This window comes from Flavobacterium sp. SP2, from assembly GCF_057626655.1.
On sequence record NZ_JBVHBT010000001.1, the window covers coordinates 576,715 to 634,385 of the forward strand.

General features: G+C 32.2%; 57 protein-coding genes (2 of these 57 only partly in view). 34 read left to right on the forward strand and 23 right to left on the reverse strand.

What is annotated here, in order from left to right; all coding sequences use genetic code 11:
* Together ACZ098_RS02870 and ACZ098_RS02875 are read left to right on the forward strand one after the other, a co-directional pair.
* On the forward strand, positions 1-222 hold the 3' portion of the coding sequence (locus ACZ098_RS02870; protein ID WP_487310224.1) for a hypothetical protein. Its footprint begins 144 nt before the window's first position; the window shows 222 of its 366 coding nt (coding positions 145-366); the start codon falls outside the window, past its left edge; its stop codon occupies positions 220-222.
* 18 nt (positions 223-240) lie between these two features.
* Entirely contained in the window at positions 241-783 is a 543-nt protein-coding gene (locus ACZ098_RS02875; RefSeq protein WP_487310225.1) for a YceI family protein, read from the forward strand.
* 28 nt (positions 784-811) lie between these two features.
* Here the strand turns inward: ACZ098_RS02875 and ACZ098_RS02880 are convergent, their stop codons facing one another.
* Entirely contained in the window at positions 812-1,771 is a 960-nt protein-coding gene (locus tag ACZ098_RS02880; protein WP_487310226.1) for an ion channel, read from the reverse strand.
* Positions 1,772-1,984: 213 nt separating this feature from the next.
* Here ACZ098_RS02880 and ACZ098_RS02885 point away from each other — a divergent pair, with 213 nt between their 5' ends.
* From ACZ098_RS02885 to ACZ098_RS02900, 4 genes are all read left to right on the forward strand, one after another.
* A complete protein-coding gene (locus ACZ098_RS02885; protein WP_487310227.1) occupies positions 1,985-2,746 on the forward strand; it encodes an NYN domain-containing protein in 762 nt (253 codons plus the stop codon).
* Between the two features lie 87 nt (positions 2,747-2,833).
* Entirely contained in the window at positions 2,834-3,358 is a 525-nt protein-coding gene (locus ACZ098_RS02890; protein WP_487310228.1) for a superoxide dismutase family protein, read from the forward strand.
* Between the two features lie 64 nt (positions 3,359-3,422).
* On the forward strand, positions 3,423-3,992 hold the full coding sequence (locus tag ACZ098_RS02895) for a YdeI/OmpD-associated family protein (protein WP_487310229.1): 570 nt from the start codon (positions 3,423-3,425) through the stop codon (positions 3,990-3,992).
* Between the two features lie 90 nt (positions 3,993-4,082).
* Positions 4,083-5,273, forward strand: a complete 1,191-nt coding sequence (locus ACZ098_RS02900; protein ID WP_487310230.1) for an LETM1-related biofilm-associated protein — start codon at positions 4,083-4,085, stop codon at positions 5,271-5,273.
* On the opposite strand, the gene can is transcribed toward ACZ098_RS02900, so the two are convergent.
* From can to ACZ098_RS02925, 5 genes are all read right to left on the reverse strand, one after another.
* Positions 5,270-5,905, reverse strand: coding sequence for a carbonate dehydratase (gene can, locus ACZ098_RS02905; protein WP_487310231.1), 636 nt, complete (start codon positions 5,903-5,905; stop codon positions 5,270-5,272). The two genes, ACZ098_RS02900 and can, sit on opposite strands and share 4 nt — an antisense overlap.
* 127 nt (positions 5,906-6,032) lie before the next feature.
* A complete protein-coding gene (locus tag ACZ098_RS02910) occupies positions 6,033-6,716 on the reverse strand; it encodes a carbonic anhydrase family protein (protein WP_487310232.1) in 684 nt (227 codons plus the stop codon).
* A gap of 3 nt (positions 6,717-6,719) precedes the next feature.
* Positions 6,720-8,381, reverse strand: coding sequence for a SulP family inorganic anion transporter (locus tag ACZ098_RS02915; protein ID WP_487310233.1), 1,662 nt, complete (start codon positions 8,379-8,381; stop codon positions 6,720-6,722).
* 64 nt (positions 8,382-8,445) lie between these two features.
* On the reverse strand, positions 8,446-8,724 hold the full coding sequence (locus tag ACZ098_RS02920; protein ID WP_487310234.1) for a hypothetical protein: 279 nt from the start codon (positions 8,722-8,724) through the stop codon (positions 8,446-8,448).
* Positions 8,725-8,785: 61 nt separating this feature from the next.
* Entirely contained in the window at positions 8,786-9,262 is a 477-nt protein-coding gene (locus tag ACZ098_RS02925; protein ID WP_487310235.1) for a Dps family protein, read from the reverse strand.
* 96 nt (positions 9,263-9,358) lie between these two features.
* Here ACZ098_RS02925 and ACZ098_RS02930 point away from each other — a divergent pair, with 96 nt between their 5' ends.
* Entirely contained in the window at positions 9,359-10,300 is a 942-nt protein-coding gene (locus ACZ098_RS02930) for a LysR substrate-binding domain-containing protein (RefSeq protein WP_487310236.1), read from the forward strand.
* Positions 10,301-10,343: 43 nt separating this feature from the next.
* On the opposite strand, the gene ACZ098_RS02935 is transcribed toward ACZ098_RS02930, so the two are convergent.
* The 4 genes from ACZ098_RS02935 to ACZ098_RS02950 all read right to left on the reverse strand — a co-directional run bounded on the left by ACZ098_RS02935 (position 10,344) and on the right by ACZ098_RS02950 (position 12,307).
* Entirely contained in the window at positions 10,344-10,541 is a 198-nt protein-coding gene (locus ACZ098_RS02935; RefSeq protein WP_487310237.1) for a hypothetical protein, read from the reverse strand.
* A 124-nt stretch (positions 10,542-10,665) separates the two neighbouring features.
* A complete protein-coding gene (gene mnmC2, locus ACZ098_RS02940; protein ID WP_487310238.1) occupies positions 10,666-11,328 on the reverse strand; it encodes a tRNA (5-methylaminomethyl-2-thiouridine)(34)-methyltransferase MnmC2 in 663 nt (220 codons plus the stop codon).
* Between the two features lie 17 nt (positions 11,329-11,345).
* Positions 11,346-11,804: a hypothetical protein gene (locus ACZ098_RS02945; RefSeq protein WP_487310239.1), complete on the reverse strand. Its 459-nt coding sequence runs from the start codon at positions 11,802-11,804 to the stop codon at positions 11,346-11,348.
* Between the two features lie 5 nt (positions 11,805-11,809).
* Entirely contained in the window at positions 11,810-12,307 is a 498-nt protein-coding gene (locus ACZ098_RS02950; RefSeq protein WP_487310240.1) for a DUF4920 domain-containing protein, read from the reverse strand.
* A 287-nt stretch (positions 12,308-12,594) separates the two neighbouring features.
* Here ACZ098_RS02950 and ACZ098_RS02955 point away from each other — a divergent pair, with 287 nt between their 5' ends.
* Positions 12,595-13,662, forward strand: coding sequence for a branched-chain amino acid aminotransferase (locus tag ACZ098_RS02955; protein ID WP_487310241.1), 1,068 nt, complete (start codon positions 12,595-12,597; stop codon positions 13,660-13,662).
* Positions 13,663-13,736: 74 nt separating this feature from the next.
* On the opposite strand, the gene ACZ098_RS02960 is transcribed toward ACZ098_RS02955, so the two are convergent.
* A complete protein-coding gene (locus ACZ098_RS02960; protein WP_487310242.1) occupies positions 13,737-14,120 on the reverse strand; it encodes a pyrophosphohydrolase domain-containing protein in 384 nt (127 codons plus the stop codon).
* A 346-nt stretch (positions 14,121-14,466) separates the two neighbouring features.
* Here ACZ098_RS02960 and ACZ098_RS02965 point away from each other — a divergent pair, with 346 nt between their 5' ends.
* From ACZ098_RS02965 to ACZ098_RS02980, 4 genes are all read left to right on the forward strand, one after another.
* Positions 14,467-15,573: a GyrI-like domain-containing protein gene (locus ACZ098_RS02965; RefSeq protein WP_487310243.1), complete on the forward strand. Its 1,107-nt coding sequence runs from the start codon at positions 14,467-14,469 to the stop codon at positions 15,571-15,573.
* A 121-nt stretch (positions 15,574-15,694) separates the two neighbouring features.
* On the forward strand, positions 15,695-16,237 hold the full coding sequence (locus ACZ098_RS02970) for an RNA polymerase sigma factor (protein ID WP_487310244.1): 543 nt from the start codon (positions 15,695-15,697) through the stop codon (positions 16,235-16,237).
* 30 nt (positions 16,238-16,267) lie between these two features.
* Positions 16,268-16,678, forward strand: a complete 411-nt coding sequence (locus ACZ098_RS02975; protein WP_487310245.1) for a hypothetical protein — start codon at positions 16,268-16,270, stop codon at positions 16,676-16,678.
* 10 nt (positions 16,679-16,688) lie between these two features.
* The gene (locus ACZ098_RS02980) at positions 16,689-17,162 is read left to right on the forward strand and encodes a sensor of ECF-type sigma factor (protein ID WP_487310246.1); all 474 of its coding nucleotides are present in this window, start codon (positions 16,689-16,691) and stop codon (positions 17,160-17,162) included.
* Positions 17,163-17,258: 96 nt separating this feature from the next.
* Here the strand turns inward: ACZ098_RS02980 and ACZ098_RS02985 are convergent, their stop codons facing one another.
* Positions 17,259-18,311: a WD40/YVTN/BNR-like repeat-containing protein gene (locus ACZ098_RS02985; RefSeq protein WP_487310247.1), complete on the reverse strand. Its 1,053-nt coding sequence runs from the start codon at positions 18,309-18,311 to the stop codon at positions 17,259-17,261.
* A 125-nt stretch (positions 18,312-18,436) separates the two neighbouring features.
* Between ACZ098_RS02985 and ACZ098_RS02990 the strand changes: the two genes are divergently transcribed.
* The 8 genes from ACZ098_RS02990 (at position 18,437) to ACZ098_RS03025 (ending at position 26,440) form a co-directional block, all read left to right on the forward strand.
* Positions 18,437-19,681, forward strand: coding sequence for a hypothetical protein (locus ACZ098_RS02990; protein WP_487310248.1), 1,245 nt, complete (start codon positions 18,437-18,439; stop codon positions 19,679-19,681).
* 99 nt (positions 19,682-19,780) lie between these two features.
* On the forward strand, positions 19,781-21,766 hold the full coding sequence (locus tag ACZ098_RS02995; protein ID WP_487310249.1) for a KUP/HAK/KT family potassium transporter: 1,986 nt from the start codon (positions 19,781-19,783) through the stop codon (positions 21,764-21,766).
* Between the two features lie 116 nt (positions 21,767-21,882).
* Complete coding sequence (locus tag ACZ098_RS03000; protein ID WP_487310250.1) at positions 21,883-23,097, forward strand: RsmB/NOP family class I SAM-dependent RNA methyltransferase; 1,215 nt, start codon at positions 21,883-21,885, stop codon at positions 23,095-23,097.
* A gap of 10 nt (positions 23,098-23,107) precedes the next feature.
* The gene (locus tag ACZ098_RS03005) at positions 23,108-24,241 is read left to right on the forward strand and encodes an endonuclease (RefSeq protein ID WP_487310251.1); all 1,134 of its coding nucleotides are present in this window, start codon (positions 23,108-23,110) and stop codon (positions 24,239-24,241) included.
* A 189-nt stretch (positions 24,242-24,430) separates the two neighbouring features.
* A complete protein-coding gene (locus tag ACZ098_RS03010; RefSeq protein WP_487310252.1) occupies positions 24,431-24,832 on the forward strand; it encodes a GlcG/HbpS family heme-binding protein in 402 nt (133 codons plus the stop codon).
* Positions 24,833-24,847: 15 nt separating this feature from the next.
* Positions 24,848-25,141 (forward strand): putative quinol monooxygenase, encoded by a 294-nt coding sequence (locus tag ACZ098_RS03015; RefSeq protein ID WP_487310253.1) that lies wholly within the window; start codon positions 24,848-24,850, stop codon positions 25,139-25,141.
* 84 nt (positions 25,142-25,225) lie between these two features.
* Positions 25,226-25,903, forward strand: coding sequence for a peptidoglycan DD-metalloendopeptidase family protein (locus ACZ098_RS03020; protein WP_487310254.1), 678 nt, complete (start codon positions 25,226-25,228; stop codon positions 25,901-25,903).
* Positions 25,904-25,954: 51 nt separating this feature from the next.
* Positions 25,955-26,440: a hypothetical protein gene (locus ACZ098_RS03025; protein ID WP_487310255.1), complete on the forward strand. Its 486-nt coding sequence runs from the start codon at positions 25,955-25,957 to the stop codon at positions 26,438-26,440.
* A 9-nt stretch (positions 26,441-26,449) separates the two neighbouring features.
* On the opposite strand, the gene ACZ098_RS03030 is transcribed toward ACZ098_RS03025, so the two are convergent.
* The 9 genes from ACZ098_RS03030 to ACZ098_RS03070 all read right to left on the reverse strand — a co-directional run bounded on the left by ACZ098_RS03030 (position 26,450) and on the right by ACZ098_RS03070 (position 33,800).
* The gene (locus tag ACZ098_RS03030; protein ID WP_487310256.1) at positions 26,450-27,499 is read right to left on the reverse strand and encodes an o-succinylbenzoate synthase; all 1,050 of its coding nucleotides are present in this window, start codon (positions 27,497-27,499) and stop codon (positions 26,450-26,452) included.
* Positions 27,500-27,566: 67 nt separating this feature from the next.
* Entirely contained in the window at positions 27,567-28,763 is a 1,197-nt protein-coding gene (locus tag ACZ098_RS03035; RefSeq protein ID WP_487310257.1) for a tetratricopeptide repeat protein, read from the reverse strand.
* A gap of 57 nt (positions 28,764-28,820) precedes the next feature.
* On the reverse strand, positions 28,821-29,165 hold the full coding sequence (locus tag ACZ098_RS03040) for an Hpt domain-containing protein (protein ID WP_487310258.1): 345 nt from the start codon (positions 29,163-29,165) through the stop codon (positions 28,821-28,823).
* Positions 29,165-29,776, reverse strand: coding sequence for a fumarylacetoacetate hydrolase family protein (locus ACZ098_RS03045; RefSeq protein ID WP_487310259.1), 612 nt, complete (start codon positions 29,774-29,776; stop codon positions 29,165-29,167). Before ACZ098_RS03045 ends, ACZ098_RS03040 begins: the two co-directional genes overlap by 1 nt.
* Positions 29,777-29,842: 66 nt before the next feature.
* Positions 29,843-30,616, reverse strand: a complete 774-nt coding sequence (locus ACZ098_RS03050) for an exonuclease domain-containing protein (RefSeq protein ID WP_487310260.1) — start codon at positions 30,614-30,616, stop codon at positions 29,843-29,845.
* Positions 30,617-30,752: 136 nt separating this feature from the next.
* Positions 30,753-32,066, reverse strand: coding sequence for a dihydrolipoamide acetyltransferase family protein (locus ACZ098_RS03055; protein WP_487310261.1), 1,314 nt, complete (start codon positions 32,064-32,066; stop codon positions 30,753-30,755).
* Positions 32,067-32,142: 76 nt separating this feature from the next.
* Positions 32,143-33,267 (reverse strand): glycosyltransferase family 2 protein, encoded by a 1,125-nt coding sequence (locus ACZ098_RS03060; RefSeq protein ID WP_487310262.1) that lies wholly within the window; start codon positions 33,265-33,267, stop codon positions 32,143-32,145.
* A 9-nt stretch (positions 33,268-33,276) separates the two neighbouring features.
* Complete coding sequence (locus ACZ098_RS03065; protein ID WP_487310263.1) at positions 33,277-33,582, reverse strand: hypothetical protein; 306 nt, start codon at positions 33,580-33,582, stop codon at positions 33,277-33,279.
* Positions 33,579-33,800, reverse strand: coding sequence for a hypothetical protein (locus ACZ098_RS03070; protein ID WP_487310264.1), 222 nt, complete (start codon positions 33,798-33,800; stop codon positions 33,579-33,581). Before ACZ098_RS03070 ends, ACZ098_RS03065 begins: the two co-directional genes overlap by 4 nt.
* Positions 33,801-34,050: 250 nt before the next feature.
* On the opposite strand from ACZ098_RS03070, the gene ACZ098_RS03075 reads away from it, so the two are divergent.
* Positions 34,051-35,910 (forward strand): ABC-F family ATP-binding cassette domain-containing protein, encoded by a 1,860-nt coding sequence (locus tag ACZ098_RS03075; RefSeq protein ID WP_487310265.1) that lies wholly within the window; start codon positions 34,051-34,053, stop codon positions 35,908-35,910.
* Positions 35,911-36,037: 127 nt separating this feature from the next.
* Entirely contained in the window at positions 36,038-36,841 is an 804-nt protein-coding gene (locus ACZ098_RS03080; RefSeq protein ID WP_487310266.1) for an O-methyltransferase, read from the forward strand.
* 49 nt (positions 36,842-36,890) lie between these two features.
* Here the strand turns inward: ACZ098_RS03080 and ACZ098_RS03085 are convergent, their stop codons facing one another.
* Positions 36,891-37,565, reverse strand: coding sequence for a hypothetical protein (locus ACZ098_RS03085; protein WP_487310267.1), 675 nt, complete (start codon positions 37,563-37,565; stop codon positions 36,891-36,893).
* 174 nt (positions 37,566-37,739) lie between these two features.
* On the opposite strand from ACZ098_RS03085, the gene ACZ098_RS03090 reads away from it, so the two are divergent.
* From ACZ098_RS03090 to ACZ098_RS03120, 7 genes are all read left to right on the forward strand, one after another.
* A complete protein-coding gene (locus ACZ098_RS03090) occupies positions 37,740-38,441 on the forward strand; it encodes an ABC transporter ATP-binding protein (protein ID WP_487310268.1) in 702 nt (233 codons plus the stop codon).
* Between the two features lie 227 nt (positions 38,442-38,668).
* A complete protein-coding gene (locus tag ACZ098_RS03095) occupies positions 38,669-39,238 on the forward strand; it encodes a cob(I)yrinic acid a,c-diamide adenosyltransferase (RefSeq protein ID WP_487310269.1) in 570 nt (189 codons plus the stop codon).
* A 187-nt stretch (positions 39,239-39,425) separates the two neighbouring features.
* Complete coding sequence (locus ACZ098_RS03100; RefSeq protein ID WP_022828503.1) at positions 39,426-39,647, forward strand: DUF2795 domain-containing protein; 222 nt, start codon at positions 39,426-39,428, stop codon at positions 39,645-39,647.
* Between the two features lie 94 nt (positions 39,648-39,741).
* Entirely contained in the window at positions 39,742-43,086 is a 3,345-nt protein-coding gene (gene secA, locus ACZ098_RS03105) for a preprotein translocase subunit SecA (RefSeq protein WP_487310270.1), read from the forward strand.
* Between the two features lie 116 nt (positions 43,087-43,202).
* On the forward strand, positions 43,203-43,385 hold the full coding sequence (locus ACZ098_RS03110; protein WP_487310271.1) for a hypothetical protein: 183 nt from the start codon (positions 43,203-43,205) through the stop codon (positions 43,383-43,385).
* A gap of 193 nt (positions 43,386-43,578) precedes the next feature.
* Positions 43,579-44,322 carry a DUF2490 domain-containing protein gene (locus ACZ098_RS03115; RefSeq protein WP_487310272.1) on the forward strand — a complete coding sequence of 248 codons (744 nt, stop codon included), beginning with the start codon at positions 43,579-43,581 and terminating at the stop codon, positions 44,320-44,322.
* A gap of 4 nt (positions 44,323-44,326) precedes the next feature.
* Complete coding sequence (locus tag ACZ098_RS03120) at positions 44,327-45,229, forward strand: sulfite exporter TauE/SafE family protein (RefSeq protein ID WP_487310273.1); 903 nt, start codon at positions 44,327-44,329, stop codon at positions 45,227-45,229.
* Positions 45,230-45,371: 142 nt separating this feature from the next.
* Here the strand turns inward: ACZ098_RS03120 and uvrA are convergent, their stop codons facing one another.
* A complete protein-coding gene (gene uvrA / locus ACZ098_RS03125) occupies positions 45,372-48,173 on the reverse strand; it encodes an excinuclease ABC subunit UvrA (protein WP_487310274.1) in 2,802 nt (933 codons plus the stop codon).
* Between the two features lie 402 nt (positions 48,174-48,575).
* On the opposite strand from uvrA, the gene ACZ098_RS03130 reads away from it, so the two are divergent.
* The 5 genes from ACZ098_RS03130 to ACZ098_RS03150 form a co-directional block, all read left to right on the forward strand.
* Positions 48,576-49,820 carry a T9SS type A sorting domain-containing protein gene (locus tag ACZ098_RS03130; protein WP_487310275.1) on the forward strand — a complete coding sequence of 415 codons (1,245 nt, stop codon included), beginning with the start codon at positions 48,576-48,578 and terminating at the stop codon, positions 49,818-49,820.
* A gap of 104 nt (positions 49,821-49,924) precedes the next feature.
* Entirely contained in the window at positions 49,925-52,738 is a 2,814-nt protein-coding gene (locus ACZ098_RS03135; RefSeq protein ID WP_487310276.1) for a helix-turn-helix and ligand-binding sensor domain-containing protein, read from the forward strand.
* A gap of 252 nt (positions 52,739-52,990) precedes the next feature.
* On the forward strand, positions 52,991-56,041 hold the full coding sequence (locus tag ACZ098_RS03140; protein ID WP_487310277.1) for a SusC/RagA family TonB-linked outer membrane protein: 3,051 nt from the start codon (positions 52,991-52,993) through the stop codon (positions 56,039-56,041).
* A gap of 10 nt (positions 56,042-56,051) precedes the next feature.
* Positions 56,052-57,527, forward strand: a complete 1,476-nt coding sequence (locus ACZ098_RS03145) for a RagB/SusD family nutrient uptake outer membrane protein (protein WP_487310278.1) — start codon at positions 56,052-56,054, stop codon at positions 57,525-57,527.
* A gap of 11 nt (positions 57,528-57,538) precedes the next feature.
* Positions 57,539-57,671 carry the beginning of a hypothetical protein gene (locus ACZ098_RS03150; protein WP_487310279.1) on the forward strand. Its footprint extends 1,466 nt past the window's final position, so the window shows 133 of its 1,599 coding nt (coding positions 1-133); the start codon lies at positions 57,539-57,541; its stop codon lies beyond the right edge, outside the window.

The following is a 57,671-nucleotide window of genomic DNA, read 5'->3' on the forward strand; positions in this document are numbered from 1 at the left end:
AATAATTGTATTTCTTGCCATGGTGCAGTTCCAACTAATGGTGCGCCAATGCCATTAGTTACCTATGCACAAGTGAAAGATGCCTACGAAAATAGAGGATTACTTGATAGAATGCAACGTCAAAACGGAGATGGATTATTAATGCCACAAGGCGGACCACGATTACCACAAAGTACTATCGACGTAATAGTTCAATGGAATGCAGACGGATTACAAGAATAAATTTTTAAAAAAAAAGCTATGAAAAAAATAAGTTTAATCCTAAGTTTATTCTTAGTTAGTACCTTGGCTATCGCGCAAGATAAGTTAATGTCTAAATCGGGTAAGATAACGCTAGAAGCATCTGTACCAGCATTTGAAGAAATTAAAGCAACAAACAATGGCGTAACCGTAGTTTTGAACCCAAAAACTGGAGAAATTGCAAGTTTAGCCTTAATGAAGGGCTTTCGATTTAAAATTGCATTGATGGAAGAACATTTCAACGAAAATTATGTAGAAAGCGATAAATATCCAAAAGCTACTTTTAAAGGTAAAATTGATAATTTTGATGCCACTGCATTAACCACCACTGCCAAAGATTATACTATAAAAGGTAAGATGGAAATACATGGAAAAACTAAAGACATTACAGTAATTGCCAAAATAAAAAAGACCGATGCTGGAATCGAAATTGTATCGAACTTTTCAATATTAGCAAGTGATTATGATATTAAAATACCATCAGTAGTTAAAAATAAAGTTTCTAATAAAATAAATTTAAAATTAGAAGCCACAGTCAAATAATAGTAAACCTCCTTTTTAGGAGGTTTTTTTATAAATCTACTTTCTTAAAAGAATTCAATTTATCCAAATCAATAATAGTTACGGTATTGGCATTGTTCTCAAAATACATTACATCAAACTTTGCACCGTACACAACTTCATCAAAAATATAAGAAGTACTAGCTGCAACTGTAGTGCAAAACATATCATCAAACGTTTTGATAAAAACCATAATTTCACCCTCAATCGATTTAAAATCAGATTCAGAAAAACCATAAAACGGACTACTTTCCACAATCGGATGCACCAATGTCCAACTCAAAGTTAATGCATTAATTTTATGCAATTCTAAATCGAGCGTATAAAATTTATTAACCATTTTCCCATTTTCCTCAACCACCATCCCCAGCGTTATTTTGGCTTCAGCATCAGTAAAATTGGTGTTTTTGTAAGGAGCCAATCGCACCATCAATGCCCTTCCATCTTTGTAAGGTGCAATAATTGCATTATGAGAAAACTTTAGAAAAGCAATTGGTCGGCTAAACCTTCCAAAAAACAGTCCTGTTGCTATCGCAAAACTCAATAAACCAACTAATGCTTCCACTGCAGACAAAGCACTGGTTAAAAATCCGTTCGGACTTATATGACCATAACCCACAGTAGTAAAGGTTTGCGCACTAAAAAAATAAGCCTTACCAAACTTTACTATTTCAGAACCAGAAGTGTCAATACCGCTTAAATATTCAATTCCGATTGCAAAATATATACTTGCAAAAACAAAATTTACGGCAATATAAAAACTCAACAATATCAACAAAAACTTCCAAGCTGGCAACGAAATCATCGTATGGTACCAACTAATTCTGGCAAGAAAGTTCATACCTCTCTTTTCAATATTGGCCGAACCATCTTTATTCAAAAATCGACCACCATAACTTTGAGCATTGGTTCCAAAGCCAGTATTTTCATCGGCTTTAGCTTTACCATTAATTTTTTTCAATATCGCCATTGTACTATTTTTATTAGAAGTCAATCCAGCTTTTCGCTACAAGCATTTGTCTTAAAACTGCATTTTGTAAGCTGCAACAAGAGCTTCCGTTGGTCGCTTTGTTACAGCAACAAAAATAGCAATTTTAAAACAAATGGCTTTTCACTGCAATCTGGGCTAAACAAGAGCAATGTTTGGGCAAAATTCAGTACATTTGAGCATAAGTAAAACCCTATGAATACAAAAAATGATTTAAAATTTGCAGTACTAATTGATGCCGACAATGTACCGTATGCAAACGTAAAAGAAATGTTCGAAGAAATTGCAAAATACGGCACGCCAACATTTAAACGAATCTATGCCGATTGGACCAAACCTACTGTTTCTGGTTGGAAAAAAGTACTATTGGAAAACGCGATAACACCCATTCAACAATACAGTTATTCAACAGGAAAAAATGCCAGCGACAGTGCATTAATCATAGATGCAATGGATATTTTATATACCGGTAAAGTAGACGGTTTTTGTATAGTTTCTAGCGATTCCGACTTTACAAGACTTGCAACCAGACTTAGAGAAGCAGGAATGAAAGTAATAGGAATAGGAGAAAAGAAAACCCTAACACCTTTTATTACCGCGTGCGATAAATTTATTTACATCGAAATATTAAATAAAAATGAGCCTGAAGCCTTAACCGAAAACAACAATCCTAAAACAACAGTCAAAGCCAAGCAAAACAATCCGATTAGCAAAATTGACCCTAAAATAATCAAATTATTTTCGGATAGTATCTCCGACCTAGAAGATGAAAACGGCTGGGCGTTTCTGGGAGATTTAGGAAATTTGATGTTAAAAAAGAAACCCGATTTTGACTCTAGAAATTATGGCTTTCCTAAAATGTTAGCCTTACTTAGAAGCATGAATAAATTCGAAATAGACGAACGAGATAGCGGTAAAAACAATATCAAACACATCTATGTCAAGAGAAAACATTAGCCCGAAAATAAAAATATAACAACTTAAAGATAAGTTAAAAACTAATTTAAGAAAGTAAAAAAAATGTACTTTTAATAAAAAAATATTATGAAAAAAATTATTCTTCTTTCGGCAATTGCAGTAGCAATTATAGTAGCCTGTAAATCAGGTACTGAAACCAAAGCTAATGCAATAACAATTAATTTAGAATCCAAAAGCAAAAGCAATGTTACTGGTACCGCTACATTTTTTGAAAAAGATGGCAAAGTAGTTTTAGAAGCAAAAATTTCTGGATTACAACCAGGAACACATGCAATTCATATTCATGAAAAGGCCGATTGTTCTGCCGCAGATGCTACAAGCGCTGGAGGACATTGGAATCCAACCTTTAAAAAACATGGAAAATGGGGTGAAGCCGAACATCATAAAGGTGATATTGGAAATTTTACTACCGATCAATATGGTCAAGGAACAGTATCGTTCAGTACAGACGAATGGTGCATAGGTTGTGGAGATGCCAACAAAGATATACTAGGAAAAGGCTTAATAGTACATGCCGATCCTGACGATTTTACATCGCAACCAACAGGAAATGCTGGTGCTAGAGTTGCTTGTGCAGGAATAATAAAATAAGTATTACTTTTGGTTAAAAATTAAGGTATGCCAATTTTTTAGCATACCTTTTTTAATGAATTGAATGGAAGAAAAACAACTTTTATACTTTAAAAACTCGCAAGAATGGCGACTTTGGCTGCATGAAAATCACAATTCCTGCAAAGGTGTCTATCTACTTTTCTACAAAGTTAGTAGCACAAATGAAAGCATGCGATGGGAAGAAGCCGTACAAGTAGCAATATGTTACGGTTGGATTGACTCTACAGTTCGAAAAATTGATGATGAAAAACGAAAGCAACTTTTCACACCTAGAAAGGATAAAAGCGTTTGGAGCAAACTCAATAAAAGCTATATAGAAAAACTACTTCAAGAGAATCTTATTCATGAAAGTGGGTTACAAAAAATAGAAATTGCTAAAAAAAATGGTTCATGGCATTCTCTTGATGCAGTTGAAAGCCTAAGTATTCCTGCTGATTTAGAAAAGGCTTTTCAAGAAAACGAAGCTGCCTATTCAAATTATACTAATTTTAGTCCTTCGTACAGAAAAAGCTATTTATACTGGTTAAATCAGGCCAAAAGAGAAGAAACAAGAACTGCAAGAATTTCAGAAATCATTAGACTTTGCGAACAAAATAGCAAATCGAGACCTTAAATTATTTTTACGTTATTTTAATCAAAAAAGTCTAATGCCTAATAAATTTTCACGAATTTTGTCTCGATATTTTCTTTATAAAATTACACGATGATTAACCCGTCGGCAAATGGCTGGATAGATAAATTTTTTTTGGAGCAAGGACAGCATGTTTTGTCCGAAAATCATCTGTCTTTTTACGAACAAATAAGAAAAACTGGTTTTATCTACGGTCATATTATCAGCATCAATACACCTACTCCAATTGATATTTCACAATGGAAAAGCGATGAAATTTCTAAAGTAGCTTTGGTAAACACCTTATATTCTGTTTATTGTTTTGCAAATCAAGATGCTAATCCTAGTCTTTTTATAGAAAAAACAGTTGCGTTTTATAATGAAATGAATCAAAAAGAATTTTCGTTTTTTAAAAACATTATTCCCTCTAATGCTTCCAATAAACTTGAAAGTCTGATTAATGATCGAGTTCAAACAAATAAAGATATTATTAGCAAAAATTTTTCGCATATCCTTACCAATGCATTATTATTTGTAGATGTTTTAGCGTACAATAAATTTCTCATCCACAATCAAATACCCGAAAAATATCTCAAAAAAACAGAAGAAATCATTTTGAGTATTGTATCGCTATCATTACAACTCAAGACTAAAAAATCTAATACCGATGATTTACTAATAAAACTTTTTGAAGCATCTGTAAGGTATACGAAATTTTCGGATTTAAACAAATCGTCTGATTTAGATAGTCTACCATTGCACTATTTCACCGAAGATTTTGAAAAGTACTATTTGTTAGATATGGCTGGAATGGCATTATGGAACGATGGCATTATCGAAAACGACGAAATTTACTTTCTGCACAAGTTGGGAGAAAAACTTGAATTATCAAGTCAATTTATTGATTATAGTATTGAAACCACAAGTGAATTTATTTCAACAAATAAGAAAGACATTCAATATTTTAATTATTCCAATCCGGTAAAACATTTTTACGAGCAAACCACGCATGGTGTTGAAATTCTTATAAAAAGAAACAGCAAACGACTTTTGAAAGAACTTTCTGAAAGTAAAGAATTGGTATCACTTTTGGCAAAATCGACTCATAGAGATTTGAGTAAAGAAGAAAAAAAGAAAGTAAAAAAACAATTGTTAGACGTGTGCAAAAGCATTCCATCGTTAACTATTTTTTTACTTCCTGGTGGTGGCTTGTTGCTGCCTTTATTAGTAAAATTTATTCCGCAATTATTACCGTCAGCATTTAATGAAAATCTTGATGATTAAAATTTAAGTTGATACACAGTATCCAAATCTACATTCGAACTTATATTTACATCCAAATCGGTTACATAACCTGAATTTAATCCGTAGGCCCAACCATGCAATGTAAGTTCTTGTCCGTTTCTCCAAGCACTTTGAACTATTGATGTTTTGGCTAAATCAAAAACCTGCTCTTTTACGTTCAACTCTACAAATTTGTTAAAACGCTCCTCTTCATCTTCAAAAGAATCTAAGTAGGTATTGTGTAATCTGTACACATCTTTTATATGTCGAATCCAATTGTCAATAATTCCAATAGAATCATTTCCCATTGCAGCTTTTACACCACCGCAACCATAATGACCGCAAACTAAAACGTGTTTTACTTTTAAAACATTTACAGCATAATCTAATACGCTTAGCATATTCATATCACTATGAACTACCATATTGGCAATATTTCTATGTACAAAAACTTCGCCGGGTTTTGCGCCAATAATCTCGTTTGCTGGTACACGACTATCTGAACAACCTATCCAAAGCAAATGTGGATTTTGCCCTTTGGCTAAATCTTTAAAGTAATCTTTATCAACTTCAAGCTGATTTTCAACCCAAGTTTTGTTATTATCTAATATTTTTTTATAAAAATCACTCATCGATGTTTGATTAATTTTAGTGCTTAAAACTTCTGTTTTTTTGTAACTCAAATATACTATTAAAAAAACCATTAATCAAATAGTTAGAACTAATGATTAATGGCTTCTAAGAAAGTACTATGAGCAATTAATGCTTTAACTCTGCTACTGAAAAATTAGGATTTTTGTCGTCTTTAATATAAGATACGTCATCATAAAAAGTAACTTCACCAGTTTCGATATTGTGCATTGCACCCACTACACCAATCGCGCCACTTTCAATCATTTGCTCTAAAATAAAACTACGCTCTATGATGTTTTTTACACTTCGCTTTACATTAATTTGAGAAACATTTTCAACAAATACCCCATTTTTAGAGGTTCTATCTTCTGCAACTGTTTTTTCTTCATAAACAGCTGGTTGAATTTTAGATAACAATTCGGTTAAATTTCCCATTTCAACATGATCACAAGCACCTTTTATAGCGCCACATTTACTATGCCCAAGTACTACAATTAGTTTTGAACCAGCTACTTTACAAGCAAACTCCATGCTTCCAAGTATATCTGCGTTAACAATATTTCCTGCAATTCTTACAGAAAAAATATCACCTAAGCCTTGATCAAAAATTAATTCGGCCGATGTTCTACTGTCGATACAACTTAAAATTATAGCAAATGGCCATTGACCATCTCTTGTGTCATTAACTTGTTCAAGTAAATCGCGGCGAGCTTGAAGATTTTTTATAAATCTTTGGTTTCCATCTTGTAAAATTTCTAAAGCTTTTCTTGGTGTGATTGAAGATTGTAACTCTTTATTTAATGTTTTCATTTTTTATTCGTTTAAATCAGTATTTTTATTTATTTCAACTTTAATTGTTTGTCTCTTTAGAGCATCATATTTATGCTCGTAGGTGACTGTATTTTTAAAACCTTCGCTATTTTCAAGATTGTAAGCATCTTTAAATCCGATAAGTTTTACTTTAATATTTTCATCTTTGGCTCTAAACTTTTTGAATTCTTTAATTAAATCTAACACATCGTGCGCAATATATACGGTATCAGATGCATTTATAACAACTTTGGAATTTTCGGGTATTGATAACAATGTAGTTTTTATTGCCGACTTGTTCAAGAAAGAAACTTCCTGAGCCAAATCGATATGAATTACATCTCCATCGGTGTATTCTTCTTTGGTAAATTTGTAGGCGCGTTTTGCATTTCCAATCAAAATAAAAATTACATTAACAACCATTCCAAGCGCAACTCCTTTTAACAAATCGGTCAAAACAACTGCCACAAAGGTTAAAATAAAAGGTATAAATTGATATATTTTATCTTTTTGCCAAAAGTGTTTCACCGTTTTTGGACTAGCAAGTTTGTAGCCAACCAATAGCAAAATTGCTGCTAAAGTTGCATAAGGAATTTTATTTAACACAACCGGAATTGCCAAAACACTTATCAATAACAAAACGCCATGAATGATTGTTGACATTTTAGATTTTGCTCCAGCATTACTATTGGCAGAGGTTCTAACTACAACCGAAGTCATTGGTAAACCACCTAATAGAGCACTGATAAGATTACCTAAACCTTGTGCTTTCAACTCAATATTGGTATCTGAATAGCGTTTTTGAACATCCATTTTGTCGGCTGCTTCAATACATAACAACGTTTCTATAGAAGCTACTACTGCAATTGTACCAGCAACAAACCATACTTTGGGATTTATAATTGCGGTGAAATCGGGAACAACTATAATATTTTGAAGCTCACTTAAAGATTGAGGAACAGGTAAATTCACTAAATGCTCTTTAGAAATTGCTAAAGAACTTCCAGTTCTTACAAAATATTCATTCAGTAGAATACCAACAATTACGGCAACTAATGCTCCTGGAACAACTTTTAACTTTTTTAGAAAATCAATTTTTGTCCATGAAATTAATATTGCCAAAGAGATGAGAGTAATTACTACCGAACCCACTTGCATATAATCAAAAACTGAAAACAATTCTGAAAATGTATTTTTACCATCTACTTGAGAAAAAGCTTCATCACCTTCAAAATCAGAATCTAAACCTACCGCATGTGGAATTTGTTTTAAAATTATAATCAATCCAATACCGGCTAGCATACCTTCAATAACATTACTTGGAAAGTAGTTGGAAATAGTTCCAGCCTTAATAAAACCAAGAATTAATTGAAAAATTCCAGCTAAAAAAACTGCCAAAAGAAAGGCGTTGAATGATCCTAAATCGGTAATAGCGGTTAAAACAATTGCAGTTAATCCTGCTGCTGGTCCAGAAACACTAAGATGCGATGTACTTAGATATCCTACAACAATACCTCCAACAACTCCAGAAATTATTCCTGCAAAAAGTGGTGCGCCCGAAGCCAATGCTATTCCCAAACACAATGGAAGTGCCACCAAAAAAACCACTAAACCCGATGCAAAATCAGATTTAAGGTTAGAAAAAAGATTTATTTTTTTTGTCATACCTAAAAATTTAATACAAAGAAACAACTTCACACAATGTGAAATTTATAAACGTAAACTTGTACTAAGCCATTTTAGGCGGTGGAATCAAAATTTCTTTAGATATCAATCTTAAATTAGATTGGTACCCGCTAAAAATCCTAATTTTTGAAGTGTATGAATAATTGATAAGGTCAAACGAATAACATTCTTTAATTTCGGCTTTTATTTCTTTGTGTATTTCTTCTTCGGCGCTTGAATAAAAAGCAGAAACGTCCGATTTCTTTTCTATTAAGGTCACAATAGTAGGAACAGCTAGAAAAGATACAAAAAGAAACAACAAAATGTTAGCCACTAATTTCATAAAGCAAAAATAGTTTTTAAAAGCGCTTTCTATTTACCATTACATTAAATTTAACAACCAATTATTTTAATGATTCTCCGAGCCAAGCGTTCATCATCCAAATTGTTTTTTCTTGTTCTTTGATAAAATCACTCATCATCGAATTGGTACCTTCATCATCAATAGCACCCGAATTGGATAATATAATACGCTCTATTTGTAATAACTGCGAAAGTGAACTTACAATAAGCTTAATTGCTTCTTCATCTTGATGAATGTTTTTACCTATTGCTAGTTTATTATTTTTTATATAATCATCGAAAGTATGCAATGGCGTACCTCCTAATGTCAAAACTCGTTCTGCAATTAAATCAATTTTTAATTGACTGTCGTTATACAATTCTTCAAATTTTACATGTAAATCAAAAAAACGTTTGCCGCGAATATTCCAATGCAAACCACGCAAATTCTGATAATAAATTTGAAAATTAGACAGCAAATTATTCAATTCAACCACTAATTGTTCAGTCTCTTTTTGAGGCAAACCTAAAGCGTTCATATTTCTATTAATTTTTATCAAACTTACAATAAAAATTGTAAATTTTACTATAAGATAAATTGATAGTTTTTATATTTGCATAAAATAGAATTATAAATGACAATTACTCAATTACAATATGTTTTGGCAGTAGCCGAATACAAAAACTTTACTTTAGCAGCCGAAAAATGTTTTGTTACGCAACCAACTTTGAGTATGCAAATTCAAAAAATCGAGGAAGAACTTGGTATTCAAATTTTTGACCGAACTAAAAAGCCAATTCAGCTTACCGATATTGGACAAAAAATAGTTAATCAAGCCAAAAATATTGTAAACGAAGCAGATCGAATTCACGACATTGTACAACACCAAAAAGGGTACGTTGGTGGTGAATTTAGAATCGGAATAATTCCAACAATTATGCCGACACTTTTACCCATGTTTTTGAATAATTTTATAAAAAAATATCCAAAAGTTAAACTGATTATTGAGGAATTAAATACCGATGAAATTATTTCTAAACTCAACAACGGACATCTTGACGCAGCCATTGCAGCAACTCCTTTAAACGAAGAAAAAATAAAAGAAGTTGTTTTGTATTTCGAACCGTTTGTAGCCTATATTCCAGAAAATCACGCTTCTTATAACAAACCAGAAATTGAGGTTTCAGATTTAAATTTGGATGAAATTCTATTACTTCAAGACGGACATTGTTTTAGAGACGGCATTTTAAATTTATGTAAAAATGGTGGTAACGCTGATAACGGACATTTTCAATTAGAAAGTGGTAGTTTTGAAACACTTATTAAACTTGCCGACGAAGGATTAGGAATTACCCTATTGCCATTTTTGCACACACTAGATTTAAATGAAAAAGACAAAAATAAAATTCGCCATTTTAAAGAACCAAAACCTGCACGAGAAGTTAGTTTAATTTATCCTAAAACAGAACTTAAAATTCATATAATTGATGCATTACGAAGTACTATTGCAGGAGTTATAAAAGGTGCAATCGTATTTCAGAATGTAGAAATTATTAGTCCTAAACCCATTAAATAATGGTAGTAAAATAAAAAAGGAACCGTTTAAGTTCCTTTAGTTTTTATTTATTAACAATCAGTAAACATTGATTTAATTCGGGCTTTTCCTTAACAAAATTTACCAACCAAATGGTTAATTCTTCTATTTCATAAGGCAAAAGCAACTTGACAGCTTTTTCTAATTCTTTACAAAAAAGTTTAGTGTCAAAGCTAACTCTTTCTAAAACCGATTTAGAATAATCGTAGATTAATCTGGACATAGATTTGATATTTTTTTGGTTTGCTTAGTCTTGGTAAGAGAACGTTGTTTTATAGTTTATCAAATTTAAAAAATAGTTTTTGTCAAAAACATAATACTACGTTAAAATTCTATTTGCACTACTGTTAAAGTTTTTTAGCCCTAAGCATTTCTCTCTTTCCCGGTGCGCCAGGTAATTTTTCTACAGAAAACCCTGACGATATCATCGCATTTTTTATTGATGTTCTGCAAGCATAGGTTACCAAAACTCCATCTTTTTTTAATGCTTTGTACATGATCTGAAAAATTTCTTCCGACCACAATTCGGGTTGAACGGCAAATCCGAATGCATCAAAATAAATTAAATCATATTGTTCCACATCAGTAATATCTTCAAAACGTTGTTCTCGTTTAGTTAAGCGAAAATTGTCTGAAATTAGGTGTTTTTCTTCCCAAGTAGTGTGGTGCATTTTCAGAAAAAAATCCAACTGATTATCCGCTTTAAGTTCGGATACAAAATTCATTTGCGCAACTTCTTCAGCAGCTACAGGATAGGCTTCTACACCAACATAATCAATTTTCTGATTCAATTTATTGGCTTCTAAAAAGGTAATAAAAGCATTTAAACCAGTACCAAAACCTATTTCTAAAATAGAAACGGATTTTCCTTCAAATAAAGAAAATCCGCTTTTTATAAAAACATGATACGCTTCTCGAATAGCGCCATGTTTAGAATGATAACTCTCGTTGAGTTCAGGAATATGTATTGTTGTTGAACCGTCACGCGTTATTTTTATTTCTCTTAGCATAATTTTGTAACGTACAATTACTTTAAATACAATTTTTTAATCTTAGGAATTGGACCGCCACATTTATTTTCATGACAAGTAATACAAGCATCAACCCCGGCATTATAATTCTTTTTTTGATTTTCTAAATCAGAATATAATTTCTTTTGTGATTCAATATAAAGTTTGGCATTGGTTTTAAAAAAAAGATCATTATCAGTCGAATCTGTAAACTTAGCCGTATGAATTTTCATGTAGTAATCAGGAAATTCGCCTAGCGCTTCGCCTTTAGCAATTTTTTCTTTTACACTCAAATTTTGAACATACATTTGTTCCATCAATCCGGCCATTTCCGACATGGTGTACATCTCAAATTCTTTACTTGTTGTAGTATCCGATTGTATAGAATCTTTATTATCATTGGCAATCACCGCTTCTTTTTTCTGACAAGAAAAAGATAATAATACAACAAAAATTATCAAAAATAGCTTTCTCATTAAGATTATGATTTCTTAATTAAAACACCTGTTGCTTTGAAAGAATACGTGATTTCAGGTTTTTTAATTTTATTGATTTCAGCTTGCGATTTTCCAGCATCTTTTGCATAATGTTTCAATTCATCAACAGAAACCACATCTATAAAAGCGATTCCATTTATAATTGCTTCAGAATTGTCGGCATTTAAAGGCACGAAAAAACCATAGTCTTTAAATTTTACGAATGACTGTTGGTTTTCTGTTAAGTCCATTTGCATCCAACATCCTTTTTTCTTACAAACTTCTTTTATATTTGATTTAAACTTTACTTGTATGGAATCGCCTTTTTTAAGTGTCTTGTATTTTTTAAGCATTTCCTTGTTAGTCAAAACTTTAGTAGGCTCAAATTTATCTCCAAATAACGCATAATCTTTAACGTTTACAGTTGTAGCCTTTGCTTGAGAAAAACCATTTAATCCAATTGCCATAACAATTGAAACTATCATAAGTTGTAATTTTTTCATTTTAAAAGTTTTAAATTTTAATATCCGACAAAAATAATGAGTTATTGAAAACATTCGATTAAAAAAGCATCTTTTTTTTATATTCTTTAACAAATACTTACTTTTTAAAGAAAACATTTATTAGATTGTAAAAAAGGATTAATTAAATCAAATTTGATTAAAAGTACATACATTTTTTTAGTAGTTTAGCCAAAATTAATACACAACTTTATAAACTAATAAAGTTTATTTTCAAACTATTGAAAATCAATGTTTTAAATAAATTTTATCTAAAAATAACTTAGTAAATGAGTTTAAAAACTACGCTCGAAATCGATATAGTTAAAGCTACTTCATCAAAAATTGATTCGGTAGATTTTGAAAATCTAGCTTTTGGAAATGTATTTACAGATCACATGTTGGTTTGTGATTTCAAAGAAGGAAAATGGCACAAACCTGAAATTAAACCCTATGCGCCATTCTTAATTGATCCGTCTGCCAAAGTATTTCATTACGGACAAGCCATTTTTGAAGGAATGAAAGCCTATAAAGACGAGAATGATGCTGTATGGCTTTTTAGACCTGACGAAAACTTTACTCGATTCAACAATTCGGCCAAGCGTATGGCGATGCCAGAAGTACCACATGACGTATTTATTGAAGGACTAAAAACCATTTTAGAAATCGATAAAGAATGGGTTAAAAAAGGTATTGGAAATACATTATATATAAGACCGTTTATGATTGCAGTTGGTTCTGGCGTAATTGCACAGCCATCAACGCAATACCGTTTTATGATTATTCTTTCTCCTGCAAAATCGTATTATTCTGGTGAAGTGAAAGTGATTATTGCTGAACATTTTTCACGCGCTGCTAATGGTGGAATTGGAGCTGCAAAAGCGGCTGGAAATTATTCTGCTCAATTTTATCCTACCAAATTGGCAAATGATAAAGGTTTCCAACAAATTATTTGGACCGATGATGCAACACATACCAAGCTAGAAGAAGCTGGAACAATGAACGTTTTTTTTAGAATAAATGATACTTTATTGACAGCACCAACAAGCGAACGAATTTTAGATGGTGTAACAAGAAAAAGTTTGATAGACTTAGCCAAACGTGAAGGAATTGACGTAGAAGTGCGTTCGGTATTGGTAGAAGAACTTGTAGAAGCAGCTAAAAATGGCTCGTTAAAAGAAATATTTGGCGCAGGAACTGCAGCTGTAGTAAACCCAATTACTGGATTTTCATATCAAAATACGTATTACGAATTGCCTAAACTAGAAGATTCAATTGCTTTACAATTAAAAGATAAGCTTACAAAAATACAATACAAACTTGCAGAAGACACCTTCGGTTGGACAGTTGAAGTATAATTTATTGTGAACTACTAAATAAAAAAATCGATTGTCATTTGGCAATCGATTTTTTTTCGTGGAAGTATGAACTATTATTTTAAAATAGCGTCAAAATTTGGCTTGAAGTAATTTGGCCCTTTCATAACTTTACCATCTTCTCGATAAATAGGTTTTCCATTTTCATCAAGTTTACTCATATTACTTCTCTGAATTTCGTCGAAAACCGCTTCAATTTTATCTTGTAAACCATGTTCTATAATAGTTCCACAAAGGATATAAAGCATGTCGCCAAGTGCATCGGCTATTTCAACAATATCATTATTCTGCACTGCTTCAAGATATTCTTCATTTTCTTCTTTCATCAAATTGTAACGAAGCATATTGATGTTTGAACCCAAATCGGCTTTTAAAGTTTCAGAAACACCTATACCAAAAGCAGTATGGAATTCTTTAACGGAGTTAATTTGTTTTTGCATTTTTATTAATTTATTGTGACTGCAAAGTACAAATTTTGATTTCAAAATAGTAAATTTGTTGAAAAATTAGCAATTATGTTTACAACTGGGCAATGGATTTTTGCAGCACTTTTTTTAATAGCGTTTGTTATTGCAATGATAATAGCATACGGTAAAGACAAAGTATTACACAGCCAATTTTATAAAGGGAATTATAAAATATTACTAGGTTTCTTCGGATTTATTATGCTTTTATTTTTGATAAAAATCTTCTTTAAACATTAAAATTATCAGATTGTATTACAAACGTTTAACTACAAAATAATTTTACTATTTTTACCACAACAATTTTAGTTTGAGATTAAAGATGAGAATCCTAAAATATATTTTATTACTTGTTTTATTATTACTAATAGGATTAACCGTTTTTGTATCAACCCAAAAAGCCGATTACAATGTTACCGCAAGCAAAGTAATTAATACTCCAAAAAGTACACTGTATAGTTACATAAACGACTACAGAAATTGGGAATCATTCGAAACTAAATTAATTTCAGACCAATCGATTACTTATAATTATCCAGAAATCACCTCGGGAAAAGGAGCTTCTTTTTCTTGGAAAGGTTCAACCGATGGAAAAATGAAAACGCTGTTTACAAAAGAAAACGACAGCATTTTTATAAATAAATACGAAAATGGTGAAAAAAGTGAAGTTACTTTAAAATTTAAAGACACCATTGGAGGAACTAAAGTTACTTGGCAAAGCAAAGGAAAACTTGACTTTAAAAGTAAAATACTATCTTTTTTTAACGGAGGAATCAACTCTGTAGTAGGTAACCAAAATGAATTAAGTTTAGAAAATTTAAATAAAAGCTTAAACTACGAATTAAACACATTTAGTATCAAAGTTAATGGTATTGTAAATCGTTCAGCTACATTCTATCTCAAACAATCCATAGTTTCTAGAGAAAAAAATGTAAATAAAAACATTAAAATTTTACTACCTCGTATGACCAAATTTGTCGAAAAAAATAAAATTGCCACCAACGGTAAACCATTTATTTTATACACAAAATATGATCGAATTAATGATTTAATAGGACTTTCGGTTTGTATTCCAGTTCGCGATTCAATATTTATATCGGCAGGAAGCGATATGCAATCAGGACAACTACCAGCTTATTCTGCTTTAAAAACTACACTTACTGGCGATTACAGCCATTCTCAGAAAGTATGGAAAAAAGGATATGAGTATTTGATGAAAAACAAATTGGAGCGAAATACTACATTACAAATCATTGAAGTATATACTAAAAACAGTCTAGATGCAAAAGCTCCATCTAAATGGATAACAGAAACTTACATTCCGATTGTTCCAAAAACAGTAGCTCCAAAACCAAGTTACAGAAAGCTTGTAGATTCAACTGCAACTAAGCCAATCGTTCGTTCAGAAAGCACTTCGGTAACACCCTAAGTTAAGTTTAAAATATAACGAGCAAGTTGTAAAAAAACCTTTTACCTTCTTAAAAGATAAAATTTTGTTTTGGATTAAACCTTTTAAACTATCTTTATTCTAATTGATAAATGGTTTTAGCTTGCAAGACGAAAAAGATTTTATAAAAGAGTTGCTCGATGTGAAAACGCAAAATGTTGCGTTTCAAAAATTGGTACGCGATTTTCAAAAACCATTATACAATCATATTCGAGGAATTGTTTTGAACCATGACGATGCCGATGATGTTTTGCAAAACACATTTATTAAAGTGTTTCAATATTTAAAAAATTTTAAAGGTGATAGCAAACTTTTCTCATGGATGTATCGCATAGCTACCAACGAAGCAATAACTTTTATAAACAGCAAAGCCAAACGAAACGGAACAACAAGCGAAGCATTACAAACAAAAATTGTAGAAAATTTACAATCGGATGTTTATTTTGACGGAAATGAAATTCAGTTAAAATTACAAAAAGCCATTATTACTTTACCAGAAAAACAACAATTGGTCTTTAAAATGAAATATTTTGAAGAACTAAAGTACGAAGATATGTCGGAAATTTTAGGAACTTCAGTTGGTGCGCTCAAAGCGTCGTATCACATAGCTGTGAAAAAAATTGAAGAATATATGAAACACGATTAAACCTTTTAGAAATGAAAATGTCTTACAGATATGAATGATTTTAATTTAAACACCAATCCAAAAATAACGTCAGGTTTTACCACACCTGATAATTATTTCGAAAATTTCAACGACCGATTAATGGGTAAATTGCCAACGCATGAACCTAAAGTTATTTCGTTTTATGCTAAAAACAGAAATTGGTTTTACTCGGCAGCGGCAATATTGGTTATAGCATTTACCATTCCAGTAATGAATTTATGGAAAACCGACACGGAGATTTCTTATACTACCGAAATTGAAAATTATATTACAAATCATTCTACAATAACCGATGATGATTTAGTAAATTTATTAGACGAAGAAGATATTGCTAAACTAAAATCAGAAACTTCTATTGATGTTTCGCAAGAAGATATATTGTCTGAAAATACCAATGTGGAAGAATACATTTTAAACTAATATTATAAAAATGAAAAAAATCAAATACATAAGTTTCCTATTTCTTTTGTTAACGCTGACGGCTTTTGCTCAACCAGCAAACCGATTGAAAGAACGATTCAATCAAAAAAAGGAACAAATAAAATCGTTAAAAGTAGCTTTTATTACAAATGAGTTGAGCTTAACACCCGAAGAATCAGCTAAATTTTGGCCGTTATACAACGCTTTTGAAGATAAACAACACGAGATAAGAAAAGTAAAACTGAAAAATCTACTCGATAAAACTGATGATTCATCATTAGATAAATTATCTGAAAAAGAAGCAAGTGCTATTTTATCGCAATTAGAAAATACCGATGAAGAACTATTTTTATTAAAAAAGAAGTTTATTTCTAGTTTAAAAGGAGTTTTACCAAGTGTAAAAATTTTAAAACTTAAAAAAGCCGAAGAAGATTTCAGTCGAAAACTATTACAGCAGTATCGCGATAAAAAAGTAGGTAGATAGTTTTAGGATTAGATTTACAGAGTTTACAAATAAAAAAAAATGCCAACTTCTAAATTTATAGTAGAGTTGGCGATTTTTTTTAGTGTAATTCAAGTTTTATTGAAACTCAAGTTTTATAATTTTGTCTTTTCCAGCTGCAATTGCTGTGTTTTCATCTACAAATCTAATAGTGTATAAACTAGAATCTTTAAGTAACATTTTCCAATTTGCGCCACCGTCTTTAGAATAATACAATCCGCTTGCGCCAACACTTACCAATTGTTTTCCTTTACTTTTAGGTACAAATTGAACACAAGAAGCATATCCAAATCCTTGTTTTTCGGCAACCAATTTCCATGTTTTTCCACCATCTTTCGTAATGGCTTTATTTTGAAAATTTTGATTCAGTTTATCATAATTTCCGCCTGCCACAAATCCGATTTTAGAATCATAAAAATCGGCAGTAAAAATTCCGGTCATCGCTTCACCTTGCACAATTGGAGTATCATAAACTTTCCATGATTTTCCTTTATCAGAAGAAATGAAAACTCGAGACTTTTTTCCACCCGAAACAACCCAAGTCAAATTTCCTTTAATAACGATATTAGTATTGCTTGCTGCAAATGCTGCTTCACCATCTTCTATTTTTGGCAATGTATCGCATGGTACTTTATTCCAAGTTTTACCGCCATCGCGTGTTATAATAATACACATGCAGCTTTCTATTGGATCACCAATTGCGATTCCTTCGTTATCATTCCAAAATTGCATACTGTCGTAAAAAACCTTATCGTTTTTTTCTTCGTACACCAATTCTTTCTTGTTCAAATCTTTTGAAAATTTATAAAGCAATGCAGGATTTCCTACATTTACAACAAATATTGAGTTGGTAGTTTGAGCAATACTTCTAAACTCCATTTTTATTCCATCTTTAGAAATCTCTCGTTGCATTTTACTTGCATCGGTCAAACTCAAGTAACCTACTCTATTTTTATCGGCTGCATACCAAACTTTATCTATAGCAACCGTTATAGGACGGATACTGATTTTATCTATTAAAATAGTATCAACTTTCACCGAAGTAAACTCTTTGGATGAATTTTCTGGCTTTGCAGATTTGCACGAAACCAATACAATGGCAAGAACTACTATATAAATACTTTTCTTCATTATTTTAATTTTAGAAAGCGAAGATACAAATACTATTTGTTAATGATTTGTAAATAAGAATTCTTGGCACAGATATTGGTTTATTGATTAAAAAGAATCCAATAAAAAAACTAAAATAGAGTATTATGAAAACTAAATTATTTTTTTCGTCGCTGATGAGTTTGCTTTTCGCAAGTTCCATTATAGCACAAGATAGAACTACAGTTAATGCAACAAGTTCTGAAATAAGTGACAACCTTGATTTGAGAGCAGTTGCTTCTATATTTGGTGATTCTAGAGATTTAGAAGATTTTGAAAATCGACTGAATGATCCTAAAATGCAGATTTCAAATTTAGATTTGAATGGAGACAATCAAGTAGATTATTTACGTGTAATTGAATCTGTAGAAGGTAATGCGCATTTAATCGTGGTTCAAGCAGTATTAGGTCGTGATGTTTTTCAAGATGTTGCTACTGTTGAAGTTGAAAAAGATAGAAACAACCGAATTCAAGTTCAAGTTGTTGGTGATGTATACATGTATGGAAGCAATTATATTTACGAACCTGTTTATGTTTCGACACCTGTAATTTACACCCATTTTTGGACACCTAGATACAGACCGTATTGCTCTAGTTTTTATTGGGGTTACTATCCAAGCTATTACACATTTTGGAATCCGTATCCAGTTTTTAGATACCGTCACAATGTTGGTGTTTGGATAAATTTCAACCACAGTTACAATTATTCTTACAACAGAAGATGTCAAGTAGCTTACAATAATTATTATGGAAGAAGAAGTAATGGTTATGAAAGACAATATCCTAATCGTTCTTTTGCAAGCAGAAATTCTGGTTACAGCAACCGTCGTGAACTTGAAGTAGCAAGACCTAGCAGAGATGTTGCTTACAATTCATCTAGAAACAATAGTTCAAATAGAGGAAATAATTCTATTGCAACACCAAGAACGACTTCAAGTAGAGATAATGTTGGTACAAATCCAAGAAGTACTTCGCCAAGAACTAACCCTGTTAGAAATAATAGCGATGCTACACCAAGATCAACCTCTGTAGTAACTCCAAGATCGTCACAACAATCTGGAAACTACAGCAATCCGAGAAGTGTTTCTAGTCCAAGAGAGAATAGTACTACTGTTGGAACACCTAGAAGTAGTTCAGCAACACCAAGAAGTTATGAAACCAACACTAGACCTTCATCGAGTGCTTCGTCACCGAGAATGTCACCACAGCGAGAAAATGCAAGTGCAACAAGATCGAATACTTCGCAAAGAAGTTCAACATCAGTAGCCACACAACGTTCATCCGAATCTAGAGGAGGAAATAATAACAGATCATCAAGAGGTAACTCTGAATCTCGAGGTGGAAGAAGATAATCAACTTACTTAAATTTAAGAAGCATCGAAAAATATTCGATGCTTTTTTTATTTCAATTATTTAAAAATGATACCTTTGTACTCTTTTAATAAAATTATATGAGTTCTCATAGTCATAATCAACTTCACACCAAACTTTCAGCCGCAGGTTTATTAATCACTTTAGGAATTATTTACGGAGATATTGGAACTTCGCCACTATATGTAATGAAAGCTATTATTGGTGATAGTGCCATCAGTAAAGATCTTATACTTGGAGGCTTGTCTTGTATCTTTTGGACATTAACACTCCAAACAACACTTAAATATGTATTGATCACTTTAAGTGCAGACAACCATGGTGAAGGAGGAATTTTCGCTTTGTATGCTTTAGTAAAAAGAACCAAAATTCAATGGCTTATTGTTCCAGCAATTATTGGAGGAAGTGCTTTGCTCGCAGATGGAATTATTACGCCGCCAATTTCGGTATCTTCAGCTGTTGAAGGACTGCGAATTTTCAAACCAGATATTCCAACAATTCCAATTGTTATTGCCATTTTATTCATCTTGTTTACAATTCAACAATTTGGAACAAAACTAGTCGGTAAATTTTTTGCTCCTATGATGCTGGTTTGGTTTTCGATGTTAGCGATTTTAGGAATCATTCAAATGTCGACTAATTTAGAAGTATTCAACGCGTTAAATCCGTATTATGCCTATCATCTATTAACATCCGATGTAAGTGATCAAGGATTTTTTATTCTTGGTGCCGTTTTTTTATGTACCACTGGAGCAGAAGCATTATATTCTGACATGGGTCATTGCGGACGAAAAAATATTCGCATCAGTTGGATTTTTGTAAAATCGGCTTTAGTATTAAATTACTTTGGACAAGGTGCTTACCTATTATTACACGATGGTAAAACACTAGAACAACTAGGAAGTAATAATCCAAATCCGTTCTATTTAATAATGCCAGATTGGTTTCAACCTATTGGAATTGTAGTCGCAACATTAGCAGCAGTTATCGCATCTCAAGCTTTAATTAGTGGTTCTTTTACACTAATAAACGAAGCAATGCGACTAAATTTCTGGCCAAAAGTTAAAATTAAATTTCCTACTGATGTCAAAGGTCAATTATACATACCATCAATCAACTGGCTTTTATTTCTAGGTTGCGTTGGTATAGTATTGTACTTTAAAGAATCTAGTAATATGGAACATGCCTATGGTTTAGCCATAGTACTTTGCATGATTATGACCACTATATTACTGAATTATTATCTGATAATGAAAAGAGTAAAATGGTATTTTATTGCACCATTGATTCTATTATATCTTACCATTGAATTTAGCTTTTTAGCTGCAAATATTGTAAAATTCATGGACGGTGGTTTTGTAACTTTGTTTATCGCACTTTCTTTAATAGGTGTAATGTCTACTTGGTATTTGGCTAAAAAAATCAGTAAAGCCTACACTAAAATTGTCAAAATTAACGATTACAAAAAAGTATTAGCCGAGTTGAGTGTTGATTTATCTATACCTAAATATGCAACACACTTAGTTTACATGACCAACGCCAACAGAACTGACGAAATTGAAGAAAAAGTAATGTACTCCATACTTCAAAAGCGTCCAAAAAGAGCCGATATTTATTGGTTTGTTCACGTAAACATCTTAAATGAACCTTACAAAAAAGAGTTTAGAGTAACTCCAATTGTGGTAGACGACATATACAGAGTAGATTTCTACTTAGGATTTAGAGAACCTACCAAGATCAATTTAATGTTCAAAGAAGTGATTAAAGATATGGTTAAAAACGGCGAAATGGATATAACTAGTCGTTACGAATCATTAAATAAAAACAATATTATAGGTGATTTCAAATTTGTATTATCAGAAAAATTTCTTTCAAATGATAGTGATTTAACCTTCTTTGAGAAAGTAGTAATGAATACCTATTTTTTAATTAAAAAATTCAGTTTGTCAGAACAAAACGGATTTGGATTGGACAACAGTTCAGTAAAAGTTGAACAATTCCCGATGGTTCTTCATGCACCTGAAATTATCAATATGAAACGTATAGAATGTACTAAAATAAATTAAGTAACCCTATAAAAAACAATACGATAGAAGTATTCTAGAAAACTTAAAAGGTTTTATTAGAATACTTCTTTGTTTCTATAAAAAAGCAATACCTTTGCACGCTGATTTTTAAAACCATGAGATTACACCGAAATTTAGTTTATACTACAATTGACTCGTTAAATGCAATTTTTAACGAAGGCGAATATGCCGATAAAGTTGTAGCAAGAGCATTAAAAAAAGACAAACGTTGGGGAAGTTCCGACCGAAAATTTGTTGCCGAAACTATTTACGAAATAGTACGATGGAAACGATTATATGCAGAAATTGCAGAAGTTAAAGAACCTTATGACCGTGATAATATTTGGAGAATGTTTGCTACATGGGCTGTTCTAAGAGGTTATCCAATTCCAGATTGGAGACAATTAGAAGGAACTCCAGAACGAAAAATAAAAGGACGATTTGACGAACTATCTAAAAAAAGAGCCTTGCGCGAATCTATTCCAGATTGGATGGATGAACTTGGCGTGAAAGAATTAGGCGAAGCAGTTTGGACTAAAGAAATAGCAGCGCAAAACCAACAGGCAAAGGTAATTCTTAGAGTAAATACTTTAAAAACTACTAAAGAACAACTTCGAGCGCTGTTGATGGATTTAAATATTGAAACAGAATATATTAAAGACAATAATGATGCTTTAGTTTTAAAAGAAAGAGCTAATGTATTTTTAACCGATGCATTTAAGCAAGGTTTTTTCGAAGTTCAAGATGCATCATCACAACTGGTGGCTGCTTTTTTAGATGTAAAACCTGGAATGCGTGTTGTTGATACTTGTGCTGGCGCAGGTGGAAAAACATTGCACATGGCAGCATTAATGGAAAACAAAGGACAGTTAATTGCAATGGATTTATACGAAAGTAAACTAAAACAATTAAAACTTCGAGCCAAAAGAAACGGCGCTTTTAATATTGAATACAAAATTATAGACTCTACCAAAGTAATCAAAAAGCTTCACGAAAAGGCAGATCGAGTTTTAATCGATGCGCCTTGTAGCGGATTGGGAGTTTTAAAAAGAAACCCTGATGCCAAATGGAAACTACAACCTGAATTCATCGAGAATATCAAAAAAATTCAATCAGAAGTTTTAGAAAGTTATTCCAAAATTGTAAAACCAGGAGGAAAACTTGTTTATGCAACTTGTTCCGTGTTACCATCTGAAAATCAGGAACAAATTAAGCGTTTCTTAACTACAGATATTGGCAAAAGTTTTACCTTTGTAAAAGATGCTAAACTATTAGCTTCAGAATCAGGGTTTGACGGATTTTATATGGCTTTATTAGAAAGAAAATTATAAATAAAATTTTATGAAAAAGATTTACTCCATTGCGTTTTTACTTATTACCCTAATAAGTTTTGCACAAGCACCAGCAAACTACTACAACAATGCTACAGGCACAGGTTATGCTTTGAAAACACAGCTTAAAAACATCATAACTAATGGACATTCAGATCAAGGTTATGGCTCGTTGTGGAACTTATATACAACTCCAGCATTTCGTGACAATATTTATGAAAACGACGGATCATTGTTAGACTATTATTCTGAAAATCCAACTGGTCTAGACGCTTACAATTTTACATCTACCTCACAACAATGTGGAAATTATTCTGGTGAAGGAGATTGTTATAATAGAGAACATTTAATCCCACAATCTTATTTTGATAATTTTCAAGTAGATCCAATGAAAAATGACCCATTCCATGTCGTTCCTTCAGATGGAAAAGTAAATGGTGATCGAAATAATCTTGCTTTCGGAGTGGTTGCATCTGGAACTTACACATCGGCAAATGGATCTAAAAGAGGTCCAAATACGGTTAATGGATTTTCAAATTATTCAAGCACAGTTTTCGAACCAATCAATGAATTTAAAGGAGATATTGCACGAAGTTTCTTTTACTTTGCTACCCGTTATGAGGATTTAATGGATAACTTTTACACTGCCGCTAACAGCGCAACGTGTCAAGCAAAAAGTATGTTTGATGGTAGTACCAATAAAGTTTTTTCAGATGATTTTATACTTTTACTAATTAAATGGCACAAGCAAGATCCAGTATCTGCTAAGGAGATAGCCAAAAATAACGCAATTTTTGCTTATCAAGGAAACAGAAATCCTTTTATAGACAATCCTAATTATGTATGTGCAATATGGTCTACACAATGTACAACAGTAGACAATTTATCTACTAATGACTTTAACTATTTTGCAAATGTATCGGTATATCCTAATCCATCAAATGATGGCAAGATTACTATTGAAACTGAAACAATAGTTGATGATATTCAATTAATCAATATTAACGGACAAATTGTAATGGAAGTACAAAAACCAACATTTAATGGTTCTACTTACACTTTAGAAAATTTACCAAAAGGGTTTTACTTCTTGAAGCTAACTTCAGAAAATCAATCAGTTATTAAAAAAGTAATTGTAAATTAAATCCAAAAACAAAAAGTACAGAAAACCTCTCAGAATTCAATTTTGAGAGGTTTTTTTTTGACCTTTAATCAAAGATCTAACAATTTTATAATTTAAGAAAAGTTTATTTTAACAACTGTTAATAATAAAGAGCCATCCAATAGTTTTATTTTTACGTATATAATTTCTAAATCTTTAAAACTAAAAACTATGAGCTTAACGCTACAACAAGCAGAAGCTGCTATTGCCGCAGCAAAAATAAAAGCAGCTGAAATCAATACAAAAATGGACATTTGCGTTGTTGATGCAGGTGCCAACTTAACAGCATTTTCAAGAATGGATGGCGCGTGGATTGGATCAATCGATATCAGTCATAAAAAGGCTAAAACAGCAGCTTTTTTTACAATGGATACCGCAGATTTGAGCGCAGCAGTTCAACCTGGCGCACCGCTATATAATATTGAACATTCTAATGGTGGCTTAATTACTTTTCCAGGTGGTGTTGTAATTAAAAATGCAAATGGTGAAGTTATCGGTGCTATCGGAGTTTCTGGTAGTTCAGTTGAAAATGATCATGAAGTAGCCGTTGCCGGAGCAAACGCAGTTAAATAATCTAAAAAAAATAAAATGGAAAAATTTGCATTATTAGCTCGATTAGAGGCAAAACCAGGTAAAGAAAACGAAGTTTCTGACTTTTTAAAAAGCGCATTACCTTTAGCTATAGATGAACCTGAAACTATCAAATGGTATGCATGGCAAATCAATGAATCAACCTTTGGAATATTTGATACTTTCGAAACTGAAGAAGGAAGAAAGGCACATTTATCAGGAAAAATTGCCGCTGCATTAATGGCGCATGCAGGAGAATTGTTATCGAAAGAACCAACAATTGAATTTTTAGACTTACTTGCAGTAAAGTAATTCTATCAAATAAAAGCAAAAGCCAGATAATTAGTTTTATCTGGCTTTTTTATTTAAATTTAGTATCTCAAAAGAACTATTAAAATGACAACCTTGGAAACTATTTTAAAAAAAATTGAAAATGTAAAAGTAATTGATGCCTCAATTGATTACAAAAAATATACACCAATAGATTTATCAATTTCAAATAAAGTACTCTTAAATAAAAATCTGAAAACTGCTTCTGATTTTGAAAACTATATCGAAAATTTTCTTACTGAAGCAAATGCAGAAGTAGCATATGGCGGCTATAATGAACACAGAAATTTATATCAAAGAAGCACCATTTTTAAAGATTCCACTACCGATGAACGAAATATTCATATTGGTTTAGACTTATGGATTAATGTTCCTACCAACGTTTTAGCTGCTTTAGATGGTTCTGTTCACAGTTTCAAATACAATGAAGGACTAGGAAATTATGGTCCAACTATTATTTTAGAACATCAAATTGATGATTTTTTATTTTACACACTTTACGGACACTTAGCAAAAGAGAGCATTCAAAATTTAAAAATTGGTCAAAAATTTAAGAAAGGTGAAAGTATAGCAGAATTAGGAAGTGCCAATGTGAACGGAGATTATGCACCGCACCTACATTTCCAAATTATTAAGGATTTGCAGGGTAATAATGGTGATTATCCAGGAGTTTGTGCTGCAAAAGATTTAGAATTTTATTTAGAAAACTGTCCCGATCCAACTATTTTATTAAAAATAGTTTAACATTTACAAGACAATAATTACCTAAACAAAATGTTATTTTAAAAAAATACTATGAAAAAACTTATAGCCTTACTTTTAGTTTTAACAATTCTATCGTGTAAAAGTAAAAATCCTTCAACGATGTCTGCTGCCGAATTAGACAAATATGAAGCAAAAAGATATAAAACTTTTGACATAAAAGATGTTGAAGATATCAAAAAAAATAGAGCTTATGAACTAGGAAAACGACTTATGGAAACTTGCAACACATCCAAGTTTAAAAGTTTTAATTCTACTGAAGCAACTGAAAGCGTGATCAAAAATGCTACTATTGAAAAAGTTTCAAAAACGTGTCAAAGGATAAATGCAAGAAACGGAAAATTCCTTGAATTGAATTTAATAGAAGTTGTTCAAGACAAAGAAACTGATGATTTTATTTTTAAATACAATATCAAATACGAGAAAAAATACTTTCAAAGAGAATTAAAAATTGTGGTAAATAATGACAACAAAGTGTCTTCAATTAGCACTAAAGAAGTCTCGAAAAAACCAATGTAAAATTGAAAATTATTTTGAAAAATCATCAAAATTAAAACCCCAATTTAGTTCTTTTTTATATTCCAAATTTCCATTAAAAACTACTAACGGACAATCAAAATTATTGGTGTACAAACCTCCAGTACCTAATCCTTGTGGCATCGAATTGTGTTGCAAAAATGTCCATTGTGCTATTGCATTTAAACCAATATTACTTTCCAACGCAGAGGTAATCCACCAACCAATTTGATGTTTTTCAGCTAGCAAAATCCATTCTTTAGTGCCTCGAAATCCGCCTACAAAACTTGGTTTCAAAATGATGTATTGCGGCTTAATTTTCATTAGTAATTCCTCTTTTTCTTGTAAAGTGAATATGCCAATAAGTTCTTCGTCTAGTGCAATAGGAATTGGTGTTGATTTACACAGCTCTGACATACTGTCAGTGTTGTTTTTCGCAATAGGTTGTTCAATACTATGTAATTCGTAACCAGATAATTGATTCAGTTTATCTAAAGCTTCATTTTCATCAAAAGCACCATTGGCATCCACCCGAATTTCAATTGTCTTACTATCAAAATGTTGTCTAATAAACCGTAATAAATCGAGTTCTTTTTGAAAATCTATTGCTCCAATTTTGAGTTTTATGCAAGAAAATCCTTGTACTAATTTTTCTTCTATTTGCTGCTTCATAAAAGCCTCATTTCCCATCCAAACCAATCCGTTAATTAAGATGTTTTTTTTGCCATCAGTAAAGCCAGAAGGAAATAGTAAAAAAGGCGATTCCGACTCCAATGATTGAAACGCCATTTCCACACCAAACTGAATCGATGGAAATTCTAAAAGTGCTTCCCAAAGTTGTTCTTTTCCCAAATGAATATTGTTGCAAGTCCATTGCAATTTCGCTTCATAATCTGGTCGATCATCACAACTCAATCCGCGTAAAATTCCGCACTCGCCAATACCCTTTTTACCTTCGTTTTCTAAGATAATAAACCACGTTTCTTTCTCGTTTAGAATTCCTCTTGAAGTACCTGAAGGACGTTTAAAATTTAAAATATATTGATGATAGGTTGCCGTCATTTAATTTAGAAAATTATGTTGGTCAGTTTACTATTGATAAAAAATTGCATGCTAATTTTGAAAATAATTAATCCAAAATTTTGGTTATTTTTTTAAAATCATCTGCTGGAAAATTATATTTTTTGAATAAATCAAAATCTTTTTGAGTTTGCTCTTTCCAACTTGTTTTAGCATTTACATTTTGATTTTTATATTTTTTATGAATTTCTTTCGCGTCAGAAATCCGATTGGTAAATAAATATAAGTGTGCTAAATTTAACTGTAAATTTATTTCAGTAGCATCCAATTCAATTCCGATTTGAAATGCCTTCTCAGCTTTGTCAAATTGTTTTGAAAACAGATAATAATCACCAAGGGCACAAAAATCCATTGCAACTGCTCTATTTTTATCGATAATATCTTCTTGAAGTACCTTTATAGCTTTATCAAAATCGCCTTTTAAAAAAGCTGTATACGAAGCATCGCGATAAAGATTATACAATTGTTTTACTTCTCCTGTTTTTTTCAATGCTTCTTCCGTAATTCTATCAGTTACAACATTTTTTTCTTGGCTTAATAAACTTGTAAATTCTTTATACGTATATTTTTGCAAAATAGCCTCAAGAAAATTGGCCGAAAACGCTTCTTTTTTGCTAAGTGACGCATACACTTTTAGCGTTTTACTATAATTTATAATTTCCTGTTTGGCTTCAATATTCCAACCGCGATTGAGTTTTTTATTCACCCAAGGCACAATTTCAATGATAATTTTTTGATTCATTACCCAATTATCACTTTCAAAAGTGAACCAAAGATGTTGGGTTTTAGAAGAAATACAATTTCCAGATAATAATTTGGCTTCTTTATTAATTGGTTTGTCTTGAACAAAGCAAGCATTATTTGGCTTATTGGATTTAATGTAATTTTCAGCATCACTATTTGAAGTAAAAATAGCATACTTACATTTGTCATCACCAGAAATGGTTGATAATAAAAATACTGCTCCTGCAGTTCCTTGACTAATACCTGTTGGATCGGGAATCGATTTTAAAACCGAAACCAAACTACTAGAAAGTTTTTGATTGTCGTCCAACAAGGTTATTCTATACACAACTTCGGTTGTTCCAACTGGAAATTCTTGCGATTTAATGGATTTTTTCTCACCTGCACGCAACGAAATGGTTTCTGTGGTTATTCTTATGTTGTCCCAGTAACCTTCAGCTGATTGTGAATAGGAATTGAAAGTAAAAACAAGCAAAACAGCAACTATAATTTTTTTAACCATTCGATTTTAATTTTTTTGTAAAATTAAGCTCAAAATGAATGCCAAAAAAATAATAGTTTATATTTCGAAATCTTTTTTAATTTCTTTAATAGCTTTTTCAACTTGCGACGCTATACTTTCAAAAGTAGCGGCAATTTCTTTACGTTTACCTTCGGCACGAGTCCAAGCTTCTACCTGAAGAATTTCCTCATACGCCATTGTCATTCCTAGTAAATCTAGTGTTGGTTTTATCTTATGCGCATAGGCATAAGCTTGTTTGTGATCTTTAATCTTTATACCAAGTTCAATTTGTTTTAAATCTTGAGGCACTTCGGTAACGAAAAGTGTGATGATTTGCATTACAAACTCCGGATCGTTATCTGAAAGAGCGTAAACTTTTGCTAGGTTATAATTTATTGCCATTACTTTACTTGTATTCTAAATAATTTTTTGTTTTCGATAAATCCTTCTAAAATGTCGTTTGGCTTAACTGCATTAACGCCTTCCGGTGTTCCTGTAAATACTATATCACCTTTTTTAAGCGTGAAATATTGAGAAACGTAAGCAATAAGTTCATCAATTTTCCACAACATATGGCTTGTATTCCCTTTTTGAACCACATTTCCGTTGTTTGTCAATTCAAAGTTAATATTTTCCAAAGAACTAAAATCTTTTTTCGATAAAAAGTCTCCTATAACCGCTGAACCGTCAAAAGCTTTTGCTTTTTCCCAAGGCAAACCTTTCTCTTTAAGTTTGCTTTGAAGATCACGTGCTGTAAAATCGATTCCTAATCCAATTTCGTCATAATAATTATGTGCAAATTTGGCGTCGATGTACTTTCCAACTTTATTTATTTTTACCAAAATTTCAACTTCGTGATGCACATCATTGGTAAATTCTGGAATTACAAAAGGATGCTGTTTTAAAAGAATTGCCGAATCTGGTTTAAGAAATACAACAGGTTCGTCTGGTCTTTCGTTTTGAAGCTCTTCAATGTGCTTGGTGTAATTTCGTCCGATGCAGATTATTTTCATGCTTATATTGTTGAAAGAAGGTTGTAGGAAGATGGAAAAAAACTCCGACCTTCTGACATCTTACTTCTAACTTTTTGTGTTTAATTTTCTTAATTTGATAGCCGTAAGTACTTTTTTAGTGTACAACGGAAAATCGGCTCCTTGAATCCAACCATAATAACCTGGTTCTTTTTCAAGCACCTCTTCTACAAGCTGACCTTTATTTTTTCCAAAAGTAAAAATTTCTTTTCCTTCATTATTCAAGGCGATGAAACCTGCAAAATCAACTGATTTTTTACGCGTTGTAAATTCAGATAATGATTTCATATCATTTTCCAAATCATCATATCGGTCTAATTGAGCTTTTAGAATTTCATAGGTTGCCATTGTATCGGCTTCGGCAGAATGGGCGTTTTCTAAACTTTTTCCACAATAAAATTTAAGTGCTGCGCTTAAGGTACGTTCTTCTTTTTTATGGAAAATGGTTTGAACATCAACCGAAACTCGGTTTTTCATATCAAAATCAACCTCAGCACGAAGCAATTCTTCGGCTAGAAGTGGAATATCAAATCGATCAGAATTAAATCCTGCTAAATCAGAATCCTTAATCATGTTATGAATTTGCGATGCCAATTCTTTAAAAGTAGGTTCGTTCGCCACTTTTTCGTTGGTTATTCCGTGAACAGCCGTTGTGACTGCAGGAATTGGAATTGTTGGATTTACAAGCCAAGTTTTGCTTTCTTTATTTCCGTTTGGATATACTTTGAAAATTGAGATTTCCACAATTCTATCTTTTGCCACTTCTATTCCGGTGGTTTCAAGATCGAAAAAGCATATTGGTCTTGTGAGTTTAAGTTCCATTAATAATTTATTAAAGTTGACAAATATAAAATTTTGTTGTTACCGTTTATCGAAATTTAAATAAAGATTTTATTAAAATCAAAAAACCCTTTCAGATGTTCTAACACTGAAAGGGTTACTTTATTTTTTTCTGAAATTAATATTCTCTATTCACATCAAATGCTTCTAAATATTCTGCCACTCGCTTTACGAAACTTCCGCCAAGCGCACCATCTACAACACGATGATCATAAGAATGTGACAAGAACATTTTTTGACGGATTCCGATAAAATCACCTTCTGGAGTTTCGATAACTGCTGGCACTTTTCTGATGGCACCAAGAGCTAGAATTCCGACCTGTGGCTGATTGATAATTGGAGTGCCGAATACCGATCCAAATGTACCAACATTGGTAACTGTATAGGTTCCGCCTTGTGTATCGTCTGGTTTTAATTTTCCTGCTTTGGCTCTGTTTCCTAAATCATTAACAGCTTTTGCCATTCCAACAAGGTTTAATTGGTCAGCATTTTTTATAACAGGTACAATTAAGTTTCCGTTTGGTAATGCCGCAGCCATTCCTAAATTGATGTTTTTCTTTTTGATAATGTAATCGCCATCAACCGAAATATTTAACCCTGGATAATCTTTCAATGCTTTGGCAACCGCTTCCATAAAAATTGGTGTAAAAGTCAATTTCTCACCTTCACGTTTTTCAAAAGCATCTTTAACTTTATTTCTCCATTTCACAATATTGGTAACATCAACTTCAATAAACGACTGCACGTGTGCCGAAGTTTGAACCGAAGCCACCATGTAACCAGAAATTAGCTTTCGCATTCGGTCCATTTCGATAATTTCGTCGCCACCGTTTACAGAAACCGGAACCGCTTGTGCTGCTGGTTGCATGCTTGTAACAAACGGCTGTTGCACTGCAACTTTTGGACTTTCGACTTTCGACTTTCGACTTTCAACAAAATTTAATATATCTTCTTTGGTAACGCGTCCTTCTTTTCCTGAACCAGAAATACTTTCTAATTCAGCTATTGAAACGCCTTCTTCTTTAGCAATATTTTTTACTAATGGCGAAAAGAATTTATCTGAATCGGCAAAGTTTTGCGGAACAGAAACTGCTTCTTTGGCAACATCAACTGTTTTTTCTACTGCTGCAATTGTTGCTTGTGGTACTTCTTCTACTTTGGTAGATTCTGCTTTAATCTCAACAGTTCCGCCTTCAGTTTCTATTATTGCAATAGTTTGTCCAACTTGAACTAAGTCGTCTTTACCAAAAAGTTTTTCTACTAAAATTCCGGCAACTTCGCTTGGCACTTCGCTGTCAACTTTATCTGTGGCGATTTCTAGAACGGCTTCGTCCATTTCTATTCTATCGCCTACTTCTTTTAACCAATTGGTAATTGTTGCTTCTGCAACGCTTTCTCCCATTTTTGGAAGTTTTAATTCAAACTTTGCCATATATGTAAACTAAAGTTGTGTTTTTATAATCTGATTGCAAAATTAGTAATTTTATCTTCATTTCACGAAGAATATACTAATTTTTTACGTGTATTACTTCTCCTCTATCTATTGAATTATTACTTCCTATTAGATAATTTGAAGTAGAAATATAGTTTTTAAATGTTAAATTTTTATCGTTATTCGTATTCATGAAATTAATTATCTCCTTATTACTTAAAAAATTAGTGTCAAAAATAACTTCAATATTTTTAGAAAAATCATTATTAAAATCATCTAAAACATCCAAAATTACAACTTTATTACTCAATTTTAAATCAAATGACTTATTAGTAACAAAAATATATTCGTCAATATTTTTCTTAACTATTTTTGATTGATTTTTTTTGATTAACGAAAAGATAAAAGTTCCAAATTTCATGAAAATGGTAAAAATTTCAGATTTCTTGAAGTGCTTTTTATAGAAAAATTGCATCGCTTCTTGAAAACGTTTCATGTACTTTTCGTCACGCACAGTACTTTCTCCTTTATAATGAATAACTGTAGTTTCATGGAAATAATAATTGAATTTCCCTTTTTGCAACGCCATGTAACTTAAATCAATATCGTCGGAATACATAAAGCAATTTTCGTCGAATCCGCCAATTTCATTATATAACTCGCGTTTCATAACCATAAATGCACCAACAAGAATATCCACTTTTCCGGATTGATTTTCGGCTATATGTTGGGCATAATATTTTCCAAAAAGATTTGAAATTTTATACAATCCGAAGATTTTTGTGAAAGCTACCCATGGTGTCGGAACTCCGCGTTTGGATTCGGGTAGAAAATTTCCTGTTCCGTCGATTAGCTTACAACCTATAATTCCAGTGTTGAGTTTCCAGTTTTTAGTATTCAGTATTTTAATAAAAGTATCTTCTGCAACAACTGTATCGGGATTTAAAATGCAAATGTATTCGCCTTTGGCTTGTGCAACGCCAATGTTATTTCCTTTTGGGAAACCTAGATTTTCTTTGTTTTCAATCAGCTTTATATTTGGAAACAACTCTTTCATCATTGGGCAGCTATCGTCAGAGGAATTGTTGTCGATTACAATAATTTCGCCATCAATGGTTGAAAGCGCTTTTAGAACACTTAAAACGCATTGCTCTAGAAAATAGCGAACGTTATAATTTAGGATGATTACGGATAGTTGCATTGGACAAATTTAAAGCAACTTATTTAATTCTTCAGGATTTTTTTGATTGTTGAAAAAAAAGTGAAGTTCTATAATTTTTTGATCAGAATTGAAACTGTAATACAAAGTTGTTTGCTTAGAAATAATTAGGTAATATACTTTCAGAGTTTTACTATAAATACCAATTTTAGGATTAATTGACAATCTACCCAAATTTTCTTCAACTAAACCACTAAACTTTTTTACCTCATTGAAATTCCACTTAAATAAAATATAATTGATTTCTTCTTCAAGAGTTATTTGGGCTTTTATATCCCAAATTATGTCATAAATCATTTTAAAAAAGGGTATTTTTCTTTTAAGTTTTTGATCACAACTTCATGTGGAATTCCTTTTCCCTCTTTCAAATCTTGTTTAGACTTCTCAATTACTTTGGCGAAAAGTGGATGGTCTTCGATGTTTGCATAAGTTTTCTCGGAAGAATAATCCGTGATGGGTTCTTCAAACTTTTGTAAATCTAACTTTGTGTCTTTTTTTTTCGAATTATCGCTCATGGCAAATAGTTTTGAATTTCAAATATACAAATTAAATTTACTGCTGTTTTGAAAACTGAAACAAAAATGCAATACAAAAACTATCTAGCCCTGATTGAAACGGTAGCTCGCGATTTTTATCGCGACTACAAGTGTAAAGCAGGAAAATGGCTTGCTGATAAGTCCCGAACCATTTGCTCCTGAAACAATTCGTAACTCGTAATTTTTAATTCGTAATTTATAGCTTACTTTTGCAAAAAAAAATACTGTTGTGAATTACCTTTCTGTAGAAAATATATCAAAATCTTTTGGCGAACGAACCTTGTTTAAGGACATTTCGTTAGGAATAAATAAAGACCAAAAAATTGCGTTTATTGCCAAAAATGGCTCGGGCAAAACCCAAATAATGAAAATTATTAATGGCGACGACACGCCTGATACTGGTCAAGTTGTGATTAGAAAAGATATTAAAATGTCGTTTTTATCTCAAGTTCCGCAGTTGCAAGATGAGTTGACGGTTGAAGAAAGTATTTTTGCAAGTGATAACGAAATTTTACACGTAATTGAGCGTTACGAAAAAGCCTTGGAAAACCCAGAAGATAGTGAAGCTTATGAAAAAGCGTTTGACGATATGGATCGTTTTAACGCTTGGGATTTTGAAACGCAATTCAAACAAATTTTATTCAAATTGAAGTTGGAAGATTTCAAATTGAAGGTTAAAAACATGTCTGGTGGACAGAAAAAACGTCTTTCGTTGGCCATAATTCTAATCAATAAACCTGATTTACTGATTTTGGATGAACCTACCAATCACTTGGATTTGGAAATGATTGAATGGTTGGAAAGTTATTTTGCTAAAGAAAATGTTACGTTGTTTATGGTTACGCACGACCGCTTCTTTTTGGAACGTGTTTGTAACGAAATTGTAGAACTAGACAACGGAAAATTATACAGTTACAAAGGAAATTACTCGTATTATTTAGAGAAAAAAGAAGAACGTTTGGCGTCGGAAAATGCTTCAATTGATAAAGCACAAAATCTTTTCGTGAAAGAATTGGCTTGGATGCGAAGACAACCAAAAGCGCGAACTACCAAATCAAAATCGCGTCAAGATGACTTTTACGTGATTAAAGAAAAAGCAGAAAGCCGACGAAGAGAAAATAAAATCGAACTTGAAATTAATATGGAACGTCTTGGAAGCAAGATCATTGAGTTGCATAAAATTTCTAAAAAGTTTGGTGATAAAAAGATTTTAGAGAATTTTAGTTTTGATTTTCAGCGTGGTGCACGAATTGGTATAATTGGTAAAAACGGAACTGGAAAATCTACTTTTCTAAATCTGTTGACTCAAACCATTCCTGCAGATTCAGGAAAAGTGGTAATGGGTGAAACAATTAAAATTGGATATTATACACAAAGCGGAATTAATCCGAAACCGGGACAACGCGTTATTGATATTATCAAGGAATACGGTGAATATATTCCGTTGATGAAAGGGAAATTGATTTCGGCAAGTCAATTGTTGGAACGCTTTTTATTTGACAGTAAAAAACAATATGATTTTGTAGAAAAACTTTCTGGTGGTGAATTGAAACGATTGTATTTATGTACCGTTTTGATTCAGAATCCGAATTTCTTGATTTTAGATGAGCCGACGAATGATTTAGATATCGTAACTTTAAATGTGCTAGAAAGTTTCTTATTGGATTTTCCAGGTTGTTTGCTCGTGGTTTCGCACGATAGGTATTTCATGGATAAAATTGTTGATGATTTATTCGTTTTTAGAGGTGACGGAATTGTAGAAAACTTTCCAGGAAATTACTCCGATTTTAGAGCTTATGAAGATTCGGCTGAGCCAGCAAATAAAGACGATAACAAGGAAAAGAACAATTGGAAACAGGCAAAAACTATTTCGGCAGGATTGAATTTTAACGAGCAGAAAGAATTCAATAAAATTGAAAAAGAAATTAAAGATTTAGAACACCAAAAGAAACAAATTGAACAATTATTTTCTGACGGAAAAGTAGCTGATAACGAAATTGAAGCGAAAGCTTTAGAACTTCAAAAAGTAATAAATTTAAAAGAAGAAAAGGAAGAACGTTGGTTTGAATTATCTTCGAAAATGGAATAAATTATTTCAATAAGATTCGCAAAGTTATTACAAAATCTCACAAAGAAAATGAGATTGAATTAGACAGATTATGGTAACTTTGTGTATCTCTGTGATATCTTCGTGTAACTTTGTGTAATAAAAAAATTTGCTACAATCTATAAAATCATACCTAAAATTCATTTGGAACTCCAAGAATCAACACGGAGTGCATTCGCCGTTTGTTTACAATTTGGTCACTAAATGTTTTTATGATAAAAAGAAGTATAATGAGTATTCCATATTAAAAGATTACAGAAATTCACTTTTACAAAATAAAAGAACGATTGAAGTAATTGATTTTGGTGCTGGTTCACGAATTTTTAAAAGTACTACTCGACCAATCAATCAAATTGCTAAAAATGCTGGAATATCATCGAAAAGAGCCAAATTATTATTTAGAATTGTCCGCTATTTTCAGCCCGAAAACATTCTTGAAATAGGAACTTCATTAGGATTAGCTACTTCTACTCTATCTTTAGGACTCGAGTCGAAAACGAACAGAGCGAAGCTAAAAAATAATTCAAAAGTTATTACTTTAGAAGGTTGTCCAAATACAATTAATCAATGTCAATTGCAATTACAAAAATTCAATATCAATAATGTTGAATGCGTAAATACCAAATTTGAAGAGTATCTAAAAAACCTACAACCTACAACCTACAAATTAGTTTACTTCGACGGCAACCATTCCAAAAAAGCAACTTTAGAGTATTTTGAACTATTACTTCCAACAATTACAAATGATACTGTATGGATTTTTGATGATATTCATTGGAGTAAAGATATGGAAGAAGCTTGGGAAATTATAAAAATTCATCCAAAAGTTACCGTTACTATTGATACTTTTCAATGGGGAATTGTTTTTTTTAGATTCGAACAAGTGAAAGAACATTTTGTGATTAGAACATAAAAAAAGACAACCATTTCTGATTGCCTTTTCTCAAATTTATAGTTGTTTGTTATTCTTTAGCCGCAGCATTTTCTTCCGATTTAGCACCAATTCTATTAACTTTAAACATTGGAGCAAATTTGAATTTGATTGATGCAATTTTACCATTATCCTCAGAAGATAATCCTTCTTTCTCAACAGTATTTTTTCTTGTATCTAATGCTTCATACATCAACTTAATTTCATCATAATCTTCTCTAGAGAAATTCTCTTTATTATCTTTATATGATTGGAAAAATGTTTCGTAAGTAGCCAAGATATTATCTTTATTTACCCAAGCAAAACTCATATCATCGCCTATTTTTCCAGCTCCAAATAATTTATCTCTTAAAGTTTGTTTAGGATTTGTAGCTGCTTTTTTAGCTTCCATTTTAGCCACAACACCAGCTTTAACTTCTTCATACCTTGCATTTACAGCATCATATTGCTCTTGCGTTTTAACTCTAACGTCTTCGTTTAAAGCTGCTAAAGCATCATTTGCTTCGCTAGTTCTTGTTTCATAACTCATCGCAATGGCATCCCAATTAGTTTCTAAATCATCAGCAGTTGCAGTTTTTAAAGAATCTACATATTTTTCTAAAGCTGCAATTTTTTTATCCGCTTCATCTTTTTTCTCGTCTTTACAAGAAACCATTCCTAATACGATCATTGAAAACAATCCGAATTTTAAAATACCTTTTTTCATAATAAATTTAGTTTTATTGATTAGTTAAATTTTACATTACAAACTTACGTGCAACATCAATCCACCGTGTTACACATTTTAATTAAACATTTACATAATTATGACATAATAATTTTTCAACTTTGTAACGTTCAGAAAATAAATGATACTAATACAATTGTTAATCTATTATATATGTCAAATTCACTCATCAATATTTCCAACATCAAAAGAGATTTCGTATTGGGAACCGAAATAATAAATGTTTTAAAAGGAATCGATTTACAAATAAATAAAGGCGAATATGTAGCGCTCATGGGACCATCAGGTTCAGGAAAATCTACTTTAATGAACCTTTTAGGATGCCTTGATACACCAACGTCAGGATCGTACATACTGAACGGAAAAGACGTTTCTAAAATGAATGATGACGAACTGGCGGAAATACGTAACAAGGAAATTGGTTTCGTTTTCCAAACGTTCAATTTGCTACCAAGAACCACCGCTTTAGACAACGTTGCTTTGCCAATGGTTTACGCTGGATATTCCAAATCGGAACGAAATATTCGTGCTACAGAAGTTTTAACACAGGTAAACCTTTCTGATAGAATGGATCACCAACCCAACCAACTTTCTGGAGGACAACGCCAGCGAGTAGCTGTTGCAAGAGCATTGGTAAACCGACCTTCTATAATACTAGCCGATGAGCCAACAGGAAATCTAGACAGTAAAACCTCGGTCGAAATCATGAAGCTTTTTGGCGACATTCACGCCAACGGAAATACCGTAATCTTAGTAACTCACGAGGAAGAAATTGCCGAATATGCACACCGAGTTATTCGACTGCGCGATGGATTGATAGAAAGCGATATGCAAAACCAACATATTAAAAAATAATTCTTGAAGTCAAGGTGTAACTCTTTAAATATAATAGTAATTCCAGCTTTTATTTCATATTTTACAATTAAAAAAAGGAATATTATTTAGTTAAACGAGGTTCAATAGACACCGTTAAAATGAAAGCTTTATAAAGAAATCCAGGCTACAAACAATCCATTCTATTTTAACAAAAAATAAAAAAATCTAAGTAACTTAGCCAACTTTACTTCTTAGAATCGAAAAAAATGAAAGTATATACCAAAACTGGTGACAATGGAACTACAGCACTATTTGGAGGAACAAGAGTTCCAAAAGATCACGCTAGAATAGAAAGTTATGGAACTGTCGACGAATTGAATTCGCACATAGGTTTAATTCGTGATCAAGAAATGAACCAACACTACAAAGAAATTTTAATAGAAATTCAGGATAGATTGTTTACTGTTGGCGCAATTCTGGCAACACCACCAGAAAAAGAACTATTAAAAAATGGCGAGAAACGATTGCAAAATCTCGGGATTATCGACTCAGACATCGAACTTCTAGAAAACGAAATCGATGCTATGGAAGATGCGCTTCCGCAAATGACACACTTTATACTTCCAGGCGGACACACAACTGTGTCATATTGTCACATTGCTCGCTGCGTTTGCCGTCGCGCCGAGCGTCTATCAGTACATTTAAGTCATAATGAACCTGTTCCAGATACCGCAATTAAATACCTAAACCGACTTTCTGACTACCTTTTTGTATTGGCACGAAAGTTGTCCCACGATTTAAACGCTAACGAAGTTCAATGGATTCCAAGAAAATAGAAGTCAAAATTTCAGAAGCCAGAAAAGCAGTAATGTAAGTAACGATTTTTTAGTGAAAATCTAAAATCTGTAGTCAAAAATCTGTAATCATAAAAGACGTTCTTAAACTTATTTGAAAATAAATCAAAAAAAACTTGACTTTTTCAGTAAAAAATTTATTTTTGCACAAACTAAAACCCGAAAGAAGATGTATTGGACATTAGAATTAGCATCTTATTTGAGCGATGCACCGTGGCCAGCAACCAAAGATGAACTTATTGACTATGCAATTAGAGCTGGTGCGCCACTCGAAGTAGTTGAAAACCTGCAATCTATAGAAGATGAAGGTGAAATATATGAATCAATGGAAGAAATTTGGCCAGATTATCCAACCGACGAAGATTATCTTTGGAACGAGGATGAATATTAAAAAATAGACAACCACAACAGAAAAAAGTCTCCTGAGAGGCTTTTTTTTTGTTTAAATTTACATACCGAATTAAAAATTATAAATTAACACAGTTATGAGTTTCATAAACAGCATACTTAAAGCATTTGTTGGCGATAAATCTGAGAAAGATGTAAAGTCAATTCAACCTTTGGTAACCAAAATAAAATCATTCGAAAGCACATTGTCTTCCTTATCACATGATGATTTGAGAGCAAAAACTGCCGAATTTAAAGCTAAAATTAAATCGGCAAGAGCCGAAAAAGATGCTGCCATTGCAGCTAAAAAATTGCAAGCTGAAAATACGCCAGATATAGACGATAGAGAAGAAATTTATAACGCAATTGATACTTTAGAAAAAGAAGCGTATGAAATTTCTGAAAAAGTATTGATGGATATTTTGCCAGAGGCTTTTGCTGTTGTTAAAGAAACTGCAAAACGTTTTAAAGACAACACCACAATTACTGTAACTTCAACCGAAAAAGACAGAGAACTTTCGGCTACAAAACCATACATTACTATTGTTGGTGACCAAACGAATTGGGCAAACACCTGGAATGCTGCTGGAAAAGAAATTACTTGGGATATGATTCACTACGACGTTCAGCTTATTGGCGGTATCGTATTGCATCAAGGTAAAATTTCTGAAATGCAAACGGGTGAAGGTAAAACTCTTGTGGCAACGCTTCCACTCTATTTAAATGCTTTGACAGGAAATGGCGTTCACTTGGTAACTGTGAATGATTATCTTGCACGTCGTGATAGTACTTGGAAAGCACCATTATTTGAATTTCATGGCTTAACAGTAGATTGTATTGATAACCACCAGCCTAATTCTGACGCAAGAAGAAAAGCCTACGAAGCTGATATTACCTATGGAACTAACAACGAATTTGGTTTTGATTACCTTCGTGATAATATGGCTAATGCTCCTGAAGATTTAGTTCAAAGAAAGCACAACTACGCTATAGTCGATGAGGTCGATTCGGTTTTAATTGATGATGCAAGAACACCATTAATAATTTCTGGTCCGGTTCCAGATGGCGATCGTCATGAATTTACAGAATTGAAACCAAAAATAGAAAACCTTTTCAACTTACAAAGACAGTTGGCAAACGGATTCCTAACCGAAGCCAAACGTTTAATAAAAGAAGGAAATACTAAAGATGGTGGATTTCAATTACTAAGAGCATACCGCTCTTTACCAAGAAACAAAGCATTGATTAAATTTTTAAGTGAAGAAGGAATCAAACAACTACTTCAGAAAACTGAAAATCAATACATGCAAGACAACAACCGCGAAATGCCAAAGGTAGATGAAGCGTTGTACTTTGTAATTGAAGAAAAAAACAACCAAGTGGAATTAACCGATAATGGAATTAAATTTTTATCAAAAGATACTGATGATAATTTCTTCGTTTTACCAGATATCGGAACTGAAATTGCAAATATCGAAAAGCAAAATCTTGACAAAGATGTTGAAGCAGAAGCAAAAGAAAAATTGTTTCAAGATTTCGGAATTAAGTCGGAAAGAATTCACACGCTAACGCAATTGCTAAAAGCATATACAATCTTTGAAAAAGATACCGAATATGTAATTATGGACAACAAAGTAATGATTGTCGATGAGCAAACAGGTCGTATTATGGATGGTCGCCGTTATTCTGACGGATTGCATCAAGCCATTGAAGCCAAAGAAAATGTTACAATTGAAGCTGCAACACAAACATTTGCAACTATTACGCTTCAAAATTACTTTAGAATGTACAACAAACTTGCGGGTATGACCGGAACGGCAACCACCGAAGCAAGCGAATTTTGGCAGATATACAAACTTGATGTTGTAGAAATTCCAACCAACCGGGGAATGTCGCGTCAAGATAAAGAAGATTTAATTTACCGTTCGGTTCGTGAGAAATTCAATGCCGTTATCGAAGATGTTACACAACTTTCTGCATCAGGCAGACCAGTATTAATTGGAACAACCTCGGTAGAAATTTCAGAATTACTAAGTCGAATGTTAAAAATGCGTGGTGTAACACACAATGTATTGAATGCTAAAATGCACAAGCAAGAAGCGCAAATTGTGGAAGAAGCAGGAAAATCTGGTGTAGTAACAATTGCAACCAACATGGCTGGTCGTGGAACTGATATCAAGCTTTCTCCAGAAGTAAAAGCTGCTGGTGGATTGGCAATTATTGGTACAGAACGTCACGATTCGCGTCGTGTTGACCGTCAGTTGCGAGGTCGTGCTGGTCGTCAAGGTGATCCAGGAAGTTCGCAATTTTATGTTTCATTAGAAGATAATTTAATGCGTCTTTTTGGTTCTGACAGAGTTGCCAAAGTTATGGACAGAATGGGATTGAAAGAAGGTGAAGTAATTCAGCATTCTATGATGACCAAGTCGATAGAACGTGCTCAGAAAAAAGTAGAAGAAAACAATTTCGGTACGCGTAAGCGTTTGCTAGAATATGATGATGTTATGAATGCACAACGTGAAGTAGTGTATAAACGTCGTCGTCATGCTTTGCACGGAGAACGATTGAAGTTAGACATCGCTAACATGATGTACGATACTTGCGAAGTAATTGTTGCCGATAATAAAGGAAGAAACGATTTCAAGAATTTTGAATTCGAATTAATTCGTTATTTTTCAATGACATCACCAGTTTCAGAATCTGATTTTTCTAAATTATCAGAAATGGAACTTACTGGAAAAGTATACAAAGCAGCATTACAATATTATACAGAAAAAACCGAAAGAAGTGCGCGAGAAGCTTATCCGATAGTTCAAAATGTATTTGAAAATGAAGGTAATAAATTCGAAAGAATCATTGTACCATTTTCAGATGGAATTAAAACGTTAAATGTAGTTACAAATCTTAAAAAAGCATACGAAACCAATGGTTTACAATTGGTAGCCGATTTTGAAAAGAACATTACATTAGCAATTGTTGACGAAGCTTGGAAAAAACATTTACGTAAAATGGACGAGTTGAAACAATCAGTGCAATTGGCCGTTCACGAACAAAAAGATCCTTTACTAATTTACAAATTAGAAGCATTTAAATTGTTTAGAAACATGCTTGATGGTGTAAATAAAGAAGTAATTTCGTTTCTTTTTAAAGGAGATTTGCCTCAGCAAAACACAATTCAAGAAGCTAGAGAAATTAAACAAAAAGAAAATTATACAACAAGCAAAGACGAAGTTTTAAATTCGGATGAACTGGCAGCGCAAAATCGTGAAGCAGGACAAACTCAACAACGTCAAGTTACTGAAACGATAGTTAGAGAAACACCAAAAATTAACCGAAACGACACTGTAAAAGTTCAAGAAGTTTCTTCAGGAAGAATTGAAGAAATGAAATTTAAAAAAGCAGAAAGCCTTTTGGCTAGTGGTCAATGGGTATTGGTGAATTAAAATAAACACAATTTTTATAGAAAATCCTCAATTGTAAATCAATTGGGGATTTTTTTATGATTTCAATTGACAAAAGCCATCTTGAAAATATAAATTCGTACCTTACAATAAAAATTATGAAAAAGGCACTTTGGTTTTTAATGATAATTCTATGGTTTGTTGCGTTAGCACTGTTAATTGTATCATTAACCGACTTATACCCTAATAATCCTTTTCAACGACACCGATTAGCAATTGGTTGTAGTTTCATCGTAATTTCCGAATTTAATCGGAGATTGTATGGTAAGATGTATCCTTAATTTACGTTTAAAAAAAGTATAAATTTTACTGCAAAAGCTAACATTCTTCTGAAATCTATCTCAAGAATGTTAGCTTTTATGTTTATTAAAGACATTATACTGCTATAATTCGAAAAAAGTAAATTTATTAGTCTACTAAATCGATAGACTAAATATTTTTATTTAAATTCGCATCATATTTTTATACTCATTAATGATTAGAACTTTAAAAAATTTATTTCTATTATTACTTTTATTAAATAGTATAAGTGTTAAATCGCAAAACAAACAAGTTACAAATCAGAGTTTGTATTGGATGCGCTATTATAATCAATTGAGTTTAAACGAAAATTGGACATGGCACAACGAAATAGACGAACGCCGATTTTTGATAAATAATAAGCACCAACATTTCATCATGCATTCCCGAATACATTATAAATTTTATAAAAATGCGGACGTAGCTTTAGGATTTACCTATTCGCTTCAAGAGCCACAAGAACCTTATTCGGAGTCAACTTTAACGATTCCTGAATTGAGAATTGTTCAAGAAATAAATCAAAATACTACCATTACAAGCAAATTTTCAATTCAGCACAGAATCCGAATTGACGAACGCTTTTTTAGGAAAAATGATGGTACAGAATTGCTAAAAGGTTATGATTTTAATTTCAGATTTAGATATCGTTTTCAAGCTTCATACAAGTTAATTGAATACGAAAATAAAAATACTACAACGTTAAAAATGGCAGATGAAATAATGATCAATGCTGGAAAAAATATTGTTTACAACCATTTTGATCAAAACCGAATTTACGCTGCTGTTGAACAAGGGTTATCTAAAAACACATCCGTGGAACTTGGCTATATGTATTGGTACCAACAAAGAGTATCGGGTTACCAGTTTTTCGACCGAGATATTATAAGACTAACATTTTATCATAAAATAAAAATTTAATAGAATGAATACAGAAAATTTGAAACAAATAGAGCTTTCTGAAAATCAGCAAAAATTAAGTAAAAGCCTTTGGTATATAATTCCAATCGTGCTCTTATTAAGTTTATTACTTATTGTGTTGATCAATTATCAAGATCAATTTACTTTAGAGAAAATACAAAATGGTTTAAACTCAGAATTTTTACTATTCTTACTCATAGGAATTTTTGCTCAATTGGTTGATAGCACTTTAGGAATGGGATATGGAGTTACTTCAACATCTTTTTTACTTACATTTGGAGTTAGCCCAGCAACAAGTAGTATGGGGGTTCATGTAGCCGAAATGTTTACCACTGGCGCATCAGCTATTTCTCATTATAAATTTAAAAACATCAATAAAAAATTGGTTTTGAACTTAGTTATTCCTGGTGTAATTGGATCAATTTTAGGCGCCTATCTTTTATCTGATGTTATTGATGGTAACGCAATCAAACCCTATATAGCAATTTACATGATTATTTTAGCCCTAGTAATTATTATTAAAGGTTTACGAAAAAGCATCAAAAAAAGAAAAACAAAACGTCTGGGTTCTTTAGCTTTATTTGGAGGATTTATGGATTCTGTTGGTGGTGGTGGTTGGGGACCAATTGTAACGTCAACCCTTATGGGACAAGGCAGAAATCCTAGATATACAATAGGATCGGTTAATACAGCGGAATTTGCCATTTCGTTTGCAAGCGGAATTACCTTCATACTTTTTGACGGAATTAGCGGATGGAAAGTCATTGCTGGCTTAATAATTGGAGGTGTAATTGCTGCGCCAATTGGTGCTTATTTGGTAAATAAGATTCCACGTAAATCACTTACGATTTTAATTGGAATGTTACTGATAGTTTTGAGTTTAAAAACTTTGATTAAGTATTTTTAGAGATAATAACTTTGAAATCAAAGGTTAATCAAACTCAAATATTGATCATAAAATACATCAATACTAGTTACAATACAAAGAGTAAAACGCTTTTTATAGTAACATTCCAACAGCAAAACCATTTGAAAATTAAAAGAAAAAATTATAATTTATCTTTCAAATATTTAGCTGTTACCGATTTTTTGTTTTTCACAATATCCTCTGGTGTACCTACTGCTAATAATTGACCTCCATTTTCACCTCCTTCTGGACCTAAATCTATAATCCAATCGGCACATTTTATCAAATCTAAATTGTGTTCAACCACTAAAATAGAATGTCCTTTATCAATTAAAGCATCGAATGAAGCCAATAACTTTTTAATATCATGAAAATGCAAGCCCGTAGTTGGTTCATCAAATACGAATAGTGCTTTCTCTTTAGTGTTTCCCTTTACAAGAAATGACGCAAGCTTGATGCGCTGCGCTTCACCACCAGAAAGCGTTGATGACGATTGACCTAACTGTACATAACCCAAACCTACATCTTGCAAAGGTTGTAATTTTTGCGTGATTTTAGTTTGCTTGTGTTCATTAAAAAATAAGATAGCATCATCTATGGTCATTGTCAAAATATCGTCAATATTTTTCTCTTCAAATTTGACTTCTAAAATTTCTTTCTTGAAGCGCTTTCCGCCACAAGTTTCGCATGGTAGTTCAACATCAGCCATAAAAACCATTTCAACATTGATACTACCGTCACCTTTACAGGTTTCACAACGACCGCCGTCTACATTAAACGAAAAGTGTTTTGGTAAATAACCTCTAATCTTTGATAATTTTTCTTTGGCAAACAAATCTCGAATTTCGTCGTAAGCTTTTATATAAGTCACCGGATTAGAACGTGAACTTCTTCCAATTGGATTTTGATCAACATATTCGATATGGTGAATTCTGTGATAATGACCTTGCATATCGGTAAATTGACCGGCTTTTTCGCCTACTCCTTCCAATCGTTTTTGGATGGCCGGAAATAATATTTTTTTAACCAACGTACTCTTCCCGCTTCCTGAAACTCCTGTTATTACAGTTAAACATTCAAGTGGAAAGCGAACGTCTAAATTTTGTAAATTGTTTTCTCTTGCACCAAGTATATCAATATAAGTAGACCATTTTCTTCTTGCTCTTGGCACTTTAATTTCTAAAGCTCCGTTTAAATATTGAGCTGTTAGCGAATTGGATTGTAAAATTTCTTCAAAGGTTCCTTGGGCTACTAAGTTTCCTCCATGCGTTCCTGCCTCAGGCCCAATATCTATAATCATATCGGCTTGCTTCATGATATCTTCATCGTGCTCTACTACAATGACAGTGTTTCCTAAATCACGAAGATTTTTTAATACCTCTATTAATAATTCGGTGTCTTTAGGATGCAAACCTATACTTGGCTCATCTAAAATGTACATGGATCCAACCAAGCTACTTCCTAACGAAGTGGCCAAATTAATACGTTGAGATTCTCCTCCAGAAAGCGTTGCTGAATTTCGGTTTAATGTTAAATATTCTAATCCAACATTACTTAGAAAGGCCAATCTACTATTAATTTCGATTAATAATCGCTTAGCAACAGTTGTATCGTAATCTGATAACTGTAAATCGGCGAAAAATGGAATTAACTTTTTAATAGATAAATCCACCAAATCTGAAATAGTTTTTCCTCCAACTTGAATATAATTTGCTTCGGGACGCAGACGCTTTCCTTTGCATACATTACATTTGGTTTTACCGCGGTAACGAGAAAGCATAACGCGATTTTGAATTTTATAATTTTTTTCTTCTAATTCTTTAAAAAAATCATTCAGTCCAGTAAAATAGTGATTGCCTTTCCAAATCAAATCTTTTTGCGAGTCGGTCAATTCAAAATAAGGTTTGTGAATTGGAAAGTCAAATTTATACGCTTTGTTAACCAATTCATCTCGATACCAACCCATACTTTCTCCACGCCAAGGAAATATTGCATTTTCGAAGATTGATAAAGCTGTATTTGGAATTACTAAATCTTCATCTATTCCGATAATATTTCCATATCCTTCACAAGTAGGGCACGCACCATAAGGATTATTGAAACTAAAAAGATGCACATTAGGCTCTAGAAAGGTCATTCCATCTAACTCAAAATTAGAACTAAATTCCAACCGATTATTAGAACCAATTTCCTGAAGATAACATTCACCTTTACCCTCAAAAAAAGCAGTTTGTACCGCATCAGATAATCGATTATAAAAATCTTCATTATCAATAGTATCTTCACTAATCACTATTCTATCAATTATTAGCAAAGTATTTTTCAATGTCGGCTTTACTTCATCCAAAGAATCTAAACGCACCATTATATTATCAACAAGAATTCTAGCAAAACCTTGCTGTAAAAGTACTTTGAGCTTATCTTCAAACTTCCTTCCTTTTTCTAAATATATTGGAGCAAGAAGCAACCATTTACTCCCTAATTCAAATGATTTAACTTTGGTGACAACATCTGTAACGGTATCTTTTTTAACCTGATTACCAGAAACTGGTGAAATTGTTTTACCAATTCGAGCAAAAAGAAGTTTTAGATAATCATAAATTTCGGTAGAAGTTCCAACGGTTGACCTAGCATTAGTGGTATTCACTTTTTGCTCGATAGCAATAGCCGGAGCAATACCTTTAATGTATTCAACTTTGGGTTTATCTAGTCTTCCAAGAAACTGACGCGCATAAGAAGACAAACTTTCCACATACCTGCGTTGACCTTCAGCATATAAAGTATCAAAGGCAAGCGATGATTTTCCAGAACCTGATAAGCCAGTTATGACAACCAACTTATTTCTTGGAATTGCAACATCCAAATCCTTCAGATTATGAATTGCTGCACCTTTAATTAAAATATTCTTTTTAGGCTCGAGAGTCGATATATCTTTAGTAATCATAATGTTTTTTTGCTAAAGACAAAGATAATCAATTCTACTATGAGAAATTGTACATAAAAAGGCGTTTGAACAATATTTTTTAAGAAAAATACAATTCTTAATTTACTATTTTTTGATACTATTTTTTAACAATCATCAACCATATATGTTATAATTTTATAAAATTGATTTTAAAAACTATTGCGATTTGTTAATAGAATTGAAAATTACCTATACATTACCTCTACAAGTAATTCTCAGAAGCAAATAACTCACACATGAAAAAAAAGAAAGAATCATTGAAAATGCCTTATTTCAATCGATTTAGCTTCATTTTAGTTTGTATAGTTTTTATATAGTTAAACAAAAAACTAATACATAATTGTTGTTTTAAATTTGATAATCAACTAAATCTATTTTATTATGAAAAAAATTACTCTTTTTATTAGTTTAATGGCAGCATCATTTGGGTTTTCCCAGACACTGCCTTTTAACTTTAGCACTGCCAATCAATTGATGACTGGAGACGGATGTGTAACATCACTAACAACCGATGCTGGTGACGCGGTAATGCAAGTAATTGGAGGCGGTCAGCCTTTTGACAATGCACAAATTGTTCTTGCACAAAACGTAAATTTATCAAACGATGCTAACAACACCATTACTTTCAGAATTAAACCAGTAAATGGTACGGGAAGTGGAAGTCATTTACTTAAATTTGAAAACGGAGTTGGCGGACCAGTAAATACTGAATTACCTTTTACAACTACTGGAACAGCTTGGCAAAACATCACCATAAATTTTGGAGCTGGTTTAGGAAACTACCCAAAAATGGTAATCTTTACAGACTTTAATAATTCTTCGGTAGATACTTATTTAATTGATGACATTGCTGGCGGAACAAACATTGCTCCACCACCACCATTACCAACACCATCTGGACCAGCGCCTGTTCCTACAATTGCAGCTTCTCAGGTAATTAGTATGTATGGTGAAACATATCCTAACACTTTTCAATATTCATTTGGAAGTGTAGCTGGAGAACCAGATTTAGATCCTTCTGCCAATACTAATCTAGCGTTACAATTCAATTTTAACGTTGCAGGTTTTGGTGCTGGTTATGCACAAACAAATGTTTCGACTATGCAATTTGTACATTTTGACTATTGGACAACTAATGCTACAACTTTTAGTTTGTATTTAATTTCTAACTCTCCAGTGACTGAAAAAATTTATACCATTTCAGTAAACGAACCTATTGTTTTAAATACTTGGAAAAGTGTAAACATTCCACTATCATTTTTTACAAACCAAGGGTTTAATCCTGCAACGTGGTTTCAATATAAATTTGACGTTCCTACCGGAATCACACCAGGTACAGTTTACATTGATAATGTGTATTTTACTAGCGCACCGCTTAGTGTAAGTAATTTTGATACAACTAAATTTAAAGTATATCCAAATCCAGCTACAAACGAATTGACTATCGAAAATTCAGATTCAATTTCGGGAATTTCTATTTTTAATACGTTAGGACAAGAAGTTTTAACAAGATCTTCAAGCGCTTCAGTTGAAACTTTTTCTATAGCTAACTTACAAAATGGTGTTTATATTGTAAAAGTTAGCACAGCAGGTAATACTTATTCTCAACGCTTTATAAAAAAATAATTTTATACTATTTTTATTAATAAAACACGTTCATATTTGGACGTGTTTTTTTGTGCTATTTTTTAGAAAATTATAGTATATTTAACGTTTAAAAATTAAAAAAATTGTCAAAATATATCACTTCATTTCTCTGTCTATTCTTTTTAATTGGTTTTTCGCAAGAATTACCTCCAATAGTGAAATATCCTTCATCTACTTATGGTGCTGGAAATCAGAATTGGATGATTTCTCAAGACAAGAACAATTTTATTTTTTTCGCCAACAATGAAGGACTTTTAGAATATAATGGTTCAAATTGGACATTATATCCTTCACCAAACGAAACGATAATTCGATCGGTGAAAGTAATTGAAAATAAGATTTACACAGGATGTTACATGGAGTTTGGCTACTGGAGCAGGCTTGCAAATAATAAACTAAAATACACTTCACTAAGTAAACTTATAAAAACAAAAATTCAAGATGACGAACAATTTTGGAACATACTGCATTACGAACAATGGGTAGTATTTCAATCGCTCAGCAGGATATTTATTTATGATACTAAAGCAAAAACTTTCAAAATAATAACACCAAAAAATACTATTTTAAAATCATACAGTACTGCAAATGCTATTTATTTCCAAACTGTAAATGGCGGCTTATATGAAATTGAGAACGGAAATAGCAAACTAGTATCGGATAATCTGGTCATAAGGTCAAATAAAATAGTTAATGTTTTTCCAATTGATGAAGGACTTTTATTACAAACACAGCTTAATGGATTTTATAAATTAATTCAAAATACTATTACAAAATTCACTACCGATGCAGATGCTCAAATCGCAGCAAGTAGTATTTATAGCAGCCAATTATTATCAGATGGTAGCTTTGCCTTGGGAACTGTATCAAACGGAATATTTATCTTATCCAATGATGGAAAACTAAAATACCATATTACTCAAAACAAAGGTTTAAGTAACAACACAGCTTTATCTTTATTTGAAGATGTCGATAAGAATTTATGGATCGGCTTGGACAATGGCATCAACTGCATCAATCTTCAATCGCCTGTAAAAACTTTTTCTGACGATACGGGAATACTTGGAACAGTTTACGCCTCAAAACTTTACCAAGGAAAATTATATATTGGAACCAATCAGGGATTGTTTTTCAAAAATTATTTAAGTTCGGATTCCTTTCAACTAATTGCTGGAACTAAAGGTCAAGTTTGGTCGTTATTTGAGTACAATGGATCACTATTTTGTGGACACGACTCAGGAACCTTCGTAGTTTCAAATAATGTTGCCAAAAATATTTTTAACAATTCTGGTACGTGGAAATTTGAATCGATTCCAAATAAACCTAATCTACTTTTACAAGGAAATTATGACGGAATATCCGTATTAGAAAAAGTAAATAATCAGTGGATTTATCGTAATAAAATATCAGGTTTCAACTATTCGTCTAAATATTTTGAACTTTCAAATTATAACGAAATTTATGTAAGTCACGAATACAAAGGAATTTATAGTTTTAAAGTTGATGCGTCTTTTTTAAAAGCATCTGCGGTAAAAACATTTGCTGCACCAACTAAAGGAAAGAATGCTAGTTTAACAAAGTTCAACAACAACATTTATTATGCTTATAAAGAAGGTATTTTTAAGCTAAATCAAAAGTCAAAAAAGTTCGAAAAAGACATGCAATTGAGCGCCATTTTTGAAAAAGACGAATACACCTCAGGTAAATTAATAGTTGATGATTCTAATAAAATCTGGATTTTTTCTAAAAATTACCTAAACTATTTTACGCAGAGCAAATTAAGTTATCAACTTAAAGCCAACCCTATCCCTATTCCCTCTTCATTAACAAACTCTATGTTGGGTTATGAAAATATCACACAACTATCCAACTCTGTATATTTAATTGGCACTACCGATGGTTATTACACGATTAACATTAATGATTTGAGCTTTAAAAACTACAGCGTATCGATAGCTAATGTTTCTGTAAACAAACTAAACGAAAAATATTCAGACTTTTCAATCAATTCGGAAGGCGAATTTAAATACGACCAAAATAATATAACAATTAATTATACTGTACCAGAATATAACAAATATATAAATTCTGAATATCAGTATTTACTTGAAGATGTACAAAATGAATGGAGCGATTGGAACGCAAGATCATCGGTAAATTTCAAAAATCTAGCGCCAGGCGATTATGTTTTTAAAGTACGAGCCAAAGTTGCTAACTCAGCGCCAGAAAATAGTGCAGTGTACAAGTTCACAATATTAAAACCTTGGTATTCTACTAACTTTGCGATAATTATTTATTTAATCTTAGCTTTAATAGCCGCATATTATATAAATGAGACCTATAAAAAGTTTTATTTAAAACAAGAACAAAAATTAATAGAAGAGAACAATTTACTTCTTGAAATTAAAGAATTAGAAACTGAACAACAACTTATGAAACTTCGTAATGAGCAACTTTCACAAGATGTTGATACTAAAAACAGAGAGCTTGCTGTTTCAACTATGAGTTTGATTAAGAAAAATGAGCTTTTATCACTTATTAAAGAAGATTTGAAAAAGACTTCAGACGATTCTTCTACAAATAAGAATATTAATATAAAATCTGTTATATCGACCATCAGTAAAAACATTTCCGAAGAAGATACTTGGAATGTATTTAAAGAAGCATTCGATAATGCTGATAAAGACTTTTTAAAGAAAATAAAAGCTGCTCATCCATTATTAACTCCAAACGATTTGCGATTGTGTGCTTACTTAAGATTAAACCTATCTTCTAAAGAAATTGCCCCATTGTTAAATATTTCTGTAAGAAGTATCGAAATTAAACGATATCGTTTGCGTAAAAAAATGGAATTACCTCACGAAAAAGGACTTGTTGAGTACATTTTATCGATATAAATTGATGTATTATTTCTAAATTTACCTATACAATACCTCAACAACATCGTTTGCGAAAGCCTTATTCTACATTTAAATCTACTGTTTTGTGTTAATTTAAGTTATCATAATATCTTGTTAATACTGACAGTTTTTAGCAATAATGAAAAAAATGACGCCTTTTTTTAAATTGTATGTTTTTTGTTGTAGTTAATTTTTACAAAAGTCACCATCTAAAAATTAATTTTATGGTTCTAAAAAATCTAACTAATTATGAAAAACAATTTTCTCGTATTAACCTTATTTCTAATCTCCGCATTAGGTTTTGCACAAACCTATGAAGTAAAAGGAAAAGTGGTTGATTCTAAATCTAATTTTCCATTACCAAGTGTAAACATCAATGTCGTCAATGCTACCCAAAGTGCTAGCACAGATATTGATGGGAATTTTAAAATTTCAAATATTGAATCTGGATCGACACTAGTTTTTTCTTATGTAGGTTATAAAGATTACCGTGTAAAAGTCACAAAAAACGAAACCATCAGCATTTCATTACAAGAAGATGCAAACACACTTGAAGAAGTTGTTGTAATAGGATATGGTAGCAAAAAGAAAAGAGATGTTTCTGGAGCTATCAGCCTAGTATCAAGTAAAACCATTGACCAAATCCAACCAGTTAAGGTGGAACAAGCCTTACAAGGTACAGTTGCAGGTGTAACCGTAACCGGTTCGGGTGGAGCACCAGGTGCTGGATTTAATATCCGTATTAGAGGTGTATCATCAAATGGTGATAACAGACCGTTAATTTTAATTGATGGATATATAGGTAACTTAGATTTGTTAAATCCTAGCGATGTGGAAAGCATTACAGTACTTAAAGATGCTCAGGCAGGAATATATGGAACCGCTGGTGCAAATGGTGTGATTTTAGTTAAGACCAAAAATGGTCAAAAAAACAGCAAGACTAAAGTATCTTATAATACCTATACAGGCGTTCAAGAAACTAGTCGAAAAATGAAGTTGTTAAACGCTACCGAATATGCATTGCTACTAAACGAGAGCTATGCTAATGGTGGACAAGCATTACCTTTTCCTAATGCATCTGGTTTAGGCAAAGGAACCGATTGGCAAGACGAAGTTTTTTCATCAGCTCCTATTAGAAATCATGATTTTTCAATTTCTGGAGGATCAGATAAAATAACGTATGCGCTTAGCGCTTCTGATTTAACTCAACAAGGAATCGTAGGAGGTAGTAAATCAGATTTCAAGAGAAACACAGCTAGCCTATCACTTGGAATTGATTTGTCAAGTAAATTTAAGTTATCGTCAAACTTTATTTACACTTTTGTAGATAGAGACGCTTTAAATGAAGGTGGTTTAGGATCTGTGCTATTTAATGCTTTAAATGTTCCTTCTACAATACCTGTAAATGATGCTAACGGCGATTATTCTTTAGTTCCAAGCACAACTGGATTTGGTATTGAAATAATAAATCCTTTAGCTCAAATTGACAATACATTCAACGATTACAAGCTTAAAAAATTGAATGGTGGTTTAACGTTAGATTACGATGTTATTACAAATTTAAAACTAACTGGTCGAATTGGATTCAATACTGCGAACTCAAATTCGAAATCATTTGCAAAACAAGTTAGTTATGGTGGTAAAGTATTTGACGTAACAAGAAGTAGTGTGTCGCAAAACAAGGTAAATGATAACGACTATACATTCGATTTGTATGGTACCTACCAAAAGAAATTTTTTACCAATCATGATGTAAAGGTAACTGTTGGTACTACAATATTTAATTCGTTTGGTTCGGGATTGTTTGCTACCGGTTATGATGTTCCTAACAATTCTTGGGAAAATGCAGACATTAGTTTAGCATTAGGTACAAGCTTAACTGGTGGTAGAGATGTTGGCTCTTACGAGTATGATTTTAGAAGATTGTCACACTTTGGAAGATTAGAATACGATTTTAAAGGAAAATATTTGTTTTCAGCGATGCTACGACGTGATGTTTCCCTTAGATTTGGCCCAGACAATCGTGTAGGAGTTTTTCCTTCGGCAACAGCAGCTTGGATTATCTCTGACGAAGGATTCTTTAAAAAAGACAGTTTTATTAATTTTTTAAAGTTTAGAACTAGTTACGGTTTGTTAGGAAACGATTTAATCCAGGACTACAGATATCGTGGATTATTAAATGGAGAGGCTACTTATGTATTCAATGGTACTTTGGTGAACGGTACAGCAATTGGTGTACTTCCAAATCCTGCAATAAAATGGGAAGCTGACGAAAAGTTCAATGCTGGTTTGGACATTAAATTATTTAATAAAAAAGTTGATGTTACCGTAGATGCTTTTAAAAACACAAGAAAGGATTTATTAGTACCTAATGCTCCAGTTTCAGGTATTACAGGCGTATATGCTCCAGGTTCTGGATCACCAACTATTAATGCAGGAACAGTAAGAAATCAAGGATTAGAATTTTCAATCAATTATGCTGACAAAATTTCAAAAGACTTGACATTCAGTCTTGGTTATAATATTTCGACTATCGACAACGAAGTTCTAGAAGTAAAAAACAGTACTGGAATATTAGAAGGAGGTGCTTTTGGCATCGGTCAACTTGCACCAGCAAGAATGCAAGCTGGTTACAGTATCGGATATTTTTACGGATTGCAAGCAGATGGCATTTTCCAAAATCAAGCCGAAGTTGACGCACATCCAACGCAAAGTAGCTTAGTTGGAACTCCATCAAGCGTGGGAGATATTAGATTTAAGGACATTAACAAGGATGGTAAAATTGATTTTAACGATAGAACTGATATTGGAGATCCAATTGCTGATATTACAATGGGATTCAATTTTAGCTTAAACTATAAAAGCTTCGATTTAGTAGCGTACTCTTATGCTTCATTAGGAAATGATATGGTAAGAAATTACGAAAGAAATGTACCCAACGCAAACCGTTTAAATTATGTTCTTGACAGATGGACTGGTGAAGGTACAAGTAATACAGTTCCAAGAGTTACAACTGGTGCAACTAACAATAATTTATTCTCAAGCTATTTTGTGGAAGATGCTTCATTTTTGAGAATACAAACTGTTACCTTAGGTTATACTTTAAACAAAAAAGTTTCAGAAAAAATAGGTATTTCTAAATTCAGATTGTACACAACAGTAAATAATTTATACACATTTACAAAATATAGAGGTTTTGACCCAACTGCAAATGATGGAAACCCTGTTGGTGGAGGAATTGATTACGGATTCTATCCTGCTCCAAAAACATTTTTAGTAGGAATGAACTTAAACTTTTAAAAAATACAAAATGAAAAAAAATATTTTAAAAACCTTATTTGTTGTTGTATTTTTAACAACAGTCTCTACATCATGTGACGATTCATTTATCGATGATGCCAAACTATATAGTATTGATAGCGAAACCTACTTTAACAATGAAGCTGAATACAATCAGGCGCTTATTGCAGCTTACGATTTATTACAGTCTTCCTATGTAAATGTTTTATTAGGCGAAATTGCATCAGACAATACGGCCTCTGGTGGCGAAAGTGCTAATGACGTTATCGGCTTTCAACAGGTTGATGATATGACACATACTTCGGTTAACAGTAACATCAGAGATTTATGGAACTTCATGTTTGCTGGAGTTAATAGAGCAGCATACATATTAGAATTTAAAGATAAAACTGATTTTGACGGTAAAGATCAAATTATCGCGGAAGCAAGATTTTTAAAAGCATACTACAATTTTGAATTAGTAAAATGGTTTGGAGCAATTCCGTTAAAAGGTGATGCTCGTTTTAAATTAAATGATGAAAAAACGATTCCACGTTCTCCAGTTGAAGACGTGTATGCATCAATTGAAGCTGATTTAATTTTTGCCGTAGAAAATTTAGCAGCTACAGCACCTCAAACTGGTAGAGCTACTAAAGGTGCAGCACAAGCATTACTTGGAAAAGTATATTTATATCAAAATAAATTTGCTAGTGCAGCAACAGTATTAGATCAATTAATTACATCAAACTCTTATAGTTTAGTTTCTAATTACAATACTATTTTTGAAAATAATGGAGAAAATGGACCTGAATCTGTATTTGAAGTACAATATTCTGATGGTGAAGGTGCTGGATTTGGATGTCTTCAGTGTAGCGAAGGTAACGTAGCAGTGGGTTTTAATGGAGTTAGAAACTATTCTGGACCACTTTTCGATTCAGGTTTCAGTTTTAACGTTCCAACACAAGAAGCTGTAGATGCTTTTGAAGTTGGTGATAATAGAAAAGCTGTCGCTATTTTAGACATTGTAGCATGGGCAGCAGCAAATAATGCTACCTATGGTATTGGTTACAAACACACTGGATATTTTAACAGAAAGTATATACCAAGACAAGGAGATCAAAATCTTGGTGATCAAAACCTTACAAACCCAAATAACTATAGAGCAATTCGATACGCAGATGTATTACTAATGGCTGCAGAAGCTTTTAACCGTGGTGGTATTGATGATAATAAAGCTAGAACTTATTTGAACTTAGTAAGACAAAGAGCATTTGGAGATAACAACCACAATATTTCTGCATCTGGTGCTGCTTTAACCGATTTTATTTACGCTGAAAGAAGAACCGAACTTGTTGGAGAAGGACACCGTTTCTTCGACCTTGTTAGAACAGGAAGAGCTGCACAAGAAATAACAGGTTTTACAGCAAATAAAAATGAACTTTTCCCAATTCCATTTGAAGAAATTCAATTTTCTAATGGTAATTGGCAACAAAACACAGGCTATTAAAAAAAATAAATATGAAAAAAGTAAAAATTATTTTTAGTTTACTTCTGTTATCATTCGCTATCGGATGCTCAGAAGATGGTAACGATGTTAATCTTAACAACGTCAGCGATCCTACCAATATCTCGGCTCTAATGAAAATTACCC

Bases quoted from the DNA above. Each gene is read 5' to 3' on its own strand.
- ACZ098_RS02875 (WP_487310225.1), top strand. From the start codon at position 241: ATGAAAAAAATAAGTTTAATCCTAAGTTTATTCTTAGTTAGTACCTTG.
- ACZ098_RS02880 (WP_487310226.1), bottom strand. From the start codon at position 1,771: ATGGCGATATTGAAAAAAATTAATGGTAAAGCTAAAGCCGATGAAAAT.
- ACZ098_RS02885 (WP_487310227.1), top strand. From the start codon at position 1,985: ATGAATACAAAAAATGATTTAAAATTTGCAGTACTAATTGATGCCGAC.
- ACZ098_RS02890 (WP_487310228.1), top strand. From the start codon at position 2,834: ATGAAAAAAATTATTCTTCTTTCGGCAATTGCAGTAGCAATTATAGTA.
- ACZ098_RS02895 (WP_487310229.1), top strand. From the start codon at position 3,423: ATGGAAGAAAAACAACTTTTATACTTTAAAAACTCGCAAGAATGGCGA.
- ACZ098_RS02900 (WP_487310230.1), top strand. From the start codon at position 4,083: ATGATTAACCCGTCGGCAAATGGCTGGATAGATAAATTTTTTTTGGAG.
- can (WP_487310231.1), bottom strand. From the start codon at position 5,905: ATGAGTGATTTTTATAAAAAAATATTAGATAATAACAAAACTTGGGTT.
- ACZ098_RS02910 (WP_487310232.1), bottom strand. From the start codon at position 6,716: ATGAAAACATTAAATAAAGAGTTACAATCTTCAATCACACCAAGAAAA.
- ACZ098_RS02915 (WP_487310233.1), bottom strand. From the start codon at position 8,381: ATGACAAAAAAAATAAATCTTTTTTCTAACCTTAAATCTGATTTTGCA.
- ACZ098_RS02920 (WP_487310234.1), bottom strand. From the start codon at position 8,724: ATGAAATTAGTGGCTAACATTTTGTTGTTTCTTTTTGTATCTTTTCTA.
- ACZ098_RS02925 (WP_487310235.1), bottom strand. From the start codon at position 9,262: ATGAACGCTTTAGGTTTGCCTCAAAAAGAGACTGAACAATTAGTGGTT.
- ACZ098_RS02930 (WP_487310236.1), top strand. From the start codon at position 9,359: ATGACAATTACTCAATTACAATATGTTTTGGCAGTAGCCGAATACAAA.
- ACZ098_RS02935 (WP_487310237.1), bottom strand. From the start codon at position 10,541: ATGTCCAGATTAATCTACGATTATTCTAAATCGGTTTTAGAAAGAGTT.
- mnmC2 (WP_487310238.1), bottom strand. From the start codon at position 11,328: ATGCTAAGAGAAATAAAAATAACGCGTGACGGTTCAACAACAATACAT.
- ACZ098_RS02945 (WP_487310239.1), bottom strand. From the start codon at position 11,804: ATGAGAAAGCTATTTTTGATAATTTTTGTTGTATTATTATCTTTTTCT.
- ACZ098_RS02950 (WP_487310240.1), bottom strand. From the start codon at position 12,307: ATGAAAAAATTACAACTTATGATAGTTTCAATTGTTATGGCAATTGGA.
- ACZ098_RS02955 (WP_487310241.1), top strand. From the start codon at position 12,595: ATGAGTTTAAAAACTACGCTCGAAATCGATATAGTTAAAGCTACTTCA.
- ACZ098_RS02960 (WP_487310242.1), bottom strand. From the start codon at position 14,120: ATGCAAAAACAAATTAACTCCGTTAAAGAATTCCATACTGCTTTTGGT.
- ACZ098_RS02965 (WP_487310243.1), top strand. From the start codon at position 14,467: ATGAGAATCCTAAAATATATTTTATTACTTGTTTTATTATTACTAATA.
- ACZ098_RS02975 (WP_487310245.1), top strand. From the start codon at position 16,268: ATGAATGATTTTAATTTAAACACCAATCCAAAAATAACGTCAGGTTTT.
- ACZ098_RS02980 (WP_487310246.1), top strand. From the start codon at position 16,689: ATGAAAAAAATCAAATACATAAGTTTCCTATTTCTTTTGTTAACGCTG.
- ACZ098_RS02985 (WP_487310247.1), bottom strand. From the start codon at position 18,311: ATGAAGAAAAGTATTTATATAGTAGTTCTTGCCATTGTATTGGTTTCG.
- ACZ098_RS02990 (WP_487310248.1), top strand. From the start codon at position 18,437: ATGAAAACTAAATTATTTTTTTCGTCGCTGATGAGTTTGCTTTTCGCA.
- ACZ098_RS02995 (WP_487310249.1), top strand. From the start codon at position 19,781: ATGAGTTCTCATAGTCATAATCAACTTCACACCAAACTTTCAGCCGCA.
- ACZ098_RS03000 (WP_487310250.1), top strand. From the start codon at position 21,883: ATGAGATTACACCGAAATTTAGTTTATACTACAATTGACTCGTTAAAT.
- ACZ098_RS03005 (WP_487310251.1), top strand. From the start codon at position 23,108: ATGAAAAAGATTTACTCCATTGCGTTTTTACTTATTACCCTAATAAGT.
- ACZ098_RS03010 (WP_487310252.1), top strand. From the start codon at position 24,431: ATGAGCTTAACGCTACAACAAGCAGAAGCTGCTATTGCCGCAGCAAAA.
- ACZ098_RS03015 (WP_487310253.1), top strand. From the start codon at position 24,848: ATGGAAAAATTTGCATTATTAGCTCGATTAGAGGCAAAACCAGGTAAA.
- ACZ098_RS03020 (WP_487310254.1), top strand. From the start codon at position 25,226: ATGACAACCTTGGAAACTATTTTAAAAAAAATTGAAAATGTAAAAGTA.
- ACZ098_RS03025 (WP_487310255.1), top strand. From the start codon at position 25,955: ATGAAAAAACTTATAGCCTTACTTTTAGTTTTAACAATTCTATCGTGT.
- ACZ098_RS03030 (WP_487310256.1), bottom strand. From the start codon at position 27,499: ATGACGGCAACCTATCATCAATATATTTTAAATTTTAAACGTCCTTCA.
- ACZ098_RS03035 (WP_487310257.1), bottom strand. From the start codon at position 28,763: ATGGTTAAAAAAATTATAGTTGCTGTTTTGCTTGTTTTTACTTTCAAT.
- ACZ098_RS03040 (WP_487310258.1), bottom strand. From the start codon at position 29,165: ATGGCAATAAATTATAACCTAGCAAAAGTTTACGCTCTTTCAGATAAC.
- ACZ098_RS03045 (WP_487310259.1), bottom strand. From the start codon at position 29,776: ATGAAAATAATCTGCATCGGACGAAATTACACCAAGCACATTGAAGAG.
- ACZ098_RS03050 (WP_487310260.1), bottom strand. From the start codon at position 30,616: ATGGAACTTAAACTCACAAGACCAATATGCTTTTTCGATCTTGAAACC.
- ACZ098_RS03055 (WP_487310261.1), bottom strand. From the start codon at position 32,066: ATGGCAAAGTTTGAATTAAAACTTCCAAAAATGGGAGAAAGCGTTGCA.
- ACZ098_RS03060 (WP_487310262.1), bottom strand. From the start codon at position 33,267: ATGCAACTATCCGTAATCATCCTAAATTATAACGTTCGCTATTTTCTA.
- ACZ098_RS03065 (WP_487310263.1), bottom strand. From the start codon at position 33,582: ATGATTTATGACATAATTTGGGATATAAAAGCCCAAATAACTCTTGAA.
- ACZ098_RS03070 (WP_487310264.1), bottom strand. From the start codon at position 33,800: ATGAGCGATAATTCGAAAAAAAAAGACACAAAGTTAGATTTACAAAAG.
- ACZ098_RS03085 (WP_487310267.1), bottom strand. From the start codon at position 37,565: ATGAAAAAAGGTATTTTAAAATTCGGATTGTTTTCAATGATCGTATTA.
- ACZ098_RS03090 (WP_487310268.1), top strand. From the start codon at position 37,740: ATGTCAAATTCACTCATCAATATTTCCAACATCAAAAGAGATTTCGTA.
- ACZ098_RS03095 (WP_487310269.1), top strand. From the start codon at position 38,669: ATGAAAGTATATACCAAAACTGGTGACAATGGAACTACAGCACTATTT.
- ACZ098_RS03100 (WP_022828503.1), top strand. From the start codon at position 39,426: ATGTATTGGACATTAGAATTAGCATCTTATTTGAGCGATGCACCGTGG.
- secA (WP_487310270.1), top strand. From the start codon at position 39,742: ATGAGTTTCATAAACAGCATACTTAAAGCATTTGTTGGCGATAAATCT.
- ACZ098_RS03110 (WP_487310271.1), top strand. From the start codon at position 43,203: ATGAAAAAGGCACTTTGGTTTTTAATGATAATTCTATGGTTTGTTGCG.
- ACZ098_RS03115 (WP_487310272.1), top strand. From the start codon at position 43,579: ATGATTAGAACTTTAAAAAATTTATTTCTATTATTACTTTTATTAAAT.
- ACZ098_RS03120 (WP_487310273.1), top strand. From the start codon at position 44,327: ATGAATACAGAAAATTTGAAACAAATAGAGCTTTCTGAAAATCAGCAA.
- uvrA (WP_487310274.1), bottom strand. From the start codon at position 48,173: ATGATTACTAAAGATATATCGACTCTCGAGCCTAAAAAGAATATTTTA.
- ACZ098_RS03130 (WP_487310275.1), top strand. From the start codon at position 48,576: ATGAAAAAAATTACTCTTTTTATTAGTTTAATGGCAGCATCATTTGGG.
- ACZ098_RS03140 (WP_487310277.1), top strand. From the start codon at position 52,991: ATGAAAAACAATTTTCTCGTATTAACCTTATTTCTAATCTCCGCATTA.
- ACZ098_RS03145 (WP_487310278.1), top strand. From the start codon at position 56,052: ATGAAAAAAAATATTTTAAAAACCTTATTTGTTGTTGTATTTTTAACA.